At 68.4% G+C, this 57,529-nt stretch carries 55 protein-coding genes and 4 pseudogenes; 36 read left to right on the forward strand and 23 right to left on the reverse strand.

Annotated features, from left to right (window positions below; all coding sequences use genetic code 11):
• Together BL254_RS27810 and BL254_RS16875 are read right to left on the reverse strand one after the other, a co-directional pair.
• Positions 1-196 (reverse strand): annotated as a pseudogene (locus BL254_RS27810) (type III polyketide synthase); the annotation flags it as partial.
• Between the two features lie 1,038 nt (positions 197-1,234).
• Complete coding sequence (locus tag BL254_RS16875; protein ID WP_047223106.1) at positions 1,235-1,660, reverse strand: helix-turn-helix domain-containing protein; 426 nt, start codon at positions 1,658-1,660, stop codon at positions 1,235-1,237.
• A gap of 98 nt (positions 1,661-1,758) precedes the next feature.
• Between BL254_RS16875 and BL254_RS16880 the strand changes: the two genes are divergently transcribed.
• The 6 genes from BL254_RS16880 to BL254_RS16910 all read left to right on the forward strand — a co-directional run bounded on the left by BL254_RS16880 (position 1,759) and on the right by BL254_RS16910 (position 8,074).
• The gene (locus tag BL254_RS16880) at positions 1,759-2,538 is read left to right on the forward strand and encodes an SDR family NAD(P)-dependent oxidoreductase (RefSeq protein WP_076844008.1); all 780 of its coding nucleotides are present in this window, start codon (positions 1,759-1,761) and stop codon (positions 2,536-2,538) included.
• A 383-nt stretch (positions 2,539-2,921) separates the two neighbouring features.
• Positions 2,922-3,320 carry a PPOX class F420-dependent oxidoreductase gene (locus BL254_RS16885; RefSeq protein ID WP_047223104.1) on the forward strand — a complete coding sequence of 133 codons (399 nt, stop codon included), beginning with the start codon at positions 2,922-2,924 and terminating at the stop codon, positions 3,318-3,320.
• A gap of 584 nt (positions 3,321-3,904) precedes the next feature.
• Positions 3,905-4,876, forward strand: a complete 972-nt coding sequence (locus BL254_RS16890) for a metal ABC transporter substrate-binding protein (RefSeq protein WP_076844010.1) — start codon at positions 3,905-3,907, stop codon at positions 4,874-4,876.
• Positions 4,877-5,122: 246 nt separating this feature from the next.
• Positions 5,123-5,971, forward strand: coding sequence for a metal ABC transporter ATP-binding protein (locus tag BL254_RS16900; RefSeq protein ID WP_083731160.1), 849 nt, complete (start codon positions 5,123-5,125; stop codon positions 5,969-5,971).
• Positions 5,972-6,172: 201 nt separating this feature from the next.
• Positions 6,173-7,120, forward strand: coding sequence for a metal ABC transporter permease (locus BL254_RS16905; RefSeq protein WP_076844014.1), 948 nt, complete (start codon positions 6,173-6,175; stop codon positions 7,118-7,120).
• Positions 7,121-8,074 (forward strand): metal ABC transporter permease, encoded by a 954-nt coding sequence (locus BL254_RS16910; RefSeq protein ID WP_076844015.1) that lies wholly within the window; start codon positions 7,121-7,123, stop codon positions 8,072-8,074.
• On the opposite strand, the gene BL254_RS16915 is transcribed toward BL254_RS16910, so the two are convergent.
• Both BL254_RS16915 and BL254_RS16920 read right to left on the reverse strand, forming a co-directional pair.
• The gene (locus tag BL254_RS16915; RefSeq protein WP_047223102.1) at positions 8,075-8,467 is read right to left on the reverse strand and encodes an SCO5389 family protein; all 393 of its coding nucleotides are present in this window, start codon (positions 8,465-8,467) and stop codon (positions 8,075-8,077) included. It abuts the gene before it with no gap.
• Positions 8,468-8,678: 211 nt separating this feature from the next.
• On the reverse strand, positions 8,679-9,899 hold the full coding sequence (locus BL254_RS16920; RefSeq protein WP_047223101.1) for an ABC transporter substrate-binding protein: 1,221 nt from the start codon (positions 9,897-9,899) through the stop codon (positions 8,679-8,681).
• An 80-nt stretch (positions 9,900-9,979) separates the two neighbouring features.
• Here BL254_RS16920 and BL254_RS16925 point away from each other — a divergent pair, with 80 nt between their 5' ends.
• From BL254_RS16925 to BL254_RS16935, 3 genes are all read left to right on the forward strand, one after another.
• On the forward strand, positions 9,980-11,938 hold the full coding sequence (locus BL254_RS16925; protein ID WP_076844017.1) for an ABC transporter permease subunit: 1,959 nt from the start codon (positions 9,980-9,982) through the stop codon (positions 11,936-11,938).
• The gene (locus BL254_RS16930; RefSeq protein WP_013875333.1) at positions 11,935-13,350 is read left to right on the forward strand and encodes an ATP-binding cassette domain-containing protein; all 1,416 of its coding nucleotides are present in this window, start codon (positions 11,935-11,937) and stop codon (positions 13,348-13,350) included. The genes BL254_RS16925 and BL254_RS16930 overlap by 4 nt, the downstream gene beginning before the upstream one ends.
• A 127-nt stretch (positions 13,351-13,477) precedes the next feature.
• Entirely contained in the window at positions 13,478-14,140 is a 663-nt protein-coding gene (locus BL254_RS16935; protein WP_047223099.1) for a PIG-L deacetylase family protein, read from the forward strand.
• A gap of 882 nt (positions 14,141-15,022) precedes the next feature.
• On the opposite strand, the gene BL254_RS16940 is transcribed toward BL254_RS16935, so the two are convergent.
• Positions 15,023-16,441, reverse strand: a complete 1,419-nt coding sequence (locus BL254_RS16940; RefSeq protein ID WP_076844019.1) for a hypothetical protein — start codon at positions 16,439-16,441, stop codon at positions 15,023-15,025.
• 543 nt (positions 16,442-16,984) lie between these two features.
• On the opposite strand from BL254_RS16940, the gene BL254_RS16945 reads away from it, so the two are divergent.
• The 7 genes from BL254_RS16945 to BL254_RS16975 all read left to right on the forward strand — a co-directional run bounded on the left by BL254_RS16945 (position 16,985) and on the right by BL254_RS16975 (position 25,804).
• Positions 16,985-17,290 carry a WhiB family transcriptional regulator gene (locus BL254_RS16945; RefSeq protein ID WP_047223131.1) on the forward strand — a complete coding sequence of 102 codons (306 nt, stop codon included), beginning with the start codon at positions 16,985-16,987 and terminating at the stop codon, positions 17,288-17,290.
• Positions 17,287-17,649, forward strand: a complete 363-nt coding sequence (locus BL254_RS16950; RefSeq protein ID WP_047223097.1) for a hypothetical protein — start codon at positions 17,287-17,289, stop codon at positions 17,647-17,649. The genes BL254_RS16945 and BL254_RS16950 overlap by 4 nt, the downstream gene beginning before the upstream one ends.
• 747 nt (positions 17,650-18,396) lie before the next feature.
• Positions 18,397-19,671 carry a GNAT family N-acetyltransferase gene (locus tag BL254_RS16955; RefSeq protein ID WP_076844021.1) on the forward strand — a complete coding sequence of 425 codons (1,275 nt, stop codon included), beginning with the start codon at positions 18,397-18,399 and terminating at the stop codon, positions 19,669-19,671.
• Between the two features lie 585 nt (positions 19,672-20,256).
• Positions 20,257-21,360, forward strand: coding sequence for a PP2C family protein-serine/threonine phosphatase (locus BL254_RS16960; RefSeq protein WP_371390804.1), 1,104 nt, complete (start codon positions 20,257-20,259; stop codon positions 21,358-21,360).
• A gap of 574 nt (positions 21,361-21,934) precedes the next feature.
• A complete protein-coding gene (locus BL254_RS16965) occupies positions 21,935-23,269 on the forward strand; it encodes an ATP-dependent 6-phosphofructokinase (protein WP_076844023.1) in 1,335 nt (444 codons plus the stop codon).
• Positions 23,270-23,521: 252 nt separating this feature from the next.
• Positions 23,522-23,746: an FmdB family zinc ribbon protein gene (locus BL254_RS16970; RefSeq protein WP_076844025.1), complete on the forward strand. Its 225-nt coding sequence runs from the start codon at positions 23,522-23,524 to the stop codon at positions 23,744-23,746.
• A 177-nt stretch (positions 23,747-23,923) separates the two neighbouring features.
• Positions 23,924-25,804 carry an MFS transporter gene (locus tag BL254_RS16975; RefSeq protein ID WP_076844027.1) on the forward strand — a complete coding sequence of 627 codons (1,881 nt, stop codon included), beginning with the start codon at positions 23,924-23,926 and terminating at the stop codon, positions 25,802-25,804.
• A gap of 81 nt (positions 25,805-25,885) precedes the next feature.
• Here the strand turns inward: BL254_RS16975 and BL254_RS16980 are convergent, their stop codons facing one another.
• Both BL254_RS16980 and BL254_RS16985 read right to left on the reverse strand, forming a co-directional pair.
• Positions 25,886-26,788 carry an alpha/beta fold hydrolase gene (locus tag BL254_RS16980; RefSeq protein WP_047223093.1) on the reverse strand — a complete coding sequence of 301 codons (903 nt, stop codon included), beginning with the start codon at positions 26,786-26,788 and terminating at the stop codon, positions 25,886-25,888.
• Positions 26,789-27,322: 534 nt separating this feature from the next.
• Positions 27,323-27,742, reverse strand: coding sequence for a hypothetical protein (locus BL254_RS16985; RefSeq protein ID WP_047223092.1), 420 nt, complete (start codon positions 27,740-27,742; stop codon positions 27,323-27,325).
• 1,110 nt (positions 27,743-28,852) lie between these two features.
• Between BL254_RS16985 and BL254_RS16990 the strand changes: the two genes are divergently transcribed.
• The 4 genes from BL254_RS16990 (at position 28,853) to BL254_RS17005 (ending at position 33,274) form a co-directional block, all read left to right on the forward strand.
• On the forward strand, positions 28,853-29,983 hold the full coding sequence (locus BL254_RS16990; RefSeq protein ID WP_047223128.1) for a DegT/DnrJ/EryC1/StrS aminotransferase family protein: 1,131 nt from the start codon (positions 28,853-28,855) through the stop codon (positions 29,981-29,983).
• Between the two features lie 84 nt (positions 29,984-30,067).
• Positions 30,068-31,063 carry an NAD(P)-dependent oxidoreductase gene (locus BL254_RS16995; RefSeq protein ID WP_076844075.1) on the forward strand — a complete coding sequence of 332 codons (996 nt, stop codon included), beginning with the start codon at positions 30,068-30,070 and terminating at the stop codon, positions 31,061-31,063.
• Positions 31,064-31,066: 3 nt separating this feature from the next.
• Positions 31,067-32,236, forward strand: a complete 1,170-nt coding sequence (locus tag BL254_RS17000) for an MGDG synthase family glycosyltransferase (protein ID WP_047223091.1) — start codon at positions 31,067-31,069, stop codon at positions 32,234-32,236.
• Positions 32,237-32,350: 114 nt separating this feature from the next.
• Positions 32,351-33,274: a hypothetical protein gene (locus BL254_RS17005; protein WP_047223090.1), complete on the forward strand. Its 924-nt coding sequence runs from the start codon at positions 32,351-32,353 to the stop codon at positions 33,272-33,274.
• 382 nt (positions 33,275-33,656) lie between these two features.
• Here the strand turns inward: BL254_RS17005 and BL254_RS27225 are convergent, their stop codons facing one another.
• Both BL254_RS27225 and BL254_RS28545 read right to left on the reverse strand, forming a co-directional pair.
• Positions 33,657-33,815 carry a hypothetical protein gene (locus BL254_RS27225; protein WP_013875315.1) on the reverse strand — a complete coding sequence of 53 codons (159 nt, stop codon included), beginning with the start codon at positions 33,813-33,815 and terminating at the stop codon, positions 33,657-33,659.
• 714 nt (positions 33,816-34,529) lie between these two features.
• Positions 34,530-34,601: pseudogene (locus tag BL254_RS28545) on the reverse strand (hypothetical protein); the annotation flags it as partial.
• 649 nt (positions 34,602-35,250) lie between these two features.
• Between BL254_RS28545 and BL254_RS17015 the strand changes: the two are divergent.
• Positions 35,251-36,096 carry a putative protein N(5)-glutamine methyltransferase gene (locus BL254_RS17015; protein WP_076844029.1) on the forward strand — a complete coding sequence of 282 codons (846 nt, stop codon included), beginning with the start codon at positions 35,251-35,253 and terminating at the stop codon, positions 36,094-36,096.
• A 209-nt stretch (positions 36,097-36,305) separates the two neighbouring features.
• Here BL254_RS17015 and BL254_RS17020 read toward each other — a convergent pair whose 3' ends face one another.
• Both BL254_RS17020 and BL254_RS17025 read right to left on the reverse strand, forming a co-directional pair.
• On the reverse strand, positions 36,306-36,566 hold the full coding sequence (locus BL254_RS17020; protein WP_047223088.1) for a hypothetical protein: 261 nt from the start codon (positions 36,564-36,566) through the stop codon (positions 36,306-36,308).
• A gap of 18 nt (positions 36,567-36,584) precedes the next feature.
• A complete protein-coding gene (locus BL254_RS17025) occupies positions 36,585-36,860 on the reverse strand; it encodes a hypothetical protein (RefSeq protein WP_076844031.1) in 276 nt (91 codons plus the stop codon).
• A gap of 410 nt (positions 36,861-37,270) precedes the next feature.
• On the opposite strand from BL254_RS17025, the gene BL254_RS17030 reads away from it, so the two are divergent.
• The 6 genes from BL254_RS17030 to BL254_RS17055 all read left to right on the forward strand — a co-directional run bounded on the left by BL254_RS17030 (position 37,271) and on the right by BL254_RS17055 (position 43,363).
• Positions 37,271-38,629 carry a ferric reductase-like transmembrane domain-containing protein gene (locus BL254_RS17030; protein WP_047223126.1) on the forward strand — a complete coding sequence of 453 codons (1,359 nt, stop codon included), beginning with the start codon at positions 37,271-37,273 and terminating at the stop codon, positions 38,627-38,629.
• Entirely contained in the window at positions 38,626-39,246 is a 621-nt protein-coding gene (locus BL254_RS17035; protein WP_076844033.1) for an FMN-binding protein, read from the forward strand. Before BL254_RS17030 ends, BL254_RS17035 begins: the two co-directional genes overlap by 4 nt.
• Before the next feature lie 31 nt (positions 39,247-39,277).
• Positions 39,278-40,138, forward strand: a complete 861-nt coding sequence (locus BL254_RS17040; protein ID WP_175648404.1) for an FAD:protein FMN transferase — start codon at positions 39,278-39,280, stop codon at positions 40,136-40,138.
• A gap of 35 nt (positions 40,139-40,173) precedes the next feature.
• Positions 40,174-40,863, forward strand: a complete 690-nt coding sequence (locus BL254_RS17045) for a response regulator transcription factor (protein ID WP_175648402.1) — start codon at positions 40,174-40,176, stop codon at positions 40,861-40,863.
• An 11-nt stretch (positions 40,864-40,874) separates the two neighbouring features.
• Positions 40,875-42,470 carry a cell wall metabolism sensor histidine kinase WalK gene (locus BL254_RS17050; RefSeq protein ID WP_076844039.1) on the forward strand — a complete coding sequence of 532 codons (1,596 nt, stop codon included), beginning with the start codon at positions 40,875-40,877 and terminating at the stop codon, positions 42,468-42,470.
• Between the two features lie 122 nt (positions 42,471-42,592).
• Complete coding sequence (locus BL254_RS17055) at positions 42,593-43,363, forward strand: class I SAM-dependent methyltransferase (protein ID WP_076844077.1); 771 nt, start codon at positions 42,593-42,595, stop codon at positions 43,361-43,363.
• Between the two features lie 55 nt (positions 43,364-43,418).
• Here the strand turns inward: BL254_RS17055 and BL254_RS17060 are convergent, their stop codons facing one another.
• Together BL254_RS17060 and BL254_RS17065 are read right to left on the reverse strand one after the other, a co-directional pair.
• Positions 43,419-45,008 carry a plasmid pRiA4b ORF-3 family protein gene (locus BL254_RS17060; protein WP_235433500.1) on the reverse strand — a complete coding sequence of 530 codons (1,590 nt, stop codon included), beginning with the start codon at positions 45,006-45,008 and terminating at the stop codon, positions 43,419-43,421.
• 347 nt (positions 45,009-45,355) lie between these two features.
• Positions 45,356-46,039, reverse strand: a complete 684-nt coding sequence (locus tag BL254_RS17065; protein WP_076844041.1) for an NADPH-dependent F420 reductase — start codon at positions 46,037-46,039, stop codon at positions 45,356-45,358.
• Positions 46,040-46,168: 129 nt separating this feature from the next.
• On the opposite strand from BL254_RS17065, the gene BL254_RS17070 reads away from it, so the two are divergent.
• Positions 46,169-46,561, forward strand: coding sequence for a helix-turn-helix domain-containing protein (locus tag BL254_RS17070; RefSeq protein ID WP_047223082.1), 393 nt, complete (start codon positions 46,169-46,171; stop codon positions 46,559-46,561).
• Here BL254_RS17070 and BL254_RS17075 read toward each other — a convergent pair.
• Positions 46,516-46,926, reverse strand: coding sequence for a hypothetical protein (locus BL254_RS17075; RefSeq protein WP_052914586.1), 411 nt, complete (start codon positions 46,924-46,926; stop codon positions 46,516-46,518). The genes BL254_RS17070 and BL254_RS17075 overlap by 46 nt on opposite strands.
• 48 nt (positions 46,927-46,974) lie before the next feature.
• Between BL254_RS17075 and BL254_RS17080 the strand changes: the two genes are divergently transcribed.
• A complete protein-coding gene (locus BL254_RS17080) occupies positions 46,975-47,535 on the forward strand; it encodes a hypothetical protein (RefSeq protein WP_047223081.1) in 561 nt (186 codons plus the stop codon).
• A 43-nt stretch (positions 47,536-47,578) separates the two neighbouring features.
• Here BL254_RS17080 and BL254_RS17085 read toward each other — a convergent pair whose 3' ends face one another.
• A complete protein-coding gene (locus BL254_RS17085; protein WP_076844043.1) occupies positions 47,579-48,145 on the reverse strand; it encodes a Uma2 family endonuclease in 567 nt (188 codons plus the stop codon).
• 344 nt (positions 48,146-48,489) lie between these two features.
• Between BL254_RS17085 and BL254_RS17090 the strand changes: the two genes are divergently transcribed.
• The gene (locus BL254_RS17090; protein ID WP_047223079.1) at positions 48,490-48,738 is read left to right on the forward strand and encodes a type II toxin-antitoxin system VapB family antitoxin; all 249 of its coding nucleotides are present in this window, start codon (positions 48,490-48,492) and stop codon (positions 48,736-48,738) included.
• Positions 48,735-49,205, forward strand: coding sequence for a type II toxin-antitoxin system VapC family toxin (locus tag BL254_RS17095; RefSeq protein WP_076844045.1), 471 nt, complete (start codon positions 48,735-48,737; stop codon positions 49,203-49,205). The genes BL254_RS17090 and BL254_RS17095 overlap by 4 nt, the downstream gene beginning before the upstream one ends.
• 96 nt (positions 49,206-49,301) lie before the next feature.
• Here the strand turns inward: BL254_RS17095 and BL254_RS17100 are convergent, their stop codons facing one another.
• A complete protein-coding gene (locus BL254_RS17100) occupies positions 49,302-49,421 on the reverse strand; it encodes a sigma factor-like helix-turn-helix DNA-binding protein (RefSeq protein WP_254858249.1) in 120 nt (39 codons plus the stop codon).
• A 587-nt stretch (positions 49,422-50,008) separates the two neighbouring features.
• Positions 50,009-50,410, reverse strand: coding sequence for a TetR/AcrR family transcriptional regulator (locus BL254_RS17105; RefSeq protein WP_076844047.1), 402 nt, complete (start codon positions 50,408-50,410; stop codon positions 50,009-50,011).
• Between the two features lie 180 nt (positions 50,411-50,590).
• Between BL254_RS17105 and BL254_RS17110 the strand changes: the two genes are divergently transcribed.
• A complete protein-coding gene (locus tag BL254_RS17110) occupies positions 50,591-51,553 on the forward strand; it encodes an NADP-dependent oxidoreductase (RefSeq protein ID WP_047223077.1) in 963 nt (320 codons plus the stop codon).
• A gap of 95 nt (positions 51,554-51,648) precedes the next feature.
• On the opposite strand, the gene BL254_RS17115 is transcribed toward BL254_RS17110, so the two are convergent.
• Positions 51,649-52,437 carry a filamentation induced by cAMP protein Fic gene (locus BL254_RS17115; RefSeq protein ID WP_047223076.1) on the reverse strand — a complete coding sequence of 263 codons (789 nt, stop codon included), beginning with the start codon at positions 52,435-52,437 and terminating at the stop codon, positions 51,649-51,651.
• A gap of 470 nt (positions 52,438-52,907) precedes the next feature.
• Between BL254_RS17115 and BL254_RS28550 the strand changes: the two genes are divergently transcribed.
• From BL254_RS28550 to BL254_RS29540, 3 genes and pseudogenes are all read left to right on the forward strand, one after another.
• The gene (locus tag BL254_RS28550; protein ID WP_275452050.1) at positions 52,908-53,042 is read left to right on the forward strand and encodes a hypothetical protein; all 135 of its coding nucleotides are present in this window, start codon (positions 52,908-52,910) and stop codon (positions 53,040-53,042) included.
• 13 nt (positions 53,043-53,055) lie between these two features.
• Positions 53,056-53,577: a cupin domain-containing protein gene (locus BL254_RS17120; protein ID WP_139342360.1), complete on the forward strand. Its 522-nt coding sequence runs from the start codon at positions 53,056-53,058 to the stop codon at positions 53,575-53,577.
• Between the two features lie 138 nt (positions 53,578-53,715).
• Positions 53,716-53,811: pseudogene (locus BL254_RS29540) on the forward strand (Fe-S cluster assembly protein HesB); the annotation flags it as partial.
• Between the two features lie 76 nt (positions 53,812-53,887).
• Here BL254_RS29540 and sigJ read toward each other — a convergent pair.
• Both sigJ and BL254_RS17130 read right to left on the reverse strand, forming a co-directional pair.
• A pseudogene (gene sigJ / locus BL254_RS29545) lies at positions 53,888-54,726 on the reverse strand (RNA polymerase sigma factor SigJ).
• Positions 54,723-55,598, reverse strand: coding sequence for an NAD(P)-dependent oxidoreductase (locus tag BL254_RS17130; protein WP_047223075.1), 876 nt, complete (start codon positions 55,596-55,598; stop codon positions 54,723-54,725). The pseudogene sigJ and the gene BL254_RS17130 overlap by 4 nt, the downstream one beginning before the upstream one ends.
• Before the next feature lie 129 nt (positions 55,599-55,727).
• On the opposite strand from BL254_RS17130, the gene BL254_RS17135 reads away from it, so the two are divergent.
• Complete coding sequence (locus BL254_RS17135; protein ID WP_047223120.1) at positions 55,728-56,294, forward strand: HhH-GPD-type base excision DNA repair protein; 567 nt, start codon at positions 55,728-55,730, stop codon at positions 56,292-56,294.
• Positions 56,295-56,380: 86 nt separating this feature from the next.
• Here the strand turns inward: BL254_RS17135 and BL254_RS28995 are convergent, their stop codons facing one another.
• From BL254_RS28995 to BL254_RS17150, 3 genes are all read right to left on the reverse strand, one after another.
• Positions 56,381-56,503, reverse strand: coding sequence for a hypothetical protein (locus tag BL254_RS28995; protein ID WP_256386256.1), 123 nt, complete (start codon positions 56,501-56,503; stop codon positions 56,381-56,383).
• A gap of 155 nt (positions 56,504-56,658) precedes the next feature.
• A complete protein-coding gene (locus tag BL254_RS17145; protein ID WP_047223074.1) occupies positions 56,659-56,970 on the reverse strand; it encodes a hypothetical protein in 312 nt (103 codons plus the stop codon).
• Positions 56,967-57,227 (reverse strand): pilus assembly protein HicB, encoded by a 261-nt coding sequence (locus BL254_RS17150; protein WP_047223073.1) that lies wholly within the window; start codon positions 57,225-57,227, stop codon positions 56,967-56,969. The genes BL254_RS17145 and BL254_RS17150 overlap by 4 nt, the downstream gene beginning before the upstream one ends.
• Positions 57,228-57,529 lie beyond the last annotated feature (302 nt).

Consider the following 57,529-nt stretch of genomic DNA (forward strand, 5'->3'; position numbering starts at 1 on the left):
GCGCTTCGGTGAGGTAGCGGCGCATCCGTTCGCCGGTGGTCCATTCGGTGCTGGGTTCCTTGCGCGGATCGACGGCGTAGTGCCGGCTGACGATTCCGGACGAGGCCCATACTTTTTCGGCGAGCGGGTTGGCCGCGAAGTGCTCGCGGAAGAATTCCCACAGGTCGTCCTGGTCGACTCGTGGCGGGGTGGCCACGGCGGAACCGACAAGGTACGGCCGCCGGGTGCGGTTGCGAACGGCGGGGGCGTCAGCGAGAAGGGCGGATCGGCTCGGCCGGCCAACTCGCTCCGTCAGTGTTGTCATGTGGTCCTTTCTGGAGTGCGGAGCATTCGGTTGCTGCCAGGAGCCGGTCACGGCCGAGGTCGATGTCGGCCTGGCGTGTCTGTATACGGATACATCGATTTACGGAGGTATCCACCCGGTCGCCGCTGGTTGATCGAATGCCCTGTTCTCGGGCGCTCCCGCTCGGTGAACCGGGGATTTTCGGTCGCCGGCGGCGCGAAAGAAGCATGGTTACGTCGTCTTCGATTCTTCGGTGCGCGGGGAACCAGGGCTTTTCCCGGCCACCACCATCCGTGCCGCCATCGGGCGACGGCACGGATCCCTGGTCACGCTGTCCGGGGACCTCGCTACCCTCCATGGTGCGGGAGACCGATCGGATCGCCGGCCGTGTCGGCCCGCGTCCACTGGACGCGCCCCGATCGGTGGCTGCGTTCTGGCCAGCCGTCCCGGAGGCGAAACAGCCGGCCGCCCGGAGCTTCGGCCGCGGCTGGCGATGTGATCGCGCGGTCATCGTGGGAGCCCACAGCCCGATTCGCCGGCTCCGACCCGCTGACCCCGACCCCAGCGCATCTCCGCTCCTTGAACTGATAAGCGCCAAATCAACCGCTCACTGGATCCAATCTCTTACGCAGAGTAACAGTTGCTGGCAACTCTATGCGATGACTACTAGGAGTCGTGGCAGCGGCGCCTGGAGTGGCTGTCGAGTAATCGGCGGCTGTCTTCCGAGTACCTTCCTGGAAACTGTCGCCTATCTGACAGTGGACGGCGATGTCGCGCTCCCGCCGTGTCCGGGGCTGTCCGCTCGACAGGCGACCGTTTGTAATATTTGTCCAGAAAAAGAAAAAATTTCCGTACCAGTCGGATAGGTGCTCGTACGAGAAGGCCCGGCCCGCCGGGCCGCTGGCGGGGCGGGCAATGCGAGGAATCGGGCGTCCGGCCTCCGGCGCGGTTTCAGTCGGACTGGCCGTCTGATCGCGTGTCGTGGCGGTCCTGCGCGGCGCTGACCAGCTGGGCGTGGTCCCGGATCCAGACGAACAGTTGCTGGAGAGGCCGGGTCAGCCCCTCGCCAAGCGGGGTGAGGCTGTAGCTGACCCTGGGTGGGGACGAGGGCTCCACCGTGCGCTCGACCAAGCCGTCCCGGACGAGGGTGCGCAGCGTCTGGGAGAGCATCTTCTCRCTGATTCCTTCGATCTTCGTCCGCAGTTCGTGGAACCGGAGCGGACCAGCGGCCAGCCCGGTGAGGACCARCACGCCCCAACGGCTGGTGACGTGGTCGAGCACCACGCGAGCGAGGCAGTCGCTGCGGAACGCGTCGTCGGCTGTACCTCCCGGGAGGCTCTCGGGGGGCTGCGGACGTGCCGACACGCCACAGAGCATACCCGGGTATCGCTTCTTACTAAAAGTAAGCTCCTATACTCTGGTTACCAGAGGGGCGACACCGGAGAGTCGAGTCGGGGGCCTGGGACGGAGGCGCGATGAGTGGATCACGCGAGGTGGCGCTGGTCACCGGTGGAGGCCGCGGCATCGGCGCGGCGACAGCCCGCGAACTGGGCCGCCGCGGCTATCATGTAGTGATCAATTTTCGGAGCAACGCCGATRCCGCCCGCGCGGTCGCCCTCGACATCGCGGCCGCGGGGGCGACGGCCGAGTGCGTCCAGGCCGACGTCTGCGATCCTGACCAGGTCGAGCGGATGGTCGACACCGTCCTGGCTGACCGGGGCCACATCGATGTGCTGGTCTGCAACGCCAACACCGTGGCCCCGCCGTTCGCCCCGTTTGCGTCCCTGGCGTGGAAGGACTTCATCGACAAGGTCAGCGGTGAGCTCGCCGGGGCCTTCTTCGTCACCCAGCACGTACTGGCCGCGATGCGACGCCATGGCGGCGGCAGGATCGTGTACGTCTCCAGCACCGCCGCCGACTACGTCGGGCCCGGCAGGCTCGCCCACTCGACGGCGAAGTCGGCGCTGAACACCTTCAGCCGCCATGTTGCCGCGGAAGCGGCGGTGTACGGGGTCACGGTCAACACGATCGCCCCGGGCGGCGTTCGCACCGAGGCGACCGCCGCGGTCCTCACACCCGAGCGCGAGAAGCATCTCGAGGACCACTCGATCCTGGGGCGCGTGCTCGAGCCCGAGGACATCGCCGTGGTGATCGCGCAGACCGTCGACGTGGGTATGCGAGGCGTCACGGGGGCGCTGATCCGCATCGACGCCGGCTTCGGCGTGCTGGTCGGTAGGCCGTCGTCCAGCACGTGACATCCGCGAGAGCGGTCTCTTCGGGGCCATCGACGCCTGGAAACACGGCTCGAAACGCGTTCTTCACGTGACCGGACAGCCATGTGACCGAACAGTCTTTACGACGGTCTTTACGCGCCTGCGCGGCCGGGTGCGACCGGGCCTGTCCCGGCTGCGGTTCCGTCAGCCCGCTCAGTGTGGTGCCCGTCCGATCGCCGTTTTGTGGTCGAACATGCCTTTTCCCGGACGCTGGAAGCATTTTCGGATGTTCCACTTGTTTTTTCCGGCCAGCTCGTCCGGCGGGTGCAAAATTCCGGGCGTGTTCCTGGTTTCGATCGGAAATTTTCTCGGCGGGTCTGGGATTATCCTGAACCTGACCTCGATGTCGAGCGGAGAGGAACTCGATGGCCACACTCAACGAGGATGCCCGGAATCTGCTGAGCCGGCCGGTGTACGCCTGGGTGACCACCCTGCGCCCGGACGGGTCGCCGCACAGCACGGTCGTCTGGGTCGACGTGGATGGCGACGAGATCATTTTCAACACGGCGGTCGGCCGGGCCAAGGAACGGCACCTGCGCAAGGATCCGCGGGTCTCGATCGGTGTGCTCGACCCGGAGGACGCCTACCACCTGGTCAGCGTCTCAGGGACGGCCCGCCTCGAGATCGACAGCGCCGACGCCGTCATCGACCGTCTCGCGAAGAAGTATCTCGGCGTGGACAGCTATCCTTTCCGCCGGCCGGACGAACAGCGGATCACGGTTCGGGTGGAACCGCGGCAGATCATCCACAACACTGGCCGGTGATGGCCGGTGATGGCCGGTGATGGCCGCGGGCCGGACGCACGGCTTCGGTTTCGTCCCGTAGCCGGCCGGGAGCAACCGGCCTGGAGAGGCCTTTCGGATGTTTTCTGGACGCGCCGTCACGAACGTGTCCGGAAACAYCCGCCCGTCGAGAAGTGAAATCCGGCCGTTGGTYGGGCCCGGTGAACTGTTCCGGGGTCGCCGGTCCGGGCCGTTCGGCGACGGGATGGCTGGTGTACGGCTTCATGATTGTCCAGGTGTGATGCTGGTGTTCGGCGCGGTAGGGACCGCGCCAACAGCCGGACGATCTGCCGTCTGCCGCGCGTCGCCAGGTCATGCGCCGTGGATGTTACGTGCCCTGAGTGTTTACGTGCCCGGTTGTGCGCAGCGGGGGCGGGGCCCACTCCAGAGGAACTCCGGGTGGCCGCTTTTCGTGATCATATGTTTGTCGCGCGTCCCGGAATGCCGGACTGGTGCCCGGGAGGGTGGGTGGTGCCCGGGAGGGTGGTGACGGCCTGATTTGACACCCGAACCGGGAACCGTTTCCATTACGTGGTTGTCGTCCCCAGGATGGAGTCGTCCCACGTATGTCCCGGATTCGTTCGTCCGCAGGCGTCGTCAGCGTCCACCGCGCTGCCGGTCTCGCGCTGCTCGCGCTGCTCGCCCTGTTCGTCGCCGGCTGTGGCTCCGATGATGACGATGGGCCCGCGTCGGCGGCGCCGCCGGAGAAGCTCCAGGTGGTGGCCACGACCACCCAGGTCGCCGACTTCGTGCGGGCGGTGGGCGGTGACCGGGTCCAGGTGACACAGATCCTGCGGCCCAACGTCGACCCGCACGACTACGAGCCCTCACCGGCCGATGTCAAGGCGATCGGTGAGGCCGACGTACTGGTGGCCAACGGTGTCGGCCTGGAGAAGTGGCTCGACGAGACGATCGCTTCCGCGGGTTTCGAAGGCACCCGGGTCGACGCCAGCCGAGGTGTGAAGATCCGTCCGGGCAACGGTGAGGAAGAGGAGAAGGACGGGGATCCGCACATCTGGCACAACCCGCTCAACGTCAAGATCATGACTGCTGACATCGAGCAGGCGTTCACCGCCGCGGACCCGGCCGGGGCCGCCGCCTACCAGGCCAACCGCGCCGCCTACGACGGCAGGCTCGACGCGCTGGACGCCGACATCAGGCGACAGATCGACTCGCTGCCGCCCGCCAACCGCAAGCTGGTGACCAATCACGACGCGTTCGRCTACTACGTCGACCGGTACCAGCTGACCTTTGTCGGGTCGATCATCCCGAGTTTCGACACGTCGGCGGAGCTGTCCGGTCGCGACATCAGCGATCTCGTGGACAAGATCAAATCTACCGGGGCCAAAGCGGTCTTCTCCGAGTCGTCGCTGCCGCCGAACACGGCTGAGACGATCGGTCGGGAGGCCGGCGTCAAGGTGGTGGCGGGTGAGGACTCCCTGTACGGCGACACCCTTGGCCCGCAGGGCTCGGACGGTGCGACCTACCTGCAGATGGAGGAGCACAACACCAGGACAATCGTCAACGCTCTGAAATGAGCTGCAATGATGCGTTGACGTGACGGCTGGCACGGGGCCGATATGACGGCCGGCACGGGGGCCGGCACGGGGGCCGGCACGGGGGCCGGCACGGGGGCCGGCACGGGGGCCGGCACGGGGGCGAGGTGGGACCTGACCCGGGCCTGAGGATCCTTCGGATGGGCTGGAGCGGGGCCGGTCCGGGACGGGGCTGCTGAAGTTGTGAACCGCGACAGGCCGTCGGGGTCTGAGGTGAGGCATGGTGAAGTGAAGCAACAGGTGGTCGACTCCCAGGTCAGCGCCGACGCCGACGCCAGCGCCGACGTCGGCGTCGGCACAGTCCCGGTGAACGCTGACGACAGCCCCTCCCCCGCTGTGGTCTTCGATCGCGCAAGCGTCGCCTACGGCCGGGTGCCCGTCCTCGAGGACGTGGACGGGGTGGTGCGCGCGGGGCACATGGTTGCCCTCATCGGCCCGAACGGGGGCGGCAAGTCGACCCTGATCAAGGCGATCCTCGGGCTCGTCCCGGTCGTCCGCGGCCGCATCCAGGTGCTCGGCCGGACACCGGCCCGGGCCCGTCAGGACGTCGCCTACGTCCCGCAGGCCGACGTCCTGGATCCGGATTTTCCGGTCTCCGTCAGCCAGGTCGTGCTGATGGGCCGTTACCGCCAGATCGGCTGGGTACGCCGGCCGCGTCGGTCCGACCGGCTRATCGCCGCCGAGGCGCTGGCCGCGGTGGGACTCGCCCACCGCGGTGGCGACCGTTTCGGCACCTTGTCCGGTGGTCAGCGGCAGCGGGTGCTGCTCGCCCGAGCGATGACCCAGCAGCCCAGGCTGTTGCTGCTGGACGAGCCGTTCAACGGGGTGGACACGCTCTCCCAGCAGGCGCTGCTGTCAGCGATCGATGGTCTGCGCGCGGCCGGTACCACCGTTGTCATCAGCACCCACGACCTGTCCCTGGCGCACCTGGCCTGCGATGACGTCTGCCTGGTCAACCGGCACCAGTTCGGTTTCGGCCCGACCGCGGCGACGCTCACCCCCGAGCGACTGCGGGCGGCCTACGGCAGCGCCGCGCTCGAGCTGCGGGGCGAAGGTGTCATCGTTGCCCATCCGTGAGCCGACCGTCCATGAGCCGACCATCCGTAAGGTGACCATCCCCGAGCCACCCGGCATGAGCCGTACCTGGGCGCATCGCCCGTTCCCGGATCGTCCGCCGGCAGCGGAGCCGTCGGTGGGAGGGGCGCCGGCACGGGGGTCGGCGACGGATGCGTCGGCAAGGAGCGTCCGGACAGGGGATGCGCCGACGAGGGATCCGCTGTGCTGAGCCGGTTGCTGCTGGATCCGTTCGCGCTGCCGTTCATGCGGCGGGCGCTGATCGAGGTGCTGCTGCTCGGCGCGCTGGCGGGGGGCGTCGGAGTGTTCGTGGTGCTGCGCCGGCTGGCCTTTCTCGCGGACGCGCTCACCCACGCGGTCTTCCCCGGCGTCGTCATCGGCTATCTGGTGTCGGGGCAGTCCGGGATCGTCCCAGGGGCACTGGTCTTCGCGGTCCTGGCCGCGGTGCTGTTCACCGTTGCCGCGGCCAGGGCGCGGGTGGGCCAGGACGCCGCGCTCGCGATCCTGCTGACCTCGTTCTTCGGGCTGGGGGTCGTGCTCGTGTCGCGGCAGCGGTCCTACACCGCCGACCTGACGACGTTCCTGTTCGGCCGGGTGCTCACCGTCGACTCCGCCCAGATCACGCAGACGGCGGTAGTGGCCGTGGCGGTCGGCCTGGTGCTGTACGCGCTGCGCAAGGAGTTGCTGCTGCGGACGTTCGACCAGCAGACCGCGCAGGCCATGGGCTATCGCGTGGTGCTGCTCGACCTCGTCCTGAACCTGATGATCGCTCTGGTCGTCGTCGCCGCGGTCAAGGCCGTCGGGACGATCCTGAGCATCGCGCTCCTGGTCGTTCCGGCGGCCGCCGCCCGACTGCTCTCCGACCGCCTGCTGGTCGTGACCGGGCTCGCGGTCCTCTTCGGCATGCTCGGCGGCTGGCTGGGGCTCGCGGCCAGCTACGAGGCGTCGATCAACCACGGGGTGCGGCTCGCCTCGGGAGCCACGGTCGTGCTCGCGCTGGTCGTGTTCTACCTGCTCGCGTTGGGCGTCGGCCCGCTCGTCCGGCGCCGCTGGCGGCGGGGCGCGCGGCTGCCGGAGGATGTCGCGGACGTCGACGAGCTGCCGGCCGGCCGGCTTGCCCCGGGGGCCCGTACGGGCGGAGGCGTCCGGTAGATGGCCGCCCTGGACCTGCTGTCGGATTCCTACACCCGCCGCGCCCTGGTCGAGGCGGTGTTCGTCGGTGCGCTGTGCGGTGCGGTCGGCGTGCACGTGGTGCTGCGGCGGCTGAGCTTCTTCGCGATGGCGATGACGCACGCCACCTTCCCGGGGGTGGTGCTCGCGGCGATCCTGGGGATCAACCTCTACCTCGGTTCGGGGGTTTTCGGCTTCCTGGTGGTTCTTGCCGTGGCCGCGCTGTCGGCCCGCGGTGAGAACACGAGCGTCACCGGCGTCGTGCTGTCCGGCAGCTTCGCCCTCGGGGTGCTGCTGTTGTCGGCCCAGTCGGGGTTCACCAGGGATCTCACCGCCTACCTGGTCGGATCCATCCTCACCGTGCAGGCCGACGACCTGGTGACCTCCGGGATTGTCGCGGCCGTCGTGCTGGTGGTGCTGGCGCTGCTGTCCAAGGAACTCGTCTTCGGTGCCTTCGACCGGGACGCGACCGTCGCGGCCGGCTATCCGGCCGGCCGGCTCGACGTCGTCTTCCTGTTGCTGGTCGAGGTGACGATCGTGACCTCGGTGCCGGCGGTGGGGACGATCCTGTCGGTCGCGCTGATCGTGGCGCCAGCGGCGACGGCCCGGCTGTGGTGCGACAGCGTGCGGGGCATGACCATGCTCTCGGTCGCACTCGGGGTCGCCAGCGGTGTCATCGGCCTGGCGATCAGCCAGCAGTGGTCCGTGGCGGCCGGCGGCGCGATCGTGCTCACCGCTTCGGGGATCTTCGCGTTGTCGGTGCTGCTCGCGCCCGCCGTCGGGACGCCGGCCCGCCGCCGGCAGGCCCGCCCGGGGGCGCGGACGACCATGGGTGCCGCGGGCGAGGAGGGTTCGCTGCCCGGGCCCGGCGGCGGCGCGCCCACGCGCGGCGGTACGCCGGGTCCGGTAGCCAGTGGCGGAACCAACAGTCGATGATCAGCAGTTGACGAACTCCGGCTGCTGGTTGAGTACCTGGCTCTCGTTGGAAACGAACCGCCGGTACTGCTCCCCGCCGACGGCCTGTGGGCGGAACGCGGCCAGGCGGTGACAGTTCTGGAAGGCGAGCGCCACGCCGAAGCGCTGTTCCAGCGCGGCCCGGATGGAGGTGCTCGCCATCGCCCGCAGCAGCTGCCCCTGCGCCGCGTCGTCCGGCGGCGGGACGAGGTTGTCCGTGAAGTCGCGATCGCTGCCGGGCAGCTCGCCGGCGAGCCGTTCGACCAGTTCGTAGGCATACGGCAGCGAGTCGCGCACACAGGTGAGGAAGGCGTCGTCCGGAACGTGGCCGCGTTCGGCCTGGGCGAGCAGATCGGGGGAGACGGTCAGAGACACGGAACCTCCTGGGACGGCTCGGGGGCGGTTCATCCGAGCCGCACTGTCTCCGATTTGGAAACCATTGTCAATACGGATTGCATCGAGGTGGTCGCGGAGCGGTTACCTCGATGTCAGGGCGCGGGGATGCCCCACMCACCGGTACCGCCAGCGATCAGCAGTGCCGGTGGGCCGGTCGGACGATAGCCCGATCGGCCGGTGGGCCTGATGATCATCCGATCAGTGTCATGAGCTCGCGGCCGTCCACCCAGGTGCCGGTGGCGTCGACAAACCCTCCGTCCGACCACCGCAGAATGCGTACCGCCGTGTTGCAGACCGCCGGGAACGCTTTTATAAGGGTGCCGTCACAGGTGAACGAATGGGCCATCACGTTCGGATGATCCCGGGCTGCCCTAAATGCGTTCCGAAGATCTCCAGGGGTTGTCTGTGTGATTTCAGTGAGCAGTGAACGCGCCGCGAGAACGGTCGAGAAAGATGCCTGTGACAATGGCGAGCGTGATGCTTCCGGCACATTCTCGCGAAATGCTCTGGAATCCTGGTCGCCGCCGGTGGCGTCGAGTGGAAGATAGCCGGATGCGAAGTTCATGTTACCGGTGGCCTGGCCGCCGGCACGCGCCACCGCGGCCGTCGCGCAGGAGCCGACGAAGTATATCGGTGCTTTCACCTGAAGGCTGCCCGCGACCTGGGCTATACGGGCACACGACTGAGCCGGGAAAACAACGACAATCGCGTCCGGGTTTCCGGACGCGACCTGGCTGACAGCCGGGGCGAAGTCCGCCGTGTCAACTTTCTCCGGCACCAGCCGGACCTCCGACACCCCTTTTTTCTGCAGAATGCTCCTGGATCCCTGGATGGCGGCGGTCAACAGCCCGGGCAGGTCCGCGTACAGGGCATGGACCTTTGTGACATGTTTGGTGGTGGTCAGATAATCGGTAATTCCGAGCAGTTCCGTGAGCGTGCCGCCGGTCAGCGAGAAGGAGTTGGGCGAGCTCAGCTCCCCGCTCAGCTGGGGTGATCCGCTGACATAGGGAATGCTGGCCTGCTGGTAGAGCGGCATGGCCGCCTCGGTGCTCAGATCCACCCCGCCGATCACGGCCACGGGGTCGGCGGCTATGAGCCGGTTGGCACAGTCCTGGGACGACTCCGGTGAGCCATTTGTTGCACAGGGGACGAGTTCAAGCGGTCGGCCGTGAACCCCGCCGAGCGCCGCGTTGGCGTAGGCAACGGCGCTCTCGGCGGCTATTCGTGTCTCGGGAAACGACCCGAGCGGGGTGTTCTCCATGGAGACGAAGCCGATCTTGACAGGCGGTCCGTTCAGGTGGTTTGCGGGCTGACCTGGGCTGTTGGAGCCGCTGCCGCGCTGGCTGGTGCACCCGGCGAGGACGGCCAACGTGACTGCGGCTGCTGCGACGACACGGCGGGACAGCGTCATATTGCCAGAAGTTACACTGCCTTAGCCCACAAGGCACCGTGTTGGTCCACAACAGGCTGCCCTGTCGATTGGAGAGCGCTGTGTCCACGTATGTCGCGGCACTGATCCTGGGTCTGGGCGCGGGCGCGGTGTATGCGGCGCTGGGACTTGGGCTGGTGCTGATACACCGTGCCTCGGGGGTGGTCAATGTTGCGCACGCCGCATTCGCAATGTACGCCACCTACCAGTATGCGGAACTGCGGGACGTGGGGGACATCGTCCTGCCTGTCGTGGGTCTTCCGCCCCGTATTCATCTGACCAACAGTCCCACCTTTGCGCTGGCGTTGACCGTGTCACTGGCCATGACCGCGCTGCTCGGCCTGCTTGTGTATTTTCTCATATTTCGGCCGCTCCGGCACGCCCCGCCGGCCCTGTCCCTGGTCGCCTCGGTCGGTCTCATGATCGCCCTGCAGGCGCTGGCGGTGCTACAGTTCGGGTCGGACAACAGATTCATTGATTCCGTACTTCCGCAGAAATCCTTCTCCGCGTTCGGGGTGACCGTTCCGGTCGACCGTCCGCTGCTCGCGATACTGGTCACGGGTATCGGAATGATCATGTGGGCGGTGTCCCGCTGGACGCTGTTCGGGCTCGCCACCAAGGCGGTCGCCGAATCCGACGAGGCGGTGGAACAGTTCGGTTACCGGCCGGAGGCCGTCGCCGCGGTGAGCTGGGTTGTGGCGTCCGTGCTCGGCGCGCTCGCCGGAATACTCGTCGCCCCGATCAGCGTGCTGAGCCCGTCCACCTACACCCTGTTCATTGTTCCCGCGCTCGCGGCGGCRCTGCTCGGTGGGCTGTCGTCGTTCGGCGCCACTATTGTCGGCGCGTTGCTGCTCGGCATGCTCCAGTCGGTTCTCCTGCCCCTGCAGCACGACGTCCCGTGGCTCAACCAGCCCGGTCTGCGGACGCTGTTCCCGTTGCTCGTTCTCATCGTCGTCGCGGTCACCCGTGGCCAGCTCATACCCGGGCGGGCCAGGGCCGTGTCAGCGGTCGCGCGGCTGCCCCGCGCGGAGCAGACCGGGCGTCCGTTGCGCGATCTCGCCATCCTCGTACCGGCCGGAATGATCGCACTGCTCGTTCTCACCGGCCCCTACCGGCTGGGTCTGGAACGCAGCCTGGCCGCCGCCGTGGTGTGCCTGTCCTTCGTCGTGCTGACCGGGTTTGCCGGCCAGCTCTCCCTCGCGCAGATGTCACTGGCCGGGGTGGCCGGATTCCTGCTGGCCCGGTTGCAGGGTGGCCTCGGTGTGCCGTTCCCGCTCGCGCCGCTGCTCGCCACCGCGGCGGCCACCGCCGCGGGCCTGGTGCTCGGGGCGTTGTCACGGCGGATACGAGGGGTCGATCTCGCCATCGTCACGCTCACCGCCGGGGTCGCCTTCCAAGAGATCGTCTTTGTGAATCCGTTGATTACCGGTGGGCTTGCCGGCTCGGTCGTCCCGCCGCCGAAGCTTTTCGGCCTCGATCTCGGCGTGGCCGGGAAGGGCTTCCCACGGCTGGAGTACGGGCTGCTCTGCCTTGCCGTGTTCGCGCTGTGCGGCTTCGCGGTGGCCCGGCTGCGCGTGTCCACGTCGGGCCTGCGCATGCTCGCGGTCCGCTCCAACGAGCGGGCGGCCTCGGCCGTGGGYGTCGACGCGGCCCGGACCAAGCTGCTCGCGTCCGCCGTCTCCGCCGGGATCGCCGGCCTCGGYGGATGCCTCATCGGTTACGGTCAGGGCAGGCTGTCGTTCGACTCCTTCGGGGTGTTCGCGTCCCTGTTCTTCCTGGCGATCGCGTCGGTCGGCGGGGTGATGAGCGTGCGCGGGGCGATGCTGGGCGGCCTGCTGGCCCCCGGCGGTGTGGTGTTCACGGTGCTCGACAACTTCGGCCATCTCGCGCGCTACCAGTCGTTGCTGTGCGGTGTGGCCCTGGYCGTCCTGGCGGTGGTACGTCCGGAAGGACTTGCCTACGATCCGCGACAATCGAAGCCGACCCGACGGTTGGCCCGACATGCCGAGGTGGCCCGGTGACCATACGTCTGGACGTCGACGGGCTGTGCGTCCGCTACGGGAAGGTCGAGATCGTCCACGACGTGTCGTTCGCTCTGCGTGCCGGTCGGGTGACCGGCCTCATCGGGCCGAACGGCGCCGGGAAGACCACTCTGATAGACGCGATCACTGGGTTCACTCCGTCCAGCGCCGGCCGGATCGTCCTGGACGGGACGGTGCTGAACCCGCTGCCGCCGCACGAGCGGTTCCGCCGGGGCCTGGCCCGCACCTTCCAGTCGCTGGAGCTGTTCGAGGATCTCTCCGTTGCCGAGAACCTGGCGGTCGCCGGGCCGGAACCCGCCTGGACACTGGAGCTGGGTTCGGTCGCGGACCAGCAGCCGGCCATGCTCAACCACGACGAACGGCTCGCCGTCGGCCTTGGCCGTGCGCTGGCCGCGGGCGGTCAGGTGCTGCTGGTGGACGAGCCGGCGGCTGGTCTGGACTCGACTGCCCGGTCCGTCCTCACCGGTCGGATACGACGACTGGCTGAACGTGGCTGCGCGATCCTGCTCGTCGACCACGACATCAAGCTGGTCTTCGAGGCCTGCGACGACGTCGTGGTGCTCAGTGGCGGCCGGGTGGTCGCGCACGGCCCGCCGGCGGAGGTCCGTGAGCGCGCCGAGGTCCGCGAGATCTACCTCGGCGCTCCGCCGGCCAGCACGGTACGGCTGCCCACACAGGCCCGGCCGGAGCGGGCGCTGGTCGTCGAGAAGGTCGTCAGCGGGTACGCGGGTGTCCCCGTGCTGCACGACCTTTCGCTCGAGGTCCGGGCCGGCGAGGTCGTCGCCCTGCTGGGGCCCAACGGTGGCGGCAAGACGACCCTGGTCCGCACGGTGGCCGGGACGATCGCGCCGTTTGGCGGCCGGGTGACCGTGCTCGGGCAGCCGGCGCGGCGGGCGCACCCGGCCAGGCTCGCCCGCCGCGGCCTGGCGGTGGTGCCGCAGGGCGGCACACCGCTGCGCGGCCTGACGGTCCGCCAGATCCTGCGGTTGGCTGTCGGCCGTCGGCCCGGTGACCAGATTGAGAAGACGCTGGAGAGCTTCCCCACCCTGCGTCCGCTGCTCGACCGGGGCAGCGGCGAGCTCTCCGGGGGCGAGAGGCAGCAGCTCGCGCTGGCCAGCGCCGTCGCCCGCCGGCCACGGCTGCTGCTGGTCGACGAGTTCTCCGCCGGCCTGGCGACCGATCTCGCACTCAGCCTGCTGGCCGTTCTGCGCCGGCTGGCGGACGAGCACGGCACCGGCATTCTGCTGATCGAGCAGCATGTGTCGCTCGCCCTCGCCGCGGCGGACCGCGGGTACATCCTCGACCGGGGCCGGATAGCCTTCAGCGACACCGCGGCGGCTCTCGCCGCCGATCCCGACCTGATCAACGCAAGCTACTTCGGGATGGGTTAGAGCGTGCTCCGGTCGAAGGCCCACAGGCTGTGGCCGGCGCGGTCGCGGCCGGCGGCTGCGCTCCTCGGCCGGTGGCTCCGGATCCGGAAGGGATCTCGCACGTGGGTGGACGGGAACGGGCAGCGGTATGAATGACCATGGTCCGGCGGCTGGAACGCCCACGCCGGCCGGGACAGCCCGTCCGGGCAGCGTGCTCGCGGTGATGGCTCATCCCGACGACGCGGAGCTGTGGGCCGGCGGCACCCTCGCCCTGCACGCTCGGGCCGCCGGGGTCACCATCGCCGTCCCGCGCAACACCGCCGACCGGATGGCCGAGGCCGCGGCGGGGGCGCGCGTTCTCGGCGCGCGCCTGCACGTTCTCGACCCGGAACGGCTCGCCGTCGAAATCCAGGAGCTGTTGGTCGATCTTTGTCCCGAGATTGTGGTGACCCATCCGCCAGCCGATGTCCATCCGCGCCACCGGCGGGTCGCCGCGGCCGTGCTCGAGGCGCTGCCGCGGGCGGTGCTTGCCACCGGCCGTCCGCGCCGGCTCTACACCTGCGACAGCTACAACTCCCTGACCATGGACGGCCCGGTGCGGGCCACCGCGATCGTCGATGTCACGGCCACCTTCGACGTCAAGCTCCAGGCGCTGCGCGCGCACGGTGGCACCCAGCCGATCGGTGAGGAGTTCGCTCCCATGGCCGAGAATCTCGGCCGGCTGTGGGGCGCCCGGATCGGAGTCGCCTACGCCGAGGGCTTTGTGGCCCTGCCCGTCCTGGGACGGTTGCCCGGTGCGACCTGTCTCTGACGGCTCGCCGAGGGCCAGAAAAATCGATCTTGTTTGATGGGCCTTCCGTTTGGTTGATCTTCATGAGCGTGGATCGACATTCGGATGATCAGTATCCACCGGGCCCGACCCGGGGACGCGACTGAATCGATCATGTTTTTCCGTGGCGGGCCCGTGGGGCCGGCCGTCCGGTCGGGCCGGTGGCGGGCGCGCGTGAATACCGGTGTGGATGGAATACCCACCGCATACCCACCGGGCGCCGGCCATCCGATCGCGTGGACAAACCCGGGCGGCCCGCCCGGGCGTGACCTGGCTATCAGTTTCCCGGCGCGGTGGCGGGGCAGAAAGGCCCTGAAGATCCGGACTCTTCCGCCGCTGTCTTACCGGCTGCCCCGTTCGCGGTGTGGTCGAGGTGGACCCCGCGGATGGGCATTTGGCGGGACACTTCGGGCATATTTAACTCTCCGTAATCGCCATTACCGTAAGGATCGGGATCGTCGCTCATGGGAGCCGTCGACGGAGATCATATATGTGATCCCTGAGTGCTCCCCGGAAGATTGGATCTTGGAAATTTGGCCTTGGGTTGTCCCGGATTGATCCTTGCGTATGACGAGTATCACACCATTGACAATGACTCTGAAGATCATTCAATTGTGCTGAATCGGGTGTTCGGGGCAAAAGGGAAGGAGGCAGTCGGGGCGATGATGTCGTCCCGACTGCCTCCGAGGCCCTCGGCGCCTTGTCCGGCGCCGGAGCGGGGGCCGGTTCCTGTTACGGAGACCAGCTATTATGTCGCCGTCAGTAATCAGGCGGTCTGAGCCTGCCGGCTCCGTCCGACCGATGGAACCGATCCGATCGGAGCCTCTGGCGTGGAAGGATCATGACTGTGTTGCCTGTGAACCGTCAGGCTGAGCCGACGGCGGTCAGCGCGACGCGGGCGTGGTCCGTGAGATCGGCGGCTCCGGGGTATCCGGTAAGTTCGATCTCACGGCACAGCGTCGCCACATCTCTGCCAGCCATACCGGAGTCGAGAAGGGCTGCCTGTTCGACGGCCTGATGGCCGAGTTGAACCGCCGCTTCGGCATCTCCGGCCCGCACGTGCGCGACGCCCAACCTGGTCATGGCTTCCACGCGGGCGCGTGGGAAATCACCGGCCAGACCCTCGGCCGCGGCATCCAGGTAGGGAATCGCGGCGGCCCCGTCGCCACTGGACAACAACGCCTCACCGGCGAACAGTGAAATGCAGGGCGGCACGCACCAGTAAATATGCGGCGGATCCTCCGCCGGCTGGGACTGATTGATGAGGTGAACCGCGTCCTCGGCAGTTCTTGCGGCCGAGGCGCTTTCACCCGCGCGACCGTACGCGAGAGCGAGTGCGCCGGAGATAGCTGCTTTCTCGGTGGCGGTCATCGCCGTGCGGGCGCCGGCCTGAGYCGAGCGGAGCATGGTGATGGCGTCGTTCGGGTCGCCGTACCAGGACGCCTGCTCGGCCATGCAGCGCAGGATGTTGGCCCCCAGCGCCGGCTGCCCGGCCTCCCCAGCAGCCCGTAGCGCCACCATCCACAGCCGCTGGGCACCCCCGTGGTAGCCGCTGTCGAACGCCGCCCAGCCGGCCAGCCGGGCGAGCTCGGCGGCCACGGCGTACAGCCGTGCCTCGTGGGCGTGGCCGTACAGCGCGGTCCGCAGGACGCGTACGGCGACCCGCAGCTCCGCCATGGACAGCTCGTATATGTCATCTCCTCCGAGAACGTCATCCATTCGGCGAAGCGTTTCGACCCGCCGCTCGAAGCCGGCGACGAGCGAGTCGCTCACACGCTTTCCCTCGAGTGTCGCGGCGAGCCCGGCTGAATCGGTCATGAGCCAGTGGTGCGCGACCGATGTCAGTGCCACGCCGGACACACTTAGAAACTTCCGCCTTTCCATGTTGGCGGTCACCTCCTCGAACCCGACGTTCAATCCGTCAGGTCTCCACAGAAGGTCGAGATCGGCGTCTGCCCATCGAGCCTCCCCATCGTCAACTGAATTGGACAGGAGTGCCAGGGCCCCGCTTTCGGGCCCGGTGTAGTCGCACGCCCAGCCTAGGGCAACGACATTCGTGCAGTAATAGCGAGCAAGGAGATCACAGTGTTCCCAGCTTGGGCGCTTGCCGCCCTCGTACTCCGAGAGGCGCTGTGCGGTCAACGCATCCCACGGTCTACCGATGTCCTCGGCGAGACTCTTGATCTCTTCCGCTGCCCGCGCCAGAGACAGGCCGCGGATCTGGCGTGCATGCTGCAACGGACCGATGGTAACCCTTCGAGGAGGCATCTGACCTTCTCCCATTTGGCCGTCATGTCAAGGCATGTACTCGGAACGTAGCCAACCCCCCCACCGGAGTCTAAGGACCCGCGGTCACCTGTGGTGAGTCGTTGTTCCTGGTTGGTCCGCGGAGGAGCACCTTGATTTTTCCCGGATTCCGCCCCCGTGGGTATTCGTCGGCCCCGTATGCGGCCCCGGCCGGAACCCCGCCGCGGCGGGACTCGGGCGCACGCGGAGTATCCGGACGGTGATCGTGCGGATCTGCGAACTGGCCGGTAGCTGTACCGTCGGGCCCTGAATTCCACCATCCCGAACGAACTGGGAACACCGACTGTTGTTCTCCAGGCCTTATTTCCGGGTTCCGCGGGTCTCCGTGGGTGCTATTCCCGGATCCTGCGTTCTGAAACATTGTGAGTAGACAGCAACATGGGCCGGCCGTACGCTTCTGCTCGATTTAGTCGTCATGTCGACGCGACCACAGGACGGTGTCGTATGGGTAGAAGAGTTCTTGTGCTGGACGCCGACGGCGAGTTGCGCGGCCAGTTCGAGGACGCGAACTCCGCATACATGTGGAGCCGGGTCCGGACACAGGAGCCGCCGTCCGCGGAGGATTTGGAAGTCTGGCGCCAGCGCAGCGCCTGCCGGGACGAGGACCCGGAGCTGTTCTTCCCCGTCGGTACCACCGGGCCGGCCCTGCGGCAGCTGGAGGAGGCCAAGGCCGTCTGCCGCCGCTGTCTGGTGATCCGGGAATGCCTCAACTGGGCGCTTGGCACCGGGCAGGAGGCGGGGGTGTGGGGCGGCCTGGACGAGGACGAGCGCCGTGCGCTGCGCCGCCAGCTGGTCAACCCGCCGGCACCACGGATGCCACGGTGAGCACGCCAACGTTGCAGCGCATCACAGCCCCGGTACCGATGGCCGCCGCGATGGCCGACTGGCAGCACACCGCGGCCCGACTATGGATAGCCGCACGTGAATATGCCGAGGCTGTGACCTCGGAAAGCGATGTTATGACGTCGCTCGCCCGGTTGATCGCCGATGGCGCGCCGGACGAGGAGATCGACCAGGCCCGTGCCCTGCTCACGCATCTGAGGGCCGTGCGGGCTGCCGTCGGCCGGCGGCTGGGTCTGACCGAACTGTCGGATGAGCTGGCTCGGGTCGGCCGGGAACTGCTGTCCGCCGTCCCGTCGGCGCGGGAGTGCGCGATCCCACGGCCCCGGCAGGGCGCGGCCTGATGATCCGACTCGCAGGGGCGGCGACAATGATCGTCGACCGTCCTCGAGCAGCGGGCCGCAGCCCGCGAGGAACGGTCCGCCGCGGTCCCGACGTGTCGGGACGCCCACGCCGTGGGAACGTCGGCGGATTTACCGGAAATGCGGAAACCGTTACCACGACGAAATATTCACTGCTCGTTCGGGCCGGTTACGGTTCCCCTTCCGGGGCCAGTGCGAATCCGACCGGGAATCGTTACGACACAACACCACGTGGATCCCCGCGCCACACGTCGGCCACCTCGGTCGCGAACCGGTGGCGAACGGCGGGCGCTCGCCGGACGCCGGTTGTTCCCGGCCGCACCGGGTCCGGCCCGCATGGCCGGTAACCACGTGGTGAAAAAGCTCCCYGGACGGCCGTCGACAGTAGTCGTGGCCCCTGGGTGAGACCCCGGCGCGGGTCATCTGGCGCTCCCCTCCGCGGATGGATGGCCCGCGCCGGCCGGTGAAGTCGACCAGCTCACCAGATCGGATACCACTGTTTTCTCGCTCCGCCCGTGACCCCGGAGGAGAACATGGCGGGGTGGTGATCCGATTCCTTCGGAGCGCCCGCGGGCAGGATGTCACGAAATGACACTCCTGCCCGTGGGCGCTCCTCATCCTGCGTTGCGGGATTCTTGCCGCCGCCACGAGTGGCCGCCCGAGTGTAAACGACGCGACAGGTAATCTAACCTACTTGCGCACGAGTGACRCGAGTGAAGGGAGCCGGCTGTGACGAACTGGCACGTGCGGTCCTACGACACCAACGATCACACTGCGACGGTCCATTTGCTTGAGGAGGTCAGAGCTGACGCGGAAGGACCATCCTTTGACCTGACCGACACGGTTCTCGCGCTGCGGGAGGGCACCCCCGCGGTTGTCGCCGTCACACCTGACCAGTTCGTGGGCGTCGCGGTCGCGAAATACGAGCGCGGACACGCCCAGGTGATTGCGCTGGCAATTTCGCCGRCCTGGCGCTACCGGGGAATCGGATCCGCCCTCCTACAGGCGCTGGAGAACCAGTTGCTGCATGCCGGACACCGTCGCATCACGACGCTGCTCGCGCCGGGACAGTTCGGTGAACTTGCCTTCCGCAACCGGGGATTCGCCAGGACCGGGCTCACGCTCTACGAGAAGTACGAACCGCTGCGGCCGGTGGACGTCACGACCGTGGAACGCTGGGGCGGCACCCTGCTCACCGCGGCCGAATGGCACGGGCTGGCCGGTATGGCCGACGGCAAGAGGCTGGTGGAACAACGCCTGTTGCTGCCCATCAAGGAAAACGAACTGGCCGAGACGTACGGGCTCGTCACCCCGACGGCCATGCTCCTGTTCGGGCCACCGGGCACCGGTAAGACGTCGTTCGCCCGGGCGGTGGCGGCCCGTCTGGAGTGGCCGTTCGTGGAGCTGCTGCCGTCCCGACTGGTCGCGGCGGGCGACGGCAACCTCGCCGCCGAACTGCGCACGGCCATCACCGAGCTCATGCAGGTCGAGCGGGTGGTGGTCTTCATCGACGAGGTCGACGAGATCGCCCAGGCCAGGGACGCCGTYGGGCCGGAGAGCCAGTCCGTGGTCAACGAGCTGCTGAAGGCGATCCCCCAGTTCCGCAGCACCCCGGGGCGTCTGCTGATCTGCGCAACGAACTCGATCGCGGCGCTCGATCCGGCCTTCGTCCGCCCGGGTCGTTTCGATCTCATTCTCCCGGTCGGACCGCCGGACGCGCCCGGGCGCCGCCTGCTGCTAGACCGCTTCCTCGAACGGATCGACAACAAGCAGGTCGACACCGAACCGGTGGTCGCGGCGACGGAGCTGTTCACGCCGGCCGACCTCGCCGCCATGGTCCAGCGGGCGGTGGCGGCGGCCTTCCTCCGCGCGGTCGACAAGGGGGAGCGGCTGCCGGTGACCACCGACGACCTGCTCGCCGCGGCCCGCTCGTCACGGCCCACCATCAGCGCGGAGGAGCTCGAGCGCTTCCGCGCCGACGCGAAGATCTTTACTCGTAGCTGAAGCAGCGTCTGCCTCCACACCGTGTTCCCCCCTCCCCACGGACGTTCTGTCTGAGCTTCCAGAGCTGCTGAGCGCGCGAGAGAAATCATGATCGCGTGCTCGGTGGTCGACTACTGTCGATCTTTCTTTGAGGCCGTCTCCGGCGACAGACGTAGGTGCGTTCACCCYGCTGGTCGTCCGGCCGTCGGCCCTATGCGGATCGGGAAACTGCGACGATCCGCGGGGTGGCGGCCGGCGCCAGTCCGGGCCCGTTGCCGGTGGCGGGCGGGTATCGGCCGTCTGTCGGGTTCACATCATTCGTCTGCATTGCCACCGATGGTGCACAGTTGATGTTCCCGTGTCTACTGCGATCCAGCAGTGTTGTGTTGGGCATGTCTTGTTGACGACTGCAAACTGTAGCGCGAGCGTCGATGATCGCCCGTACGTGGCCKGATCATGGTGGTGTCGTCGCTCGTCCGGCGGCGGGTGACGGGGTGCGATCCTGCCCGCATCCCTGCCGCGTGGCGCGGCCCGCTCGTGGTCGTATCGTGGTGATCGGCGTTTCCTTGTTCGTTGGTTGTGGTCATGATGGGGACAGTGCGGACAGTGCGGACAGACGGAAACGCGGTCGCGACGACCGACAGCGRCCCGCTGGGCCTGTTGGGCCTGCTGGTCGTGCTGGTCGTCGCCGACATCGTCGTCCCGTGGAGCAACCTGACCGGCTTCTACGGGCTGGTGCCGCTGCTCGCCTCGGCCACCGGAGCGCCGGTCGTCACCGTGATCGTGGGGCTGGTAGCGGTGGCCGCGAGCGTGGTGTCAGGAGCCTGGGAGGACTTCGGTAGCGGGCAGTACGTCGCAGCCTGTGTCCTGGTCGCCATCCAGGCCGGCGTCGCCGGCTACGTCGCGGTGACGCGGCTGCGCAGGGAGAAGGAGCTGGGACGTGCCCTCGCCGTGGCCGACGTGGCCCAGCGGGCGCTGCTGCCAGCCGTCCCCAGGGCTGTCGACGGGATCGCGTTCGCCGCTCGCTACCTTTCCGCGGCGGCCGAGACCCTGGTCGGAGGTGACCTGTACGAGGTGGTGACGACACCCACCGGCACCCGAATGATCATCGGGGACGTGAAGGGCAAGGGGCTGCCGGCGGTCCGGCTGACCACGGTCGTCCTCGGCGCCTTCCGGGAGGCCGCCGTCATCTACCCCGAGATCGAACGGGTCGCCGAGGCCTGCGCCAGGGCGGTCTCTCGGGAGGCGGGGCCCGAGGATTTCGTCACCGCCCTGATCGTCGATGTCCATCCGGACGGGATGCTGCGAATGATCTCGGCTGGGCACCCGCCGCCCGTGCTCCTGTCCGGGGACTCCGCCAGCCCGATACAGATCATCGACCCCAGCCCCCCGCTCGGTATCGCCGAGCAGTTCACGGCGACCACCGGCCGGTGGGATCCCGGTGACCGGTTGCTGCTGTTCACCGACGGCCTGATCGAGGCGCGTAACAGCGAGCGGGCCTTCTTCCGCCTGGACGACCACCTTGCCGCGCTCACAGCCGTCACTCTCGACGCCGCGCTGGACGGGCTCGTCTCCCACGTGCACGGTCACGTCGGTGGCAACCTGCACGACGACCTCGCCCTGCTCATCGCCGAGCGTCTGCCCGCGCTGACCGCCCGGCCGGTCGAACGTGTCGGGACCCCGCACGACCGGACCGCCGGACTGGTGTAAGCGGGTAACTGACGTAGGTGAGCGGGTACGGGCGGGCGTGCCCCGCGGTGACGGCGGCTGCGGAACCCGGCGGTCCAGGTCATCCGCTGGCACGCCTTTTGTCTTTTTTGTCACTTCCTGTTTCGTGCGTCGTTAGTCATCTCACTCCTGTCCCGTGTGGGCACCGTCGCCGAGGCGGCCTGGCTGTGGGCGGGCGCTGACCGCGACCTGCCGCCGGGCTGCCGACGGTTGCCGGCAGCCCGGCGGCAGCCGTCGGCAGTTGGCCCGGGTACCGTTCCCACGTGTATCCGTCCGGTAAAGAGCGGGTTTCATCCGCCGTCCGTTGTTACGTGGTTTGTGGTCTCCCGTATCGGCATCGGGAGTTCGGCCGGTACGCTTCGAGGTGAGTGGGCGAGAAAGGAGATTTGACAATCGTGGTGCGTCTCACTCGAGAATATCTGCTTTGTGTCGGAAATTCGGCTGGCGTACCGGCTGCTTTGTCGGCCGGTCGGCCGCCGGCAAACCAGCCGGTACGCGGGGGCTTGGTCCCGGGGCTGCCGGGGACGTGTTACCGGTCGCCGAGGGTGTGTTACTGATGGACGATGTCCCGGATGCTTCGGTCAGAGTGCTGGGGCCCTGTCGGATCGCGTCGCCGCTGGCACCGCTGATCGACGACAAGCGGACGACCCAGCACTACGTCGACGAGGACGATCGCGTACTGCTCGACGACACGCTGTCGATGGTTACTCAGCGCAACGTTTCGCTGGACAGTCTGCCCGGCTTCGAGCCGGCAGGGCCGCGACGGAAGATTTTTTTCGACCCGTCGAAGACCCGGGTCGGAATCGTGACCTGCGGGGGCCTCTGCCCCGGCCTCAACGACGTCATCCGAGGCCTGGTACTGGAGCTGACGTCCCACTACGGCGTCACCCGGATCTTCGGTTTCCGCAACGGTTACCAGGGGTTCATCGCCCGGTACGCCCACAGCGTGCTGGACCTGACCCCCGAGCTCGTCAGCACCATCAACGAGAACGGAGGAACGATCCTCGGCACGTCCCGAGGCCAGCAGGACCCGGAGGAGATCGTCGACTGCCTGGAGCGGATGAGCATCACCATCCTGTTCGTGGTCGGCGGCGACGGCTCGCTGCGCGGCGCGCTTGAAATCGGCCGGGTCGCCCGTGAACGCGGAGACAAGATTGCCGTTGTCGGCGTGCCGAAGACGATTGACAACGACGTGCCGTACATCGACCAGAGTTTTGGCTTCCAGACCGCCTTCTCGAAGGCGTCCGAATCGATCCGGGCGGCGCACGTCGAGGCGATGTCGTCGCCCAACGGTATCGGGGTCGTCAAACTCATGGGCCGACACTCGGGTTTTCTGGCATGTTACGCGTCCCTGGCGAACAGCGACGCGGACGTCGTGCTCGTCCCCGAGGTGCCCTTCACCTTCGATGGCGGGGGCGGTCTCCTGCGCTTCCTGCACAGGCGCGTCGAGGAACGGGGGCACGCGGTCGTCGTCGTGGCGGAAGGCGCCGGCCAGGACCTCCTCGCCCGGGAGGATGCCGGCACGCCCCAGGGCAGCGACGCCTCGGGCAACGTGAAGCTGCGGGACGTGGGCAAGCTCCTCACCCAGCGGATCACGGACCACTTCACCGCCGTGAACATGGAGGTCAACCTCAAGTACATCGACCCGAGCTATGTGATCCGCAGCGTGCCGGCCAACCCCTATGACAGCGTGTACTRCATCCGGCTTTCGCACGCCGCGGTGCACGCGGCGATGTCCGGCCGCACCGAAGTGATCGTCGGACGGTGGCGCCGCCGGTTCGTGCACGTCCCGATCACGATGGCCATCAGCCACCRCAGCCAGGTCGATCCGGCCGGTGACCTCTGGCTGTCGGTTCTGGAGGCGACCGGCCAGCCGGTTCAGTTCCGCTGATCCACGGCGACCGGCCCGTCCGAAGATGACTCCGGGCGGGAACGGTCCGAGAAGATGACGCCGGGCGAGAGCTCCAGGTACCCGGTCGCCCGGACGGCCAGGAAACCGGGCCTCCGGCAGCGCGAGGATCCGCGAGGAGCACCGTCGCGCTGCCCGCGGCCCGGACAGGCGGCCAGGGAGGCGTGCGGGTGCGCCGTGATCGCGATGACGGTGATCCGTCATCGCGAGGGTCGACCGGCGTAAAATCGGTCCGTGCCTGCGTACCAGTACCGTTGCCGTGCGTGCGACACCAGTTTCGAGGTGCGACGCGGCATCAGCGAACCGGCCGCCGTCAACAATCCGTGCCCGGACGGTCATATCGACACCACCCGGGTGTTCACCGCCGTCGCCGTCAGCCGTGGGGGGTCGGCGTCGGYCTCGCCTGTGCCCGTTCCGTCAGGCGGCGGCGCCTGCTGTGGCGGCGCCTGCTGCGGTTGACCATCGGATGGTACCAGGAGAGATTCCGTTGTGTATGTGATGTGAAATTATTGCCGTAACTCCGACGTCTGCCTCTTGATCGGATTTTTCCGTCTTCCTTGATGAGCGGAACTTGTTTAGTCTTACTAAGCAAGTTTTCGATGCGAAGCATCGTCGACGTTCGAGGAGGGGCGCCAGGTGCGGGACGCGGATCATGCAGAGCCGGACGCGGCGGACGATCGCGACGCGGCGCGACCGTCCGCTGTGGTTGACGAATCCGCCGCACCGGGCCGGCACTACAAGTGGATTGCGCTGTCCAACACCACGTTGGRCATCCTCATGGCCACGATCAACTCCTCGATCGTCCTGATCGCTCTGCCGGACATCTTCCGCGGAATCAACATCAACCCGCTGGAGCCGGGTAACACCAGCTATCTGCTGTGGATGATGTTGGGCTTCCTGATCGTCACAGCCGTCCTGGTCGTGACCTTCGGGCGTCTTGGGGACATGTACGGACGCGTCCGCATGTACAACATGGGTTTCGCGATTTTCTCCGTTTCCTCCGTTCTGCTGGCCCTCACCTGGATGGATGGCAGTGCGGCGGCCCTGTGGCTCATCGGCTGGCGGATCGTGCAGGGTGTGGGCGGGGCGTTCATCTTCGCCAACTCCACCGCGATCCTCACCGACGCCTTCCCCGTCCAACAGCGTGGGCTGGCGCTGGGCATCAACGTGGTGTCCGGTATCGCCGGCACGTTCATCGGGCTCCTGCTCGGCGGTGTGCTCGCCCCCGTCAACTGGCACTACGTCTTCCTGGTGTCGGTGCCGTTCGGCGTGTTCGGGACCTTCTGGGCCTACGCCAAACTCCGGGACAACGKGGTGCGGCAACGCACCTCGATGGACTGGTGGGGAAACGCGACGTTCGCCAGCGGGCTGATCATACTGCTGGTCGGGATCACCTACGGCATCCAGCCCTACAGCGGGCACACGATGGGCTGGACCAACCCCTGGGTGCTCAGYGCGATGATCGGTGGCCTGGCGATCCTGGTCGCCTTCGCGATCATCGAGTCGAAGATCAGAGAACCCCTGTTCGACGTGCGACTGTTCCGCATCCGCTCGTTCACCGCCGGCAACATCGCCTCCCTGCTGGCATCGCTTGGACGCGGTGGGCTGCAGTTCGTGCTCATCATCTGGCTCCAGGGGATCTGGCTGCCGCAGCACGGCTACAGCTTTACCGAGACGCCGCTGTGGGCGGGTATCTACATGATCCCGTTGACGATCGGGTTCCTGCTGGCCGCGCCGGTGGCGGGGGCGCTCTCCGACCGGTTCGGCGCCCGTATCTTCACGGTCGGTGGCCTTGTCATCGTCATCGCCAGTTTCGTGCTGTTCATGGTCATACCGGTGAACTTCTCCTACCTGCCGTTCGCGCTGATTCTGTTCATCAACGGCATCGGTACCGGCCTGTTCTCCTCGCCGAACCGTGCCGACGTCATGAACGGGCTGCCGRCGAACAAGCGAGGGGTCGGCGCCGGTATGACGGCGACCTTCCAGAACTCCGCCATCGTGCTGTCCATCGGTCTGGTCTTCACCCTCATCGTCGCCGGGCTCTCCCGTACCCTGCCGGCGACCATGTTCAACGGCCTGCTGGCGCAGGGCGTACCGGACGCCACCGCGCGGACGGTGGCCGACCTCCCACCGATCGGCGTCCTGTTCTCGGCATTTCTCGGCTACAACCCGATGGAACAGCTGCTCACACCGCAGACACTGGCGGCGCTGCCGGACGGTGGTGCCCACGTGACCGGACACGCCTTTTTCCCGAATCTGATTTCCGGGCCGTTCGCGGACGGCCTTGCCGCCGTGTTCGTGTTCTCGATCACAACGCTGGTGATCGCCGCGATCGCGTCCTTCGTCGCTGGATCCGGCCAGCCGACGGCACCAGCATCGGGCACCGCGCCGGTGAACGCCGAACCGGTGGGCGTCGAGCCGGTGAGCGTGCGGCGGCGGCGGGGCGGGGAACCGGGAGCGGGCCTGATTTCCGGCCATCGTCTCGGAGAAGCGGAGTCGTCCGGATATACGGGGTGACGGCCCGGGGCCCAGGCCGCGCGATCGACCAGATTCCAGCTGGAACGGCCCAGAGCCCGCTCCAGCGTTTCCGCCGGGCGGCTACCCGATGTTCGTCCCGACCTTCGGGCGGGTCTGCGGGACCGAGTGCTGCCAGTCCGCGAGCAGCGTCCGGATACCGGTGACCAGCAGCAGCGGCTGGTCGAGCATGAGATGGTGTCCGGCGAGCGGGATCTCGATGACCGGCGCGACCCGGCCGAGCAGTTCGTACATCTCGGTGCCGATGTCCGGGGTGATCAGACCGTGTTCGGCCCGGAACAGCGCAACCCGACAACGCACCTCCTTGAGGATCTGCGGGGAGGGCCGGCGGCCGCGGAAGATCCCCGGATCGAACTTCCAGGTCCAGCCTCCCTCGACAGCGCCCATGGACGACCGCGCCACGTGGTTGACGACGTAGGGCAGCATGTTGGGCTGATCGGGCACGGCCCGGAAGCGGGCCAGCGCCTCGGTCACGGTCGGGTAGACCCGCAGCGGTCCGAACGCCGTACGCTCGCGGGCGGCTCTTTCCTCAGGGGTGACGTCGGCGACGGGGGCATCGAGGATAACGATCCCGCTGATCCGTTCCGGGTAGCTGGCAGCGGCCATGATCGACGCCCAGCCGCCCATGCTGTGGCCGATCACGATCGGGTTGCCGGCCAGGTGGGCGTGTTCGGCGACCCCGACTATCTCGGCAGCCCAGTTCTGGAGACTGTAGTCATCGCGGCGCCCACTGTCGCCATGGCCGGACATGTCGATGGCGACGACCCGGTATTCGTTGTCAATCAATGGCGCTATGTGATCCCACCAGCCGGCGTGCGCGGAGCCCCCGTGTACGAGGATGATTCCCGGCCGGTCCGGTTCCCCCCAGCATCGGTAACTGATCCGGCATCCCTCGACCTCCGTTACATACTGTTCGGGCCGCCGCTCGAGTGCGGTCCGGAACCAGCCGGGAGTTTCGATGTTCATGCTCTGTCTGCCATGTCGGTCTGCCGTTCCGGTTATGCGGTGCTGGACGGTGTCGTAATCCAGTCTGACCGGAATCCTGTCATCGGACGGACCAGGACGGTCCCGATGGCAGGAATCGTTGGATGTGCTCACCTGGTGTGACTGGCGGGGCGGCTGGGGCGGAGCTGACCGAAAGCCGGCGCCGATCCGGGATCCGGCCGAGTTCTCCCGGTTTGTGTTCGTCGATATCCGTACGGCACACCGGGGATGCTCTCATGGCTGAATAGCAGCCTTCCTGTGTTGGGTGCTGCATGGTGCTCCCATGCGATATGGGAGCACTGTCGAGCGATATGGTCCCATATTGTGTGGCCCGTCGACACGRGTCGGCCCACATGGCGGGGCAGTGTGTGGTGGCGGGTTCGCCTTACCACCAACGTCAATACCAACGCCAACCGGTACGCTGCGGAGCGCGGCGCCGATAGGACATCGCCGGCTGCCGGCTCCCAGTCGTCGGGCCGATGCGAACCGGTGACGCCCGACCGAGGCTGCCGCTGCTCACTCCCGGCTGGCCGCGACGAATGCCTGGACGGTCCCGGCCGAAAGGAGGCCGAGCGGCTGGCCGTCGTCCTCGACCGTGATGGTCGTCTCGGCCGTTATGCCACGCAGTGACCTGTTGACCGCATCGGTGAGAAAGTCGCGCCAGTCGAGGAAGATCTCAGGCTGGAAGGTGTCGATCATTTCCAGCAGTGGGCGGGCGGGATCGGAAAGCCTGTCGAGATCCCCGACAGTGACGATCGACGATCGAGCAAGATCTTTCTCCAGATGCACGAGACGGGCATACTGGACATTTGCGTCGCGCATTTCCCGAGCTGCCTCGCCGCCGGTCATCGTGTCCCGAAGTTCGATGCAGGGCTCCACCTTGTCAACGAGTTCCACGACACCGGCGAGGCTTCTGACGATCTTGTTCCGTGTCACCTTGTGGCTCCTTCGGACCGCTTCGCAAGCCGGGGATCCGCGGCATCCCGGGCCGGCGGTTCCAGCTTCCGGGCCTTTCTGGCCATTCAGTCCTCTCGGATCTGTCGGGCTTCAAAGATCTTCGTGATCTTCTGGATCTTCCGTGCCTGTCGCCGGGCTGTCGAGCGCCCGGGAAAAATGATCGTGTTGTTTTCGGTCCGTGGGAGATCCGCTGGCGGGTCAGGTTCGGCGCTGTCTCCGAGCGCCCCTTTATGTCCACTGTGTCCATTGATATCCCGATCGGACTCATATCCGTAACGGACGGTTCGCGGCGCTGTCACGGTACTGGGAGGGGACTCGAGACGGGACCAAAGTCCTGGCCGTTCCGGCTCCCCTTATGGGCGCCTTCCCGATAGTCTTGTTGTGCGTCCCGGCAGAGTGGTACATGATCTGCGTTCCCCCCGTACGTCAGATCATGTCTACCCTCTGCCGGGGCCTTTCATGCTGTCCGTGACCTGTCACCGTGCCTGGTCAGACCTGGTCGGCGACCATGCGGCGGGTGTGCCGGGCGCCGCTCGTCCACAGCGGCGATGCCCCTGGACGACCAGGCCCTGCGTCGACCTCACCGGCCTTGCCGGCCTTGCCCGCCCTGTGGACACACCTGGCGGTCGGGTACTTTCCCCGAAGATCGATATTGCTACCTGTTTATGGCGCGGTGACACGAGGTAGTCTCCGGTCGTCGGCGAGCCGTAAAATGCACCCGCCGACTGATCGCAAGACCATGGTTGCGTTGTTGTGATTCTGGCTCGCGGCCGTTGTGGCCGGTTTGTCGGATCGTCCAGGTGACTTGTCCCACTGTGGTCGGACGAGTATCTGTCGGATGGGTATTGGACGGCAATGAGATCTACTATTTAATGGATACGCCAAAACGTAAACCGGGTGCTCGGCGGTCATTCCTGGGCCGGGCGGGCGGCTCTCCGGTGGGTGGCCGTGAAAAGGATCAGGGGAGGATGTCCGAGAGCGGGATGATCCTGACGGCCACCCGGTGGGCGAACCGGTAGCGTCGCTGTCCACCGTGCCCGGACCGGCAGGTGGTGACTTGACAGGACGCGGGACTCTGAAGGGGTGCAGATGCAGGTTCCATCAGCGCGGATCGTCTTCCCGGAAGCCGATCGCGCGGAGATTGCGTCGTCGGTGTCGGGGATCCTGGCCAGTGGGGCGCTGACGCTCGGCGCGTATACGAGGGAGTTCGAGGCCGCGTTTGCCGCGGCCCACGACGCCCCTTTTGGCATTGCGGTCAGTAGCGGCACAGCGGCGCTTGAGATTATTCTCCGGGCGCTGGACGTGGCGGGTTCGGACGTCATTATACCCACGAACACCTTTGCGGCCACCGGTTTCGCCGCCCTGCGGGCCGGCGCGAACCTGGTTTTCGCGGACGTGGACCCCGGCACGTTCGCGCTCAGCGCGGCCACCGTGGCCGACGTGCTTACACCGAGTACCCGGGCGGTCATTCTGGTGCACATAGGCGGTCTGATCACTTCGGATGTCGACGCTATTCGGGCACTGTGTGACGAACGGGGCATTTTTCTGGTCGAGGACGCGGCGCACGCCCACGGAGTGAGCCATGACGGTCGCCCCGCGGGGTCCTTCGGCACGGCCGCGGCGTTCTCGTTCTACCCGACCAAGGTCATAACCAGCGGCGAGGGCGGGATGATACTCACCGCCGACGAACGCGTGCGGGACGAGGCGGTGATATTCCGGGACCAGGGGAAAGCCGGTTTTCTCGGCAACGTTCACATCAAACAGGGCTACGCCTGGCGGCTGAGTGAGCTGCATGCCGTGACCGGGCTGGTACACCTGCGCCGGTTGTCCGAATTCCTCGAGGTCCGCCGCCGGGTCGCCGCCCGGTACGACGCGGGACTCGACCGTATCGACGGGATCGAGCCGGTCCGGGTGCCGGCCGGCGGGTACAGCAACTTCTACAAATATCTGGCTCTGCCGCGTCCGGGCACTGATCGGGCCCGGCTGAAAAAGGAGCTCAAGGAGCGCCACGGCGTGTCGCTGTCGGGTGAGGTGTATGAGGCGCCGCTGCACCAGCAGCCGGCCTTCGCGTCGTATGCCGGCGGCAACCTGCCGGTCGCCGAGGATCTGTGTGCCCGTCACGTGTGTCTTCCGGTCCACTCGGACATGACCGAGGCCGAGGCGGATCACGTGCTTGCGTCGCTCGCGTCCGCTCTCGAGACCCTGGCGGTACAGCCCTGATCATGTGATCATCGCTCGTAACAGTTCTCGGGGCAATTTCATCGGGCGACCMGGCCCGCAACCGACAATTCTGGACTGATGACCATGCGTATAGCCGTCACCGGAGGCTCCGGGTTCATCGGAGCCCACGTAGCGGACCGGCTCGCCGATGCCGGCCATGACGTGATTGCACTCGACCTACAGACACACAGGGCAGATCCACGCGCTGATCACAGGGTGCTCGACGTTCTGGACCTGCCCGCTGTCACCAGCGCGTTCGCCGGCTGTGAGGTGGTTTTCCACCTCGCTGGCATGTCCAATGTCGACCATKCCTTCGCCGACCCGATCCGGACCGTGCGGCTCAACGTCGAGGGCACGGCGAACGTCTGTGAAGCGGCGCGTGTTGCCGGTGTGCGCCGGGTGCTGTTCGCCAGCACCGTCTGGGTCTACGGCGCGGCCGGCGGCGATCCGGACGACCCGCACCCGCTGACCGAGGACGTCGAGTTCGCGCTGGTTCGTGCCGGTCATGTCTACACCTCCACCAAAATTGCGGCGGAGCTGCTGCTCCACAGCTACCAGCAGACCTATGGTGTGGATTTCACGATTCTGCGCTACGGCATTCCCTACGGTCCCGGCATGCGGGACGAACTGGTCCTGGCCCGGTTTCTCCGGAAGKCACTCGACGGGGAACCGCTCACGATCGCCGGCGATGGCCAGCAGTTCCGCAACTATGTGTTCGTCCGTGATCTGGCCGACGCGCACGTACTCGCCCTGGCCGACTCCGCGCGTAATGCGACGATCGCGCTCGAAGGCGATGAACGGGTCAGCGTGCTGGCGATGGCACAGGCGGTCCGCGACCATGTCCCCGGCGTCCGGATCGAGCATGTTCCGGCGCGCCCGGGCGACTTCCGGGGGCGGCCGGTGTCGAACGCGGCGGCCGAAGCGCTGCTGGGCTGGCGTCCCACCACCCGGTTCGCCGACGGGGTCCGGCAGTATGTCGAGTGGTACCTGGCCGATCGGCGGCCCACCCGTGACCAGCTGGCCCCGATACCACCCCGCCAGGCGGCCGACGGGGTCGGCGTCCCGGCGTCGTCCGAGTAAGTCATGGCCGACGAGATGGCCGACGGTCCCACGGGTGGCCCGGTGGCGGTCCCGGCCCGGCAGCCCCAGCACGCTGGGAAGCGGGCGCTGCTGCTGTCGGGCTCGCTCGGGATGGGCCACGATGTCATGGCACAGGCCTGCGCACACTCGCTGACCCTGCGTGGGTTCTCCACCCGCACGCTGGACTCCCTGCGCATGATGGGTGGCCGTGCCGGTGCCATGGGGGAGGCCGTGTTCCGAGGAATGCTGGCCGTACCGGGCCTCTACGACGCGGTGCACTTTTCGCAGATGCGGCCGGGCGGCCCGTTGGCGCGGGTGATCGAGGCGACCGCGTCCCGGTTCCTTGTCCCCAGGCTGGCGTCGACGTTGCGCGAGCAGCCGGTCGAACTGCTTCTGTCGATCTTCGCGACCGGGGCCGCGGCGGCGAGTCGGATCAAGGCCGAGCATCCCGGCATGATCACAGCGGTGTTCTGTACGGATGTCTGCGTCCACCGGCTCTGGGTGCATGACAACACCGATCTGTACCTGGTCACCTCGGCCACGGCGGCGCGATTCGTCCGCCGGTTCCATCCCCAGGCGCGGATCGCCGTCGTCCCGACGCCGGTGCGTCAACCCTTCTACGACCCGCCGACGCAGGCCGCGGCCCGGGCCGCCCTCGGCATCCCCGCTGACGCGCGCTGCGTACTGCTGATGTCAGGCTCCTGGGGCCTCGGCCCGTTGGTCGCCGGTGCCCGGGCGTTGGCCGAGTCCGGCGTGTGGGTGATCGCGGTGGCCGGGCGCAACGCCTCGCTCGAGGCCCGGCTGCGGGGGCTGGCACGCACCCGTCAGCAGGTCATCCCGTTCGGTTTCACTGACCGTATTCCCGAACTGATGACAGCAAGTGATCTTGTGGTCACTTCGTCGGGGGACACCTGCAGCGAGGCCCGCGTGATCGGACGAGATCTCCTGCTGCTCGACGTCGTGCCCGGTCACGGCCGGGACAACCTCCAGCTCGAACTCGACCGGGGCCGGGCGGACGTGACCTCCGCGGACACCGCGTCCCTGCGCCGGTCAGTGCTTGCCGCGCTGGATCGCACCAAGCCGCCCTCGGTCCGCGTGGTCGGTACGCCGGACGCCTGGGAGCAGGCGTTCGGCGCCGCACTCAGCCAGGTCGAGCTGGGTAATGGCTGGTAGGACTGGTAAGAGACAGCCCGCGCGGGCGTGGTGCGGCAGCGGAGATGGGATGGTAGGGGACGTGGGACGCAGCGGTGGCACACGTACACACCCCGGCCGGATTCCGGGCGGCGCGTGAACAACGCGCTCGCCGTCGGCGCACCGATCGCGGTCGTGTCAGCGGCCTTCTACGGGATGGCTCCCATGATCCAGGCTGTCGCGGCGCGGCAGGCACCACCTGGTGGTGGGCTCGGGCTCGGGCTGTTGCTCCGTCTTACGGTGCGCCCGTTGTGGCTGCTCGGGCTCGCGGTCGAGGCCGGATCGTTCCTGTTGGAGGTGCTGGCCCTGTCGGTGGCCCCGGTGGCCCTTGTCGCGCCGCTGATGGCGGGCGACATGGTGGTCTTCGCGTTGCTGGCCCGACGGTTCCTCGGGGAGCGGATCAGCCGGGCCGGCTGGCGCGGGATGGCATCCATGGTCGCCGGAATCGCCCTGCTCACCTTTGCCTTCAGCCGCGGCGCCGAGGTCGGCGACCGGGCGAGCAACCATGACATGGGGCTGTTCCTGGCCTGCGGGCTGACGTTCACGGCTGTGGGCGCGTGGCTGGCGAACCGGGCGGGCAGAGGGGAGCGGATCGCCCAGGCAGCGCTGCTGTTCGGGCTGTCCGCGGGGGCCTGTTACGCGATCGCGACGTTGGCGACCCGTCAGATCGGCCTCTACCTGGACGATCATGAGCTGGCCCGTCTGCTGGCCACCCCGACCCCGTACGTTCTGATCCTTTTCTCCGTGCTTGCCCTGGGCCTGGAACAGCGGGGGCTGCAGGGGCAGGCTGCGGTGATCGCGTTTCCGGTGACCAGCGGGGTCTCGGCCTTCCTGCCGGTGATGCTCGGCCTGACCCTGTTCGGCGAGTCGGCGCCCGAAGGACCGCGGATGGTGGCCTTCGTCGCCTCCCTGCTGCTGGTCGCGGTCGGGATTTTCGGTCTTGGCAGGGACCGGGTGGCGACCAGTGCRCCCGAGCCGGAATCCCGGCCCGAGTCGCTGTCCGAACGATCACAGCGATGACCTGGAAGACCCCAYCTGGTACAGCGGATCGCCGATGCCGTCCGCGGGACAGCCGCTGCCCACGTTCTTCACGAAACCGGATTTTTCATGAAAGCGTACTTCTCGTAAGGACAGCTCCGCGCGGAAACGATCTGTCGTCGGCGAACGCGGTGATCCAGGTGATTCGCTCTGCCGTTCTGCCGGACCGGCTGTCCGGAGGCGGGGCACGCCCGGACCAGCCGAGCGGATCCCGCATCGCTGGGATGCGCGGCGACAGGCGATACGGGAGAAGAACGAGACGGCCCTGATGGGTTCGTTCTTGTCCGACCTGCCGACGGATCGGCTCGGCTGAACCTGCTGACCGGGACCTGACCGGCTGGCGGTCGCGTGTACGACGGTCAGATCAGACGTGGAACCTTTCCATTGCCCTACGGACACGGGAGTTCGCCTGGGCAAAGCTGATCTTTCCGTCAACGTATGCGGCGAGGGCGGTGCGGCGCACCCGCTCGGCACGCGGATCCTCCAGCGGGGTGCTGAGCAGGTTAGTCGTGACAGTGGCCACGCTGATCACCTCCCGTTGCGCGGAAACAACAGCGACAAAAAGACCGTCTGACAGCGTCAGAGGTGCAATGGATCCAGGGAAGGGTTCGCGCTCCATGACGATCGTCGTTCGGAGCGCCGTGTGATCGCTTACCTACGTCCCGCMGACGCGTGATCGTGGCAACCAATCGGATCTGCAGGCCGGGCGGAAGGGAAGCCTGAGACGCCCCGACCCTGGGGCTTCCGCCCAGTCGATGGCGTTCATGGCACCTACGCTCCTCCACGGCAACAGCGGGTGTGGATACCCGCCAGCAGGGTCGGGATGACGTCTGCCCGCGTCCGTCGTCAAGACCAACGCTGGAAGAACCACAACCCGACCGGACAGCTACAAGAGTGCGCTGTTGTGGGCCCGATCGCAAGACCCTTTCTGTCAGGTCATCGATCTTATCCTGACAGCGACCATCGCGGTGGCTCGCCGGTCGGCCGCTGCCGGCCGGCGTTGCCGCGAACACGAAGGCCGCCTGGGCGTCGTGCCCTGGGCGGCCGGAGATTACGGCGGTCACACCTTTATATGATCATGCTCTTGCGCCTGGGACCCGGCAGCGGCCCCGGGATCCGGGCCTCGATCCCGGGTGGCCCGGTTCCCGGGGCCCGGGAAGCGAGGTCCGACGACGACGCGATCATGCTGTCCGCCGTGCCGCCGTCGATTGTCCGGATCCTTCAGCGTCCAGTTCTTTCAGCTTCGATGGAGCACCGCCTCGTCGAGAATGACCCACAGTCGGGGCGGGCTGTCGCCGGTCAACCGATTCTGCCGGTATGAATAGTTACAGAATCTTGAGGATGTGAGGAGATCTCACCGTGTTCGTTTCTGGCATGTTAATTGTGTCCTGATCGTTTGAACGGTGTTCCGGCTGGGTGCCGGTAAATGCGCGGCGGCGCGGGACCGGCGTCCTGTGTTTCATCCGGGTTCCTCCTGGCGGGGCCCGTAACGTCCGCTCGCCGTGAACCGGAGACGGACGAGGGCGTGCCTGCCCGGCGTGTCCCTGATCGGAGATCCGCGCCGGCCGTGCCAGGGGACTAATCCGTATTCGCCGGAGAGGGCCCGAGCGGCGCGGAACCGTATACGGCAGATTTGTTTTTTTGTCTGTCGGATCCCTGTCCGGCGTCGCGGGTCCGCTCAGGTAGTGTTGCTGTTCTCAGCAACGCAGGACGCGTCGAGGAGGTGAGTCCCATTCCCACGGTGTCAGGTCCCGCGGTGTCAGGTCCCATGACGTCAGGTCCGATGGCATCAGGTTCCACTGTGTCAGGCTGGGCGCTCCCACCTTACGGCCGTGTGATCCGACCGCACGGTGCGCTGGGGGCTCAGGCCTCCCGGCAGCACGAAAGAAACATGATCGTGCCGCTTTCGGYTCGCTAGGTGGCCAGGAGGGCGCCCTTCGGCATCCCGAAAGGTTCCCGTGTCGTTTTCTCCAGCACCTTCTCCAGCACCGTCGTCTCTGCCCGCCGTCGTTGCCAGGCTGCGGGCCGTCGGCTGTGTCTTCGCCGAGGATGAGGCGCGGCTGCTCTTTCGCGCGGCGCGGACCGAGGACGAGCTTGCCGCCATGGYGGATCGGCGGGCCGCCGGCCTGCCCCTTGAGCACATCCTTGGCTGGGCGTGGTTCTGCGGCCTGCGGATAGCCGTGGACCCCGGTGTCTTCGTGCCCCGACGCCGCACCGAGTTCCTCGTCCAGCAGGCTGTCGCTCTCGTCCGGCGGCTGGCCGCCGGCCGCGTCGGCCAGCCGCCAAACCGGCCGGCGGCGGTCGTCGTCGACCTGTGCTGCGGCTCGGGCGCGGTGGGCGTCGCGCTGCTTACGGCCCTGGACGCGGTCGAGTTGTACGCGGCCGACCTCGACCCGGCCGCGGTGCGGTGCGCCCGCCGCAACCTTGCCGGCGCCGGAGGCCAGGTGTACGAGGGCGATCTTTACGAGCCGCTGCCCGTCGCGCTGCGGGGACGCGTCGACATCCTGGCCGCCAACGCGCCCTACGTGCCCACCGAGGAGATCGGGCTGCTGCCTCCCGAAGCCCGTGTCCACGAGCCGCGGATGGCACTCGACGGCGGTGCGGACGGGCTTGACGTCCTACGGCGGGTGACCGCCGAGGCGCCACAGTGGTTGGCGCCGGGCGGCCGCCTGCTGGTCGAGACCAGCGGGCGGCAGGCGGCACGGACCGTCGAAACCGTCGCCCGCAACGGGCTGCTCCCACAGGTGGTCACGTCCGATGAGCTGAACGCCACCGTCGTCATCGGAACGAAGCCCACCCGGTAGGGAGGGATCCCCTACCACGGCCTGCCGGCCGCCCTCCGTCCGGCCGGCAGGCCGTGGTCCTGCGGGAGATGAGAGCTCAGGGCCGGGGGTGCGCGGACGTGGGGCTCCGGGCCTTCACCTGGCCAGAAAGAGGAAAACAGAAAGAGGAGGAGAGAAAAGAAAGAAAGAAGAAGAGGAGAAAAGAAAAGGCGAGAACGGGCAGGTGAAGATCAGTTCTGCTGTTCCGTCGGAGCGGGACGCAGAACCGCGCCCAGCGGGTGCGGCTCGTCGCCGGCCGCGTCCCGCAGGGCGAGCGCCGCTCGGTCGACGCCGTCGACGGTCCGCACGTCCGCGCCTGTCGGTCCGGGCTCCGCGAGATCGTCAGGACGGATCCGGTCGGGCACGGCTATGTAGTCACCGTCGGTGAAGGGTCGGAGGTCGGCGCCGAGCGGTGTCGTTTCCGTTTCCTGCCCGGGTGAAAGCCTGGCCACAGCGTCACGGCTCCTTTGTCACAGTGTCTGAATGGCGACGATTTCGGCTGTGCCGCCGGGGCCACTGCTGTTGGTCACCCGGACACGTACCGGTCGGCCGGAAGCCTTGGCGGCGGTGGCGATTGTCAGGACTTCTGATTCGGTCGGGTCCGRCTCGGTGTAGATCCGCCGCCATCCGACATAGCCAATCGTGTAGCGGTACTCGATCCAGGCCGTGCTGCCTCCCGCAAAGACGTTCAGGACGTATGCGTCGTAGTCGATCCACTGGCTTTGGTCCCAACCAGAACGCGCCATGACCGGCCTCCCCCTGTGCGTGGCCCAAGACGACGACCTCGGGCTTGGCTACCAAGGGTGATTTTTGCGTCGCCGCTGTGCTATCTCCAATCCGACACGGTCCACTAACCGACCCGGCGGTCCGGTCCCTCGCCGCCTGCGTCGGAAGCCGTCAACATCTCGTCAGGACGCCTGCGGCCGGTCAGAAGTCCTGCGATCAAGTTTTGTGATCAAGATGGGAAGGCCTGTGGAAGTCCCGGCAAGTTCTGAGGCTCTTCACARCATGTTCCCAGCTTCCGCGGTCATCGTCCGTGTCCATGAGCTTCACGCGGTATCCGGCCGGCGGGACACGGACGCGCGGATCGAGCCGCGTGGGCGCGGCGACGCCCACGCGGGAACCAGGTCCCCCGCGCCTGCCGGGAGGCCGGGTCGTGTCGGGCGCGGCCCGCGGCCGGCCCGTGCCGCCGCGCTGGTCGCCGGGGCTCGCCGTACGGCTCGCCCTGGCGGCATGGGGAGTCGTGGTCGTGGCCCTGTGGTGGTTCGACACCTCCGCGTCCAGCGTCCACGGTGCCGGGCCCGCCATGACCGCGGCCGGCCGGGTCAGCGGCCTGCTGGCGGCCTACCTGGTGCTCGTGCAACTCCTGTTCATGGCGCGGATCCCCGTCCTCGAACGGGCGGTCGGGTTCGACCGGCTGGCGGCCTGGCACCGCGGGCTGGGCACGAACGTCGTGCTGCTCATCGTTGTCCACATCCTGCTCACGGTGTGGGGCTACGGCCTGACCACGCATCATCAGCCACTGTCCGAGCTCGTCACAGTGGTCACGACCTACCCGGAGATGTGGAAGGCGACCGTCGGCACCCTGCTGTTCGTGGCCGTCGGGGTGGTCAGCGCCCGCGCGGTCCGGCGGCGCGTCTCCTACGAGGCCTGGTATCTGCTGCACCTCACCGTCTACCTTGCCGTGCTCCTGGTGTACTCCCACCAGACGGCGACCGGCGTGGACTTCGTCGGCCATCCGGTCAACCGGCTGCTGTGGCAGGGGATGTACCTGGCGGTCGCCGCCTGCCTGGTCGTCTGGCGGCTGGTCCTGCCGGCGGTGGCCGTCGCCCGGCACCGGATGACGGTGGAGCGGGTGGTCCACGAGGCACCCGGGGTCGTCTCGGTCTGGATCCGTGGCCGTGACCTGCATCGTCTCGGCGCGGTGGCGGGGCAGTTCCTGCTCTGGCGGTTCGCCGTCCGCGGGCATCTCGTCAGCGCGCACCCCTATTCGCTGTCCGCCCCGCCGCGGCCGGACCGGCTGCGCATCACGGTCAGGGCCACGGGCGACCACTCTCGCGCGATCGCCCACCTGCGGCCGGGCACCCCGGTCGTGGCCGAAGGCCCGTTCGGGCACTTCACCGCCGAGCACGCCACCCGGGGCAGGACGCTGCTCGTCGGCGGGGGCAGCGGGATCGGACCGGTCCGGGCGCTCGCGGAGGACCTGCTCGCCCGCGGCGACGACGTCGTCGTGGTGCACCGGGTCAGCCGGGCGGACGATCTCATCCTGTGGCTGGAGTTCGAGAGGCTGGCCGGCAACGGACGGCTGATCGTCCACCGCGTGGTCGGTTCCCGGCACGACCTCGGATACGACCCGCTGGCGGCGCGTTTCCTCGTCGCGGCCGTGCCGGACGTCGCCGAACGGGATGTCTTCGTCTGCGGCCCCCCCGGGATGACACGCGCGGTCGTCCAGGCGCTGCGCGGCCTCGGGCTGTCCGACAAGCAGATCCACACCGAGGAGTTCACGCTGAGATGAACGAGAATGCCGGAAAGCCCTACCGGGCGCGGCTCGGCTTCGCCGCGCTGATGGCGACCGTCGCCCTGGCGGTCGGCGCGAAGACCGCGACCGGGCCCGGTGAGCGGCCCGTGGCGCTCGCCGTCACGCCGGCCACAGCCGGGGCGAGCCAGCAGCCCGCCACGACGGGCGACCCGGCTCCGGCTCCGGCTACGGCTCCGACGTCGGCTTCGGGTGACGGCAACTCGACTTCGGCGTCCGGCGACRCCGGTTCGTCCGGTTCGAACTCCTCCGGTTCGAGCTCATCCGGACCAGGCTCCGCCGGTTCGCCGTCGGGTTCGGGCCCATCGGGTACGGCCACCGCCCAGACGGTGACGGGCGACGCCGTGAGCACCCGCTACGGCTCCGTGCAGGTCCAGGTCGTCCTGAGCGGAAAGACGATCACTGATGTGGTGGCCCTGCGGCTACCGGACCGGGAGCGGCGTGATATTGAGATCAACAACTGGGCGGTGCCGATCCTGCGCCAGGAGGTGCTCGACGCCCAGAGCGCCCGGATCGACACCGTCTCCGGGGCCTCCTACACCAGCTACGGTTACGCGCAGTCCGTCCAGTCCGCCCTGGACAGGGCCGGTGCCTAGCCGGCCGGGCCGGGTCCACGCCGAACCGGTGATGGGCACGGTCGTCAGCATCGACATCCGCCGCCTGCCCGACGCCGCGGAACTGGGCCCGTCGGAACTGGACACGGCGATCGCGGCGGCGGTCGCGGTGCTGCACCGGGCGGACGAGGACTTCAGCACCTTCCTGCCGGGCTCCTGGGTCTCCCGGCTGCGGCGCGGCGAGATCGGCCTCGACGACTGCCCGGACCACGTCCGCGAGGTGTACCGGACAGCCGACGCCTGCCGGGAGCGGACCGGCGGAAGCTTCGACCCGGCCTGGCGGGTGGACGGCACCCTGGATCCGACCGGTCTGGTCAAGGGCTGGGCGGCCGATGCGGCATCCCGGGCGCTGACCGACGCCGGCGCCCCGGACCACTGCGTCAACGCGGCCGGAGACCTGCTGGTCCGGGGAGCCTCGGGGACGGGCCGGCCCTGGCGGGTCGGGATCGCCGACCCCTTCGAGCGGGCCCGGCTCGTCGCGGTGGTCGAAGGTACGGATCTCGCCGTCGCCACGTCCGGTGTCTCGGAGCGGGGCGGACACGTCGTCGACCCGCGCACCGGGACCCCGGCGAGTGCGCTGGCCTCGGTCACCATCGTCGGGGCGGACCTGACCCTGGCGGACGCCTACGCCACGGCCRCCCTGGCCGCCGGCCACGCCGCGCCGGCCCTGCTCGCCGATCTCGCCCGGCAGGGATGGGCCTGGCTGACGGTCGACRCCACCGGTCGGCTGGCCCGTTCGGCCGGCTTCCCCGGTCAGGTGGYCGCCACCGCGTCCGCGCCGTCCAACGGCATCATACCGCCGGATATGCACCCATCAGAGCGGCTTTCCTCCGCACTCACCCGGTCCACTCCCACCGCTGCCGGGCCCGGATGACTGGCCCGACGCGGGAGACGGGTGAGACTGGGCGGATGGAGCGTCCGCTCAAAGTTCTCGTCGTCGACGACGAGGAGGCGATCACCGATCTTGTCGTCATGGCGTTGCGTTACGAGGGTTTCGACGTGCACGCCRTGCATTCCGGACAGGCGGCGCTGACCCGGGTCGCGCTGTCACCACCGGACCTGCTCGTGCTGGACGTCATGCTCCCCGACATCGATGGGTTCACGCTCTGTCAGCGGCTGCGCGGTTCGTGGCGGGGCATGCCAACCCTGTTCCTGACAGCCCGCGACGCCACCGAGGACAAGGTGCACGGGCTGACCCTCGGCGGGGACGACTACGTCACGAAGCCGTTCGCTGTCAGCGAGCTGGTCGCCCGGGTCCGCACGATCCTGCGTCGGGCCGGGGCCGCCGACAGCGCGCCCGGGCCACTGCGCTTCAGCGATCTCGAACTCGACCCGGAGACCCGAGAGGTGCGGCGTGGTGGGCGGCACGTGGAGCTGACCGCCACCGAGTACCGCCTGCTGCACTACCTGCTGGCGAACGCCCGCAAGGTGCTCACCCGGGCCCAGCTTCTCGACCACGTCTGGGGGCACGACTTCGGCGGGGAGGCACGGGTCCTGGAGACCTACATCAGCTATCTGCGGCGCAAGATCGACCCTGTTCCGCCATCGTTGATCCATACGGTGCGTGGCGTCGGTTACGTTCTGCGTCTGCCGCGTTGAGTGGACCGGTCATGTCGCTGCGCGCCCGGCTGCTGCTGGCTCTGGTGGGTCTGCTGGCGGTCGGCATGGCCCTCGGCGCGGCCGGTACACACGGCGCGGTGGCGACCTACCTGCGCGGCCGGCTGGACCAGCAGGTACGCGATGCCCATCCGGTCATGGAACAGACGCTCCTGCGGGCCAGCGGATACGGTGACCGCGGCTCCGGCGACTCAGGTGGTTATGATCTTGGCGAGCGCGCTTCCGGCGGGGGCGACTCCGACGACCATGACCCACGTTTCGGCAGCGCGTTCCTGGTCGGCACCTACGGGGCGTTGTATGACGGCAGCGGCYGCCGACTGGCCGAGACCAGCCCCAGTCCCAGCCCCGGCGGCCCGAGCACTCCGACCCGGCGTCCGGACGTCACACCGAGCCTGCTCGCCACCGCGCAGACCCATCCGGACCTCGCGACCGTCCCGCTGTGGACGGTGCCCGCCCAGGGTGGTGGGAGCCGGTTCAGGATGCTTGCCGAACGCTTCGACAACGCGGACGTCCTCGTCGTCGCCGTGCCGTTCACGGAGATGGACGCCACTCTCGACAACGTCACCAGGATCGAGATCGTCGCGAGTTCGGTGATGCTGGCCGCGCTGGCCGTGTCGGCCTACGTCATCATCCGTCTTGGCCTGCGTCCCCTCATCCGGATCGAACAGACCGCGGACCTGATCGCACGGGGTGACCTGACGAAACGGGTCGCCGACGCCGACCCCCRCACCGAAGTGGGGCGGCTCGGGCTCACCTTCAACGCGATGCTCACCCGGATCGAGGCGGCCTTCCAGGCCCGTGAGGCATCCGAACGGCGGCTGCGCCGCTTCGTCGGGGACGCCAGCCACGAACTGCGGACCCCGCTGACCTCGATCCGCGGCTACGCCGAGATGTTCCACCGGGGCGCCGCGAACCGGCCCGAGGATCTCGCGACGGTCATGCGCCGCATCGAGGAGGAGTCCGCCCGGATGAGCGTCCTGGTCGACGACCTGCTGCTGCTCGCCCGGCTGGACCAGCGGCCGGTGCTGGAACGCCAGCCCGTCGATGTCTCGGCCATGGTCCGTGACGTCGTCACCGACGCCCGGGCGGTCAACCCGAACCGGACGATCGAGGACGAGGTGCCGTCGATCCTCGAGGTGGCCGGGGACGAGGGACGGCTGCGCCAGGCCGTCGGAAACCTCGTCCGCAACGCCGTGGTCCACACCCCGCCCGGCACCGCGATATCCGTTGTTGCGGCACCGGGCGGGGCCGGCGCCGCAGGCCCGGATCCGGCCGCCCACCGCGGCGTGGGCCCGGCGGAGGACAGCCGAACCGGTGAGGTCGTCATCTCGGTGATCGACCACGGGGACGGCGTCCCCGAGGACGCCGTCCCGCACCTTTTCGAACGTTTCTACCGGGCCGACACGGGTCGTTCCCGGGACGGCGGCGGGACCGGACTGGGCCTGTCCATCGTGGCGGCCGTCGCCGCCGCGCACGGCGGACGGGTTGAGTACCGGCCGACCCCGGGAGGCGGGGCGACCTTCCAGCTCATCCTGCTGCCATGGTGGGCAGACCCCCGTCCGGACGACGAGGGCACCGCGACGGCATGACCGGCCGCGGGTCGTCTCCGGCAGGCATCAGCGCGCTCGCCTGACCGGATTCGTGCCCCTGCCGGGTCCGACCGGGGATCGGGATGTGCTGGCGGCTGACCGGCTCCGCCTATTCTGGGCGCATGCCGGAGCCCGTGAACTTCGACCGGATGGCCGACCGCTACGACGCGACGCGCGGCGGAGCCGAGCGTGGGCATCTCGTCGCCGGCGCGCTCGCGCCGTACCTGCCCGCCGGAGCGTTGCTGGAGATCGGAGTCGGTACCGGGCTGATCGCCAGTGTCTTCGCGAAGCGTGGTTGGTCGGTAACCGGTATCGATCTTTCCGAGCGGATGCTCGCCCACGCCCACCGTCGAATTCCGGGGCGTATCGCGCGAGCCGACGCCTCGGCGATCCCGTTCGCCGACGGCAGCGTTGACGCGTGCGTCGCAGTCCACGTCCTGCACCTCGTCGGGAACATACCGGCTGTCCTGCGTGAGGTCGCCCGGGTGCTGCGGCCGGGCGGCCGGCTCGCGGTCGCCGGCGCCGGGGAATCGGTCGTCACCTCCGACATCTCAGAGATCATCCGGTCGATGAACAACGGGCTGACGGGCGGCTCACCGCGTCCGGACGCCCCGGATGCCGTCATCCGCCTCGCGGCGCAGAGCGGTCTGCGCCTTGTCGCGGACTTCGCCATCGACCGCTCCGGCGGGYCGGCAACTCCGGCGGCCGTCGTCGATCAGATCCAGCGCCGGACGTGGTCGCAGCTGTGGGATCTCCCCACCGAGAAGTGGGCCATGTTCGTCGAACCCGCACTCGACGCGCTGCGTACTCTCCCGCATCCCAGCCGGCCCCGGCCGACCGGGGCGAGGACGCCCTCGCTCGTCTTCGAGAACACCGGTCTGTCAGCCGCCTGACCTGCGGGCTGGCGGGTTTCCGTCCAGACGGTTCTTCCCGTGGCGACGGTGAGCGTCAGTGGATGGCGGACAGCGCCTGGTTGACCGCCGCGGCGTCGAACCGCTCCGGGGCGAAGTCGATGGCGTTGTCGACGCCCAGCCATTCCAGCTTCTCGTCGTACTCGGGGTGGTCGGGATTCTTCAGCACCTGCAGCAGCTCGACATACCCCCAGATACCGCCGCAGTCCTCCGGTGGGGCGGCGCGGCGCCCGCCGGTGCAGCGGGGATAGCGCACCGCCGGGTCCGGGCTGAAAACYTTCTCCACCAGGACGTCGTGTTCCCAGCTGTCGCCGAAGTCGTAGGTGTAAAGAATCCTGTCGTTCGAGGTGGGTGCGACCTGTTCCAGCGTCACCGCCGCCTCGGCGCGGTAGTCCAGCTCCGCGTCGGGGCGGCCGAAACTGCCGTACCGGGTCTCGAAGACATGCAGATGGGAGTCGTACCAGCCGAACGCGGCCTGGATGACGTTGTGYAGCCGCTCGAGACGGATGTCGGCGGGCACCTCCAGCCGGCGCCAGATCGGCGGTTTTGTACCACGCAGACCCACTTTGATCTGGTAGATCGGCGCCGGTCCGGCTGCCTTCTTCCGTTTCGCCGGCAGCGCCACCGACGGCGCGATGCTGGGCGGGGCCAGTGCGAAGCCGTCAGGGATCAGCACGGGGCCACCGGATGTTGGCAGCGGCCGGCCGCCGCGAACGAGGCCCGCGCCGCCTGCCCGCCGCTCCAGCAGCGTCAGGCCGGGGTCGATGCCGGGGTCGAGGCCGAGGCCGTCCTCGTCGTCGGTGGGATGCGGCGCGGGCGGCCTGCTGGGCTCCGGCAGGGTTGCCAGCCGGGCCCGTAGCAGCATCGCCAGGGCCGGATAGGCCGGGCCGTCGTTGTCGTCATCGCCGTCGAGAAATTCGGCCAGGTTGAGAGCGACGTCGCCCGCGTCGTGCACCGCCCGGGCGGCGAGGGCGTTCTCGGCCTGCCAGCGGAACTCCTCCGGGCTCAGGCTTTCGGCCCTGATCCGGATGCCGTCGGCACTGGCAACGGTATGCAGCATTTCGACTGCTTCAGATAGCTTGTCGGCGTCGAGGACGAGAATGTCGACGGCGGCGCCGCAGTCGTTGTGGTCGACATTGATGATGACGGCGTGCCCGCGTCCCGCTCGATGGAACGAGCAGACCAGCATCGACGCTTCTCCCTGATCGTCGTTCAGGCGCTGAAAGTCACCGGCCGTCACCGGTGCCTCCAGTTCGTCCGCCCATACCGGGCGGACGATGCCGTCCTCGACCAGACGGTCGGCGGCGTCGCCCGCGGCCGTGCCGAGGCGGCCTGGCGCGACGGAACCGATCGCCAGCAGCGTCGCCAGCGCCTCCGCGGTGCCCGCGGTTTCCAACGCCGGGACAAGCCCGCGGACGAACGCCTCCTCGGCCTCCTCACCGATCAGGTCACCGGCCGAGAGCAACGTCGCGCCGAGAGCTTCCGCCTCCATCGGGTCGTCGACGGTGAGCAGAAGCTCCCCGCTCGCGAGCAGCCCGTCGATGACCAGATCCAGCTCGTCGCCGCCCGAACACTGCGGGCAGTCGCAGGCGTCCAGCGTGTCCGGGGTGTCCGACGTGGGCGGCACAGTGGGGCGTGACCCGCTCCTGGCGTCCCTGGAGGAAGTCCTCCGCCTGCTCCCGCGGCCACGGCTGGTGGGGCTCATATGGCAAGTCTGCCCCCATCCGCCGCGCCCGACTCGTCCGGTACCGCATGGCCCGCCGGGCAGGCCCGTCCGGCGCAGATCTCGGCGCACCCGCACCGAACAGTAGACGATGCCGGCGAACGGCAGATCATGCGGATGATGAGCTGTGTTCAGCGCCGTCCCCGCCCGCCTTCGACCTGGAGCGACATCGCATGAAGGTGACCGAGAGTCTGTATGCGACTTGATCTTCAGGAATTTTCCGGTATTCGATTCTAAGTCGGTATTCGATTTTAAGCCGGTATGGTCCGCGTCGGGACATGGGGAACGGCGGAGGCGGGATCAAAGCCCGCGAACGCCAGGCCGATGACGAAACCCGCGACCTCCTCGAGCTGACGCGCGCGGTCCAGCGGCCCCAGCACGGCCGGTACGCCGCCGACGTCCCGGACGAGCTCGCTGGTGACCCGCAACGCCGCCGCGTCGTCACCGCAGATCGCCACCGTCGTTGCCTGCCTGCCGTCACTGCCGTTGTCACCGTCACCGCCAGCGCTGGCGGGAGGGTGCGTCCACCGCTCGGCCGGGAAGAGATGGAACGCCTTCACGACGTGCGCCCCGGGTGCCAGCTCGGCGATCCGGCCCGCTCCCGAGCTGCCGCGCTCGGTGAGCAACACGCCGACACCGTGCTCCACCGCGTTGGTCGGATCGATCAACGGTGTTCCCGCGAGCCGGCCGCTGGCCGCGTCGGCGCTGCGCAGAACGTCCTCGACGCCGCTCCACAGCACGGCGAGCAGCACCGCGTCCCGCCCGGTGACGGCCTCACGCGGGGTGGCCGCGCGTGCCGACCCACCCAGGCGTCCAGCGAGCGCGTCCGCTCTGGCCCGCGACCGCCCGCCGACCACCAGCTCGTGCCCGGCGCGGGCCCAGCCTCTTCCCAGCCCCTCGGCCAGGGCTCCCGTGCCCAGGATCCCGATCCGCATGGTCCCTCCTCGTTCGCGCCGGCCGCTGCCGAAGGCAGCTGACCGCTCCGGAGACAGCGGCCGGAGACAACGGTAGGGAAGTCGTTACGCACCGATCGGTGCGTAACGAACCTGCGACGATGGCGAGTAATGAGCGAGCGTGGACACCACTGCGAGGAACTGGTCGCGGACTGCCGCATCCGAGCGGCGATCGACCTGTTCGCCCACACCTGGGATCCTGTCGTGCTGGTGGCTCTTCGTCCGGGTCCCCGTCGGCGTCGCGAGCTGCGTGCCGCGATCGGCGGCATAAGCGACAAGGTCCTCACCGAAGCGCTACACCGGCTGTGCGGCCACGGCCTGGTGGACCGCCGCGCTTTCGCGCAGGCCCCGCCGCGGGTCGAGTACGCGCTGACCCCACTGGGGCAGAGCCTGGTCGACGGCCCCGTGAAGGCGCTCGGAGACTGGACGCTCAAGCACGGCGACGAACTGCTGGACGTTCAGGAACGCCGGCGGCTCGACACGGGTGAGGGGATCGTCGTCTGACGGCCGGTGTTGCCGACGTCGAGCTCGTCGTGGGTGCCGGTGGCGTCGCGGAAGGCGGCCACGGCGCAGGCCGCTGCATGGCTCGGAGTGTCCTCGGACGTGATGACGCTGCCGACGATCGTCAGCGGTGGGTCGAACGGGATCGCGTGAACGCGGGCGGAGTCGGTTTCGGCGATCTGGTCGGCGGGCAGCACCGTCCAGCTCAGCGGGTTGGAGCCGACCTCGACGATCGTGTCCTGAGCTGTGCCGGCGGGGCGGCCGATCTTCGGGCGGGCCCCGGCCTCGCCCAGCGCGGCGTCGAGGGCGTGATGCAGCGGCGGGTCGTAGGCCCGAGGCGGGACGCGCAGGATGCTATTGCCGCGCATGGGCGGTGGATCTGGCTCACGGCTGTGCCCGGTGCTGAAATTCGGTGCATGGGTATCCGACTGGGCGTGCTGGGCGCCTTCCTGCGCCTCGCCGACGCGACTCCGGAACTGGTGGTGGAGATCGAGAAGGCCGGCTACGGCACGGTGTGGCTGGCCGCCCTTGGCCCGAAGATGCTGCGGCTCGCCCGGGAACGCACCGCCGGCACGATCCCCGTCCTGGTGACGCCCGAGCACACCCGGCGGGCGCGGGAGATTCTCGGCCCCGGCAAGCTGGTGCTGCCCGGCCAGCAGGTGGTGCTGGACACCGATGTCGAGCGCGCCCGTGCCACGGGCCGAGCCTCCGTGGTCACACCAGCCCTGCACGTCACCAACTACACCAACAACCTGCGGCGGATCGGCTTCTCCGACGCCGATCTGACCGGCTCCGGCAGCGACTGGCTCATCGACGCGCTCGTCCTGCACGGCGATGCCGCCACGGTGGCCGCCGGCATCCTGGCGCATCTCGCCGCCGGCGCCGACCACGTCGGCATCACCGCTCTCGGCGACGACCGTGCCGGCGCGCTTCACGCGATCGCCGATGCCGTCTCCAGCGCCCGCGCCTCTCGCTGAAGGCGGTCCCGGCCGGGACCGCTCGCCCGGCGGTGTGCCGGGGCTACGGCCGGGCCAGGTCGATCTTGACGGGGAACGGAACCATGGCCTCGACCACGCCGGTGTGGACGTCGCCGACCCGGTAGGTGCGCGCCGTGGGGTCGAGCACGTAGGTGTAGACGAGTGGGACGCCGGCGGCGGACTGCTCGATCCGCCAGTAGAACTGAATGCCGGCCCTGGCGTACTGCTCCGGTTTGAAGACGCGGTCGGTCGTTTCGGAGCCCGGTGACACCACCTCGCCGACCAGGAGGATGTTCTCCGGGCGCATCGGTGTGACGTCGACCGTGCTCGCCCGGTACACGACGATGTCAGGTCGACGGACGGTGAGCGGCACGTCATGGATCCGGACATCGAAATTAAGATCGGAAAACCACTCCGGCGCCCCCRCCGCTTCCATCGCGACAGCCACCTTCTTGGCGAGCCGGTTGTGTTGCAGGGAGGCGCCGGGGAGCATGGCGACCATCCCGTCCACGATCTCAATGCCCTCGCACTGCTCCTCGGACAGTGAGTCGTACTGCTCCGCCRTGATCTGCCGGTGCATCCAGGCGGGAGCGGCCACCTCCGCGGTCACGTCGCACCTTCCTGACTCGGCGTCAGGGCCGATGTTCTACGGCAAGCGTAGCGTGCCAGTCGTGTCTGTCATGGCAGGTCGTGTCTGTCGTGACGGCCAGACGTGGCATCGGAGCGGGACATGCCCTGACGGCTCCCTGGTCCCACGGTAGCCAGATCGCTTCAGGCAGACGAACCRCTGACGGACGACCGTTGACGCCGCCGAATGCCGTGATCTTGACCTGCGGGTTCTGGAAAGAACGAACGGCGCGGGGCGACGCAGCCACCAGGCGATCGGCTCCCTCGCCAGCCCGGCCCGTGGGTTCCATGGTGGAAGTGCAAGCTTCCATGGTGGATGGAGCTTCGATGGCGTTGAACATCAAAAATGACGAAGCCCAGCGGCTCAGCCGTGAGCTCGCCGAGTTGACGGGGGAGAGCATCACGACGGCTGTACTTGTCGCGGTCCGGGAGCGTCTGGAGCGGATGCGCGCTGGTCGTGATGATGGCGAGTGGCGGGTCGCCCGCATCGTTGCCCTGGGCCGTCAGATAGCAGCCGTCTCCCCGCCCGGTCCGACCATAGACGATCTTTATGATGATCGCGGCCTGCCGGCATGATCGTGGACTCGTCCGCGCTCGTCGTGATCGTCCGGGCGGAGCCTGACGCGCCTCGCTACGCCGCCGCACTGGTATCGGCGGAGCGGCCCGCCATGTCGGCGGTGAACTACGTCGAGGCGGCCGTGGTTGTCGACACGGCTCGCGATCCAGTGGCGAGCCGCAACTTCGACGAGCTTGTAAGGGTGGCCAATATAGAAGTGGTCGCGGTCACCGTGGATCAGGCGGTCCTTGCGAGGCAGGCATACCGAGATTTCGGTCGGGGTAGCGGCAGTCCCGCCCGGTTGAACTTCGGCGACTGTTTCGCCTATGCGCTGGCGGCCGCGCGGCGGGAGCCGTTGTTGTTCAAGGGGGAAGATTTTGTTCATACCGATCTGACGCCTGTTGACCTTCCTGCGGTGGCGGTCGCAAATGCCGTGACAGAGGGCGACCATGGCCGGGGCGGCAGCGAACAGTCGTCTACACAATGAGTTCGATTGCGCATCGCGGGCCGGTTGTCAGACGGAGCAGGCTGGCGATGAGTACGGGGTATGCCCGGCGAGACCGGGCATACCCTTATGGCAAGGTCACGCCACCGGCTGATGGTCGACCAGCGCCTGGCGTAGGCGGCGACGGGCACGATGGAGGCGTTGACGGGCCGCCGACGGGGTGATTTGCAGGATGCTGGCTATTTCGTCGGCGGTCAGGCCATCCCGGCAGGCCAGGGTGAGAACCATCTGACGGTGTTCGCGGGGCTACGTCTGAGCCAGGTCGCCGAGGCGGATGAGCCGCTGACGGACGACCCGTTGGCGCTGCTGATCGGCTCGGGATGGTGTCGGACCAGCTCAATCGTTGAGGACGCAACGGTGGTCGTCGTGAGGAAGTGGTCGTGAGTGTGTCCTGCGCTCCCCGCGCTTGACGGGGTGCCCGTCAAGCATCTGTCTTATAGACATTTCCCCCGCCGTCATCCGGGACTGGCGGGGCTTTTTTCTGAGTCGGCCACGTCATGTCCCCACGAGTTGTGATCTTTCTTGATTGTCAAAATGTCTGCTTCTCGGCATTCAGCCTGTTTCGGCCTCCCGTGGTTGGCTGGCTGTGGAGGGTCATGTTCGCGGCCCAGGTCACGACGTGTCCTGGTCGGCGACATCACCGAACGTGAACCGATTCGGGTGGGTTGTTTTCGTGCGCCGCTGACGGTGTGGCGGAATGGTTGAGCAGGCCGTCGAGGACGATGCCGAGAGGTGGTCGCGGCGGTCGGCAAACAGGGCGCTTTCGGACATTTTGGCCACAGCGCTTACCAGCGCGAAAACGTTGGCTCCGGTGACGTCGGCGCGGATGGCCCCGTCTCACGCTGGGCGTTTTCCAGCAGGCGGGTGCCCGCCTCCTGGAGGGCGGCGCCCGATGCCCACAGGGCCGACTCGCGGTCGTGCATCGTGGCGACCAGCGATGCCGGGAGTCCTTGGTAGACGCTGGCTCCGGCGGCGAGTTCGCGCAGCCACTCGGTCAGCGCCGCCGCGGGTGGGCGGGTCGCCGAGAGGCTGTCGGCGAGCGCGACGAGCCGGTCGAAGCCCTGGCGCAGCAGCGCCTCGCGGGTCGGGACGTGCCGGTAGAGCGTGCCGAGGCCGACCTCCGCGCGGCGGGCGACGTCGTGCAGCGACGCCTGCACTCCCTGCTCCGCCGGCACGGCTCGCGCCATGACGAGGATGTGGTCGTAGTTGCGGCGTACATCGGCGCGCCGTTCACGGTGACCTGGCGGACTCGGCCGGGGGCATCATCGCGCACCTCCCCTGGCAAGCGGAGCAGTGTTCCGTCTAATATACGGAGCACTGCTCCGGACGTTACCCCGTCCGCCGGACCCCAGGGAAGGCGACCCGACATGAAGTCCGTTCGCGTATATCGCACCGGTCCGCCCCGCGTGCTCCAGCTTGATGACATGGACCGTCCTGAGCCCGGCCCGGGCGAGGTTCTCGTCCGGGTGCACGCCGCGGGCGTGAACCCGCTGGACTGGTATGCGCGGTCGGGCTTCAGCCTCATACCCGAGTCGATGCGGCCCGCGGTCCAGTTCCCGTTCACCCCTGGGACGGACGTGTCCGGTGTTGTCGTGGGGACCGGCCCCGGCGTCACCGAATGGGCCCAGGGCGACGAGGTCTTCGGCCTGCTCCGCTTCCCGACGACGGTGGGCGCGGCGAAAGGTTACGCCGAGTACACCACCGCGCCGGTCGGCGACCTCGCGCGCAGGCCGGCCGGAATCGACCACGTCCACGCGGCGGCGGCCCCGATGGCGGGCCTGACCGCCTGGCAGTACGTCGTCGACCACGCTGCCGTGACCTCCGGGAGCACCGTGCTGGTCAACGGCGCCGCCGGTGGCGTCGGGCACTTCCTCGTCCAGCTTGCCCGCGATCTCGGCGCCCGGGTCATCGCCGTCGCGTCCACCCGCCACGAGGACTTCCTGCGCGGRCTGGGGGCCGACGAGTACATCGACTACACGACGACCGACGTCGCGGACGCGGCAAAGGACGTCGACTACCTGTTCGACACCGTCGGTGGCCCGCTCGGCCACCGTCTCACCCCGGCGATCAGGGACGGGGGAGTGCTCAGCCCGGTCTTCTTCGGTGACTACCGCGAGGACGACCTCGCCCGGCGAGGCATCCGGCTCCTGGGCGGCCAGGTCCGCTCCGACGGCCGCCAGCTCGCCGAACTGGCCGGACTGCTCGACTCCGGTGCCGTCCGGGTCGCCGTCGACAGTGTCTACCCGCTCGCCGAGGCGTGGCGTGCGCACGAACGAGCCGAGCGGGGCCACATCCAGGGAAAGATCGTCCTCAGTGTCGCCAACGGATGAGGCCATCAACGGATGAGGCCATCAACGGATGAGCGGCCGTGCGCCGTCGGGTGCCACAGCCGGGACAGCGGCGAACGGCCGACTACGATGAGTGTCTACTCGCCGCCGGGCGGTAGGACCCCGTTGTCGGCGGCAAGCCGACAGGATGTCAGAAAGCCGAACATGCTGGTACCGTCCTTGCGTAGGAAGAAGTCCACCATCCCGGTGTTGAACTCGTGGCGGCGCGCGGCCGGGACGCTGATAGCGTCCATTCCCTGGGACATGAGATGGCCATTCATCATGTAGCGCGCGGTGCGCTTGTTGCCGTCGTAGTAAAATTGTTGCAGCGAGCCGAAGAGAAAGTAGGCGACTGCTTGCTCGAACTCGTCGTCGATTTCGCTGGAGAGGAACTCCAGCCCCTGAGAGAAGATGCGGTGCAGGTTCCCGCCGCCGTGCTCGGTGGCGGGCGGTAGGTAGCGGCCGTGTTCTCCGAGGCTGACGCCAGGGGTGAGGGTCTCTCTGCCTTCGCCGCGGAAATGGCCTGACTCCAGTGCCTCGTCTCGAGCGAGCAGAAACTGGAGCCTGTCGGAGACCTCCTTGGACAATCGGAAATCGCGCGTCCTGACGAGCCGGCCGAGCTCGCTCGCCGCCTCGGCCAGGTTCAGGATCTGACGTTCGTCGCTGATCTTCCGTCCGCCGACGGTGATCCCGTCCAGAAGCGTCTGGACCTCGGGGTAGGTGAACGGGTTGCCCTCGAGCACCGCCGCGTCCCACACGTACTCCGGCAGCGACCGCTGGAACCGCCAGACGGCGCGCTCGACCGAGAATCGCGGAATATCCCGGCTCACCGTGGACCGATCCCATGTGAATCCGAGAGCGCCTAGCATCGCCCTGCTCGTCGCCATGGATCGCACCTCCTCGGACTGTACGTGACCCGCGCGTACCGCGAGCCATGCCGGTGATCCAACGATACGGCGACCACCGGGATCCCAGAGTGTCCGGCAGGCCGGCCTGCCGGAGCTGGTCGGGTCACACGTCGAGTCTCGGCGATGACGCGGAGCGGAAACCGGCGGACGCCGTGCCGCGCGCCCGGTTCGTGCCAGGGCGCCTCCAGCAGCGGCTGTGTCGCGGACCGGTCGGGGACGGCGGCGATGATCCTGTCGGTCCGTTCGCGCTGATATCGCCCACCGGGCCGGCCGTACCGGCGAGCAGGCTCGCCGCACCCTCGCACGGTCGCGCCGGATCGGGCAGGCAGAGCTGATCGGGGCGCCCCCCGGTCCCGGATCGCGTCGCGGCGTCTGGCGGTCCACCGGACGGCGCCGGTCAGCCGGCACGCTGACCCGGCGGGCCGCCCGAGCCGGCTACTGTCAGGGCCGTGGGCCTGCACCTGAGCCAGGTCGAGGCAGCGGACGAGCTGCTGACGAACGACCCGCTGGCGTTCCTGATCGGGATGGTTCTTGACCAGCCGGTTTCGCAAAGAACGAACGTGGCCTCGCCGGCCCACTCCTGAAATTGGGGGGCACGTGACATTCGGCGTCCATGCTCCGGACGGAGAGCAACCTTCTCGGGGTTTTGTCCGGGGCAGTGATGAGGGCCAGCCGATCGACCTGCCGAACTGGTCGATGCTCGTCAAGGTCACGGCCGGCGACACCCTCGGTCGGTTCACCGTACTGGAGGGGCGGATGGGCGGGCGGGAACCTGGACCGCTACCGCATGTTCACGAGGGCCATGACGAAACGTTCGTGGTCCTCGAAGGCCGGCTGCGGTTCCGTGTCGGGGATGGCTTCCACACCGCCGTTGCCGGCGAGACGGTGTTCGCCAGCCGGCGGCTGGCACACGGTTTCGGTAATCCCTTCGAGGAACCGGCCCGTTACGTCGCTATCCTCACCCCCAGCGGCTACGAGGACTACTTCGCCGAGGTCGCGGAGCATGTCGCCAGGACCGGCGCCACGCCCAGCCGAGCCCTGACGCAGGAACTGATGGCGCGCCACCGGACGGTTCTCGCGCCGCCCCTGCCCGACCCCGATGCGGCCCCGCCTCGATAGCCGGTCACGCACCCTGTGGACGGGGCGTCGGCGCGCGCCCCGCCACCGCGGCCCCTCGACGGGAGACTGTCGATGCCTGGCGTCGAGACTGCCGACCTCATGACGGTGGACCCGAGCCGAGGAAGCTGCGGTGATGGCGTGGGACTGCATCTGAGCCAGATCGAGGAGGCGGACGAGCTGCTGACGAATGATCCGTTGGCGCTGCTGATCGGGATGGTGCTGGACCAGTGGGTGTCGGAAAGAACGAGTGGAACGGGGCGATCCGCTGCTGCGGACAGCGGCACGCCCCGGTTGTGACCAGTTCGTCCGCTCAGATACGCCGCAGCTTCTCCGGATTGCGGACCGCGTCGATGCGCGTGATGCGACCGTCGCTGACGACGAACGAGAGTGCCGCGCGATGGCCGTCGCCGCCTGGGAGTACCACCCCGAGCCGTCCGTTGATCTTGATCTCGATGGCTTCGTGACTGAACGTGCGGCTGAGCGCCGCCCACGCGCGCGACCCGCGGCCCTCCCCGCAGCGGCTTGCGGGAGGCAGTGGCGCGCCCGCCGCCGTCCGACGTCCAGAGGACGTCCGGATCCAGCACCGCGGCGAGGCCCTCAAAGTTGCCCTCGGCGACCGCCTGTGCGAACGCTCGTACGGCGCGGTCGTGCTCGGCGCCCGAGGCCACGAAACGGGGGCGCTCCTGCCTGATGCGGCGGCGYGCGCGTGAGGCTGACTGCCGCACCGCCTGGGTCGTGCGGCCGACTATCTCGGCGATGTCGGCGTACGGCACGTCGAACACGTCGTGCAGCACGAACGCCGTGCGTTCCGCGGGTGACAGGTGCTCAAGGATGGCCAGCAGCGCATAGCTGACCGACTCGTCCAGCGTGACGCGGTCCGCCGGGTCGTCCGATACGAGCGGCTCCGGAAGCCATGGGCCGACATAAGTCTCCCGGCGCGCGCGCGCTCCGTAGTCGATCGAGCGCGAGCCGGGCGACGACCGTCGTCAGCCAGCCGCCGAGGTTCTCGATCGCCCGGACGTCCGTGCGTTCCAGCCGCAGCCACGCCTCCTGTACGACATCCTCCGCCTCACCGATGTCGCCGAGCTCGCTGTAGGCGAGCTGGATCAGCCGTGGACGAGCCTGTGCGAAACGCTCCGCGACGCTCATCGGGTGATCTGGCTCCAGATCTCGGTGCCGGCGCGCAGGCGCGGCGTCCAGCCGCTCGCCTCGCGTAGCCGGCGGCTCGACACCCGCTGTGAACGTGCCATGGGCCCGTCGCGTGGTGCCTGGCGGCGTAGCGCGTCGCGCCCGACAGCGGCGGCCAGTGCGGCGTCGATCTCGGCGTTCGTGGGTGGGTCGGCGTCGACGACGTTGTAGGTTCCGGCTGGTATGGACAGCGCGGCCGGTATGGCTGCTGCCGCGTCGTCCAGCCAGATGGTCGGCCGGTAGGCGCCGGGGGGTCCGGCGGCTGTCGAGGTCCCGGCGTGCGCGGCCTGGAGCGTGGCCAGTGTGGATCCGCTGTCGGGTCCCATGAACAGCCCGAAGCGCAGGACGACGGTGTCGCCGTCGAATAGCTCGCGCGCGTTGCGCTCGGCCGTCAGCGAGCTGCTCGTCACGCCGCCGCCGGTGACTGGGGCATCCTCGTCGAGCCACGTCTCGCCGCCCTCGGTGTATACGAACGCGATCGACTCCTGGACGAGGCGCCGTGCCCCCGCGGCCTGCACGGCACGCGCGATGGCCGCCGAAGCTTCGATACGCAGACGGTCGTTCTCCGCCCACGCGGACGGGTCGGCCATGCGGTCGGGGGTTGGGATGTGTGTCAGTAGGTTGACGACAGCATCGGCTCCGTCGAAGGCGTCGCGCAGCGACGCCTCGTCGAACACGTCGCCGTCGACAGCGCGTGCCCCAAGGCTCTCGAGCCGCTCACGGCCGGGCGCGGACCGCGTCACGCCCGTGACGCGGTGGCCCGCGGCGAGCAGTTCGCTCACGGCGCGCCGCCCGAGCACACCTGTGGATCCGGTAAGCACGATCTCGCTCATACCTAACTGGCGACGTAGCCCGCTTGATCGTGACAGCATGTTCAGCCTCGGGTGGTCGGACGGCCGCGAGGCGCATCGACGGACCAGCAGCGCGACCGTCGCTGCGCCGAGGTCGGCTACGGTGATGTCGTGGGACTGCATCTGAGCCAGATCGACGAGGCGGACGAGCTGCTGACGAATGATCCGTTGGCGCTGCTGATTGGGATGGTGCTGGACCAGCAGATTCCGTTGGAGCGGGCGTTCGCTGCGCCGTACGAGCTGACTCGGCGTCTGGGCCGGGGGCTGGATGCCGATGAGCTGGCGGGGTTCGATCCGGACAAGCTTGGCGCGCTCTTTTCGCAGCAGCCGGCGTTGCACCGGTTCCCCGGATCGATGGCGAAGCGGGTGCAGGCGCTGTGCCGGATTGTCGTGGACACCTATGACGGGGACGCGGCGCGGGTGTGGACGACCGCGGCTGACGGTAAGGAGCTGTTGAAACAGGTGTCGGCGTTGCCGGGGTTCGGCGTGCAGAAGGCGAAGATCTTCGTGGCGTTGCTCGGCAAGCAGCTCGGCGTCACCCCGCCCGGCTGGCAGGAGGCATGCGCCCCGTTCGGGGAGGAGAGCAGCTTCCGTTCCGTCGCGGACATCACCAGCCCTGAGACCCGCATCAAGGTCCGCGACTTCAAGAAGGCGATGAAAGCCGCCGCCAAGGCGTGAAGCCCTGATCGACTCTCGTCGCCGCGGCCTTATTGTCGGTGTCCACCTTGTTCTGTGGCGCGAGGGCCGCCGGATTCTGCTGATGTCTATGTGATGAGTTCGATGGCGCAGCGGGGGCCGGCCGCGGCGGCGTACTTGGCGTCGCAGGTGAGAAGGACCGCGTCGATCTGTTCCGCCAGCGCGACGTAGCCGGCGTCGTGGGCGGTCATGTTTTCCCGCAGTTCCCAGACGCGTTGAGCGGTCGGCCCGCCGAGCGGTTCGCGACGGAATCGAGGCAGCGGACGAGCTGCTGACGAACGACCCGTTGGCCCTGTTGATCGGGATGGTGCTGGACCAGCAGGTATCGGAAAGAACGAATAGGACGTCAGCGTTCGGGCGTGGCCAGGATCTTGAAAAGCATGGTGTTGGCGTCGGTGAGCGTCTGGACGTCGACCCGGCGCAGGCACTCTTCTAACGCGGCCCTGGCCACAAACGTGACCAGGCCCATCACAGCCCACTGACCCTCGCCCAGCCTGACGCAGAACCCCTCGTCGGTGGCGTGCTCCACGACGAGTGCAACCAGCACGGTCGGCTCATCGACGATCTCGTTGTAGACCGTGGAACTGATGACCAGCACCGCCTGGGGCGTCGGCCCGGTGCGGGTGGTCCAGATCTCGCCGCGCCGCGGCGATCTCATTCGGCGGCGTCCCCCAGGTTGGGCAGGCCGGCCGCTGCGAGTGCCCGCTGGTTGGCCTCGCCGAAGGCGAGAGCCGCGTGGGTGACCGCCGGGTTCGTCCGCACCCAGGCGGCGTGGGCCGCACAGCGCCGGCGCATGTCCTCGGCGTCGAGCACGCGCTCGACCCACGCGTTCATCGACGTGTCCTCGGCCTCGGCATACGGCTTGACAGCCTCGTACGCCTCGTCCGAGAGCCGAAGCGTGATCGTCCGCGTCATGCGCAATATGCTAGCAAGATCTGACAGCAATACTCGTGGCAGGCTGGAACGAGTCGTCGCCGTGCCCTGCCATGAGGTCGCCGTGCCCTGCTGTCAGGAAGAGCCGCGGTGTTCCCCGGCGTCGCCGGCCGGCTCACCGAGAAGTTCCTCCCGCTGGTCCGTGAGCTGCCCACCGGCGCGCCGCTCGCCGCGACGCGGTCGGCTACGTCATGACCCACGAGTCGCTCGACTGAATGAGCCGCGTCGCGACGGGCGCCCGCCTGGGGAGGCGGGCTATCCAGCCCGCGCCTCGCCGGGTTCGG

This window comes from Protofrankia sp. BMG5.30 (genome assembly GCF_001983005.1).
GTDB lineage: Bacteria > Actinomycetota > Actinomycetes > Frankiales > Frankiaceae > Protofrankia > Protofrankia coriariae.

Bases quoted from the DNA above. Each gene is read 5' to 3' on its own strand.
- BL254_RS17095 (WP_076844045.1), top strand. From the start codon at position 48,735: ATGATCGTGGACTCGTCCGCGCTCGTCGTGATCGTCCGGGCGGAGCCT.
- BL254_RS17145 (WP_047223074.1), bottom strand. From the start codon at position 56,970: ATGAGATCGCCGCGGCGCGGCGAGATCTGGACCACCCGCACCGGGCCG.
- BL254_RS17090 (WP_047223079.1), top strand. From the start codon at position 48,490: ATGGCGTTGAACATCAAAAATGACGAAGCCCAGCGGCTCAGCCGTGAG.
- BL254_RS17105 (WP_076844047.1), bottom strand. From the start codon at position 50,410: ATGGCGCGAGCCGTGCCGGCGGAGCAGGGAGTGCAGGCGTCGCTGCAC.
- BL254_RS16990 (WP_047223128.1), top strand. From the start codon at position 28,853: ATGCAGGTTCCATCAGCGCGGATCGTCTTCCCGGAAGCCGATCGCGCG.
- BL254_RS17115 (WP_047223076.1), bottom strand. From the start codon at position 52,437: ATGGCGACGAGCAGGGCGATGCTAGGCGCTCTCGGATTCACATGGGAT.
- BL254_RS17080 (WP_047223081.1), top strand. From the start codon at position 46,975: ATGGGTATCCGACTGGGCGTGCTGGGCGCCTTCCTGCGCCTCGCCGAC.
- BL254_RS17130 (WP_047223075.1), bottom strand. From the start codon at position 55,598: ATGAGCGAGATCGTGCTTACCGGATCCACAGGTGTGCTCGGGCGGCGC.
- BL254_RS16935 (WP_047223099.1), top strand. From the start codon at position 13,478: ATGAATGACCATGGTCCGGCGGCTGGAACGCCCACGCCGGCCGGGACA.
- BL254_RS17150 (WP_047223073.1), bottom strand. From the start codon at position 57,227: ATGACGCGGACGATCACGCTTCGGCTCTCGGACGAGGCGTACGAGGCT.
- BL254_RS16910 (WP_076844015.1), top strand. From the start codon at position 7,121: ATGGCCGCCCTGGACCTGCTGTCGGATTCCTACACCCGCCGCGCCCTG.
- BL254_RS16945 (WP_047223131.1), top strand. From the start codon at position 16,985: ATGTGGAGCCGGGTCCGGACACAGGAGCCGCCGTCCGCGGAGGATTTG.
- BL254_RS17075 (WP_052914586.1), bottom strand. From the start codon at position 46,926: ATGCGCGGCAATAGCATCCTGCGCGTCCCGCCTCGGGCCTACGACCCG.
- BL254_RS16920 (WP_047223101.1), bottom strand. From the start codon at position 9,899: ATGACGCTGTCCCGCCGTGTCGTCGCAGCAGCCGCAGTCACGTTGGCC.
- BL254_RS16980 (WP_047223093.1), bottom strand. From the start codon at position 26,788: ATGAACATCGAAACTCCCGGCTGGTTCCGGACCGCACTCGAGCGGCGG.
- BL254_RS17000 (WP_047223091.1), top strand. From the start codon at position 31,067: ATGGCCGACGAGATGGCCGACGGTCCCACGGGTGGCCCGGTGGCGGTC.
- BL254_RS16885 (WP_047223104.1), top strand. From the start codon at position 2,922: ATGGCCACACTCAACGAGGATGCCCGGAATCTGCTGAGCCGGCCGGTG.
- BL254_RS17065 (WP_076844041.1), bottom strand. From the start codon at position 46,039: ATGCGGATCGGGATCCTGGGCACGGGAGCCCTGGCCGAGGGGCTGGGA.
- BL254_RS28995 (WP_256386256.1), bottom strand. From the start codon at position 56,503: ATGACCGCCCACGACGCCGGCTACGTCGCGCTGGCGGAACAGATCGAC.
- BL254_RS17070 (WP_047223082.1), top strand. From the start codon at position 46,169: ATGAGCGAGCGTGGACACCACTGCGAGGAACTGGTCGCGGACTGCCGC.